This is a genomic window from Pseudomonas sp. WC2, from assembly GCF_050586545.1.
GTDB lineage: Bacteria > Pseudomonadota > Gammaproteobacteria > Pseudomonadales > Pseudomonadaceae > Aquipseudomonas.
Genome location: NZ_JBOBDR010000019.1, coordinates 1 through 55,254, shown reverse-complemented (window position 1 = coordinate 55,254; position 55,254 = coordinate 1). Strand labels below are relative to the sequence as shown.

General features: G+C 60.0%; 52 protein-coding genes and 2 pseudogenes. 27 read left to right on the top strand and 27 right to left on the bottom strand.

The window, feature by feature from the left end; all coding sequences use genetic code 11:
- Positions 1-193: 193 nt before the first annotated feature.
- The 3 genes from ACQ4OE_RS21570 to ACQ4OE_RS21560 all read left to right on the top strand — a co-directional run bounded on the left by ACQ4OE_RS21570 (position 194) and on the right by ACQ4OE_RS21560 (position 3,937).
- Positions 194-1,684, top strand: coding sequence for an aldehyde dehydrogenase (locus tag ACQ4OE_RS21570; protein ID WP_122594383.1), 1,491 nt, complete (start codon positions 194-196; stop codon positions 1,682-1,684).
- Between the two features lie 49 nt (positions 1,685-1,733).
- Positions 1,734-3,017, top strand: a complete 1,284-nt coding sequence (locus ACQ4OE_RS21565; protein ID WP_122594382.1) for an NAD(P)/FAD-dependent oxidoreductase — start codon at positions 1,734-1,736, stop codon at positions 3,015-3,017.
- A 371-nt stretch (positions 3,018-3,388) separates the two neighbouring features.
- On the top strand, positions 3,389-3,937 hold the full coding sequence (locus ACQ4OE_RS21560) for a cupin domain-containing protein (RefSeq protein ID WP_007950154.1): 549 nt from the start codon (positions 3,389-3,391) through the stop codon (positions 3,935-3,937).
- A 118-nt stretch (positions 3,938-4,055) separates the two neighbouring features.
- Here the strand turns inward: ACQ4OE_RS21560 and ACQ4OE_RS21555 are convergent, their stop codons facing one another.
- Complete coding sequence (locus ACQ4OE_RS21555) at positions 4,056-4,574, bottom strand: hypothetical protein (RefSeq protein ID WP_430947846.1); 519 nt, start codon at positions 4,572-4,574, stop codon at positions 4,056-4,058.
- Positions 4,575-5,227: 653 nt separating this feature from the next.
- On the opposite strand from ACQ4OE_RS21555, the gene ACQ4OE_RS21550 reads away from it, so the two are divergent.
- Positions 5,228-5,512 (top strand): hypothetical protein, encoded by a 285-nt coding sequence (locus tag ACQ4OE_RS21550; RefSeq protein WP_122594379.1) that lies wholly within the window; start codon positions 5,228-5,230, stop codon positions 5,510-5,512.
- A gap of 69 nt (positions 5,513-5,581) precedes the next feature.
- Here the strand turns inward: ACQ4OE_RS21550 and ACQ4OE_RS21545 are convergent, their stop codons facing one another.
- A complete protein-coding gene (locus tag ACQ4OE_RS21545) occupies positions 5,582-6,013 on the bottom strand; it encodes a hypothetical protein (RefSeq protein WP_430947845.1) in 432 nt (143 codons plus the stop codon).
- Positions 6,014-6,179: 166 nt separating this feature from the next.
- Between ACQ4OE_RS21545 and ACQ4OE_RS21540 the strand changes: the two genes are divergently transcribed.
- Positions 6,180-6,602, top strand: a complete 423-nt coding sequence (locus ACQ4OE_RS21540; protein WP_430947844.1) for an HD domain-containing protein — start codon at positions 6,180-6,182, stop codon at positions 6,600-6,602.
- Positions 6,603-6,755: 153 nt separating this feature from the next.
- The gene (locus ACQ4OE_RS21535; protein WP_430947843.1) at positions 6,756-7,778 is read left to right on the top strand and encodes an AbrB family transcriptional regulator; all 1,023 of its coding nucleotides are present in this window, start codon (positions 6,756-6,758) and stop codon (positions 7,776-7,778) included.
- Between the two features lie 27 nt (positions 7,779-7,805).
- On the opposite strand, the gene ACQ4OE_RS21530 is transcribed toward ACQ4OE_RS21535, so the two are convergent.
- The 3 genes and pseudogenes from ACQ4OE_RS21530 to ACQ4OE_RS21520 all read right to left on the bottom strand — a co-directional run bounded on the left by ACQ4OE_RS21530 (position 7,806) and on the right by ACQ4OE_RS21520 (position 9,901).
- Entirely contained in the window at positions 7,806-8,423 is a 618-nt protein-coding gene (locus ACQ4OE_RS21530) for a hypothetical protein (RefSeq protein ID WP_430947842.1), read from the bottom strand.
- Between the two features lie 321 nt (positions 8,424-8,744).
- Positions 8,745-8,996: pseudogene (locus ACQ4OE_RS21525) on the bottom strand (PAAR domain-containing protein); the annotation flags it as partial.
- A 128-nt stretch (positions 8,997-9,124) separates the two neighbouring features.
- Entirely contained in the window at positions 9,125-9,901 is a 777-nt protein-coding gene (locus tag ACQ4OE_RS21520) for an NAD(P)H-dependent oxidoreductase (RefSeq protein ID WP_430947841.1), read from the bottom strand.
- An 85-nt stretch (positions 9,902-9,986) separates the two neighbouring features.
- Between ACQ4OE_RS21520 and ACQ4OE_RS21515 the strand changes: the two genes are divergently transcribed.
- Positions 9,987-10,880 carry a LysR family transcriptional regulator gene (locus ACQ4OE_RS21515; protein ID WP_430947840.1) on the top strand — a complete coding sequence of 298 codons (894 nt, stop codon included), beginning with the start codon at positions 9,987-9,989 and terminating at the stop codon, positions 10,878-10,880.
- A 255-nt stretch (positions 10,881-11,135) separates the two neighbouring features.
- Positions 11,136-11,921: a DeoR/GlpR family DNA-binding transcription regulator gene (locus ACQ4OE_RS21510; protein WP_430947839.1), complete on the top strand. Its 786-nt coding sequence runs from the start codon at positions 11,136-11,138 to the stop codon at positions 11,919-11,921.
- A gap of 133 nt (positions 11,922-12,054) precedes the next feature.
- Here the strand turns inward: ACQ4OE_RS21510 and ACQ4OE_RS21505 are convergent, their stop codons facing one another.
- The 5 genes from ACQ4OE_RS21505 to ACQ4OE_RS21485 form a co-directional block, all read right to left on the bottom strand.
- Entirely contained in the window at positions 12,055-13,338 is a 1,284-nt protein-coding gene (locus ACQ4OE_RS21505) for an NAD(P)/FAD-dependent oxidoreductase (RefSeq protein ID WP_430947838.1), read from the bottom strand.
- A gap of 152 nt (positions 13,339-13,490) precedes the next feature.
- Complete coding sequence (locus ACQ4OE_RS21500) at positions 13,491-14,855, bottom strand: glutamine synthetase family protein (protein WP_430947837.1); 1,365 nt, start codon at positions 14,853-14,855, stop codon at positions 13,491-13,493.
- 529 nt (positions 14,856-15,384) lie between these two features.
- Positions 15,385-16,281: a bestrophin family protein gene (locus ACQ4OE_RS21495; RefSeq protein WP_430947836.1), complete on the bottom strand. Its 897-nt coding sequence runs from the start codon at positions 16,279-16,281 to the stop codon at positions 15,385-15,387.
- A gap of 37 nt (positions 16,282-16,318) precedes the next feature.
- Positions 16,319-17,317 carry a GTP 3',8-cyclase MoaA gene (gene moaA, locus ACQ4OE_RS21490; protein WP_430947835.1) on the bottom strand — a complete coding sequence of 333 codons (999 nt, stop codon included), beginning with the start codon at positions 17,315-17,317 and terminating at the stop codon, positions 16,319-16,321.
- Positions 17,318-17,566: 249 nt separating this feature from the next.
- Positions 17,567-18,418, bottom strand: a complete 852-nt coding sequence (locus ACQ4OE_RS21485; protein ID WP_430947834.1) for a CAP domain-containing protein — start codon at positions 18,416-18,418, stop codon at positions 17,567-17,569.
- A 199-nt stretch (positions 18,419-18,617) separates the two neighbouring features.
- Between ACQ4OE_RS21485 and ACQ4OE_RS21480 the strand changes: the two genes are divergently transcribed.
- Positions 18,618-19,238, top strand: a complete 621-nt coding sequence (locus ACQ4OE_RS21480) for a cell wall hydrolase (protein WP_430947833.1) — start codon at positions 18,618-18,620, stop codon at positions 19,236-19,238.
- Here ACQ4OE_RS21480 and ACQ4OE_RS21475 read toward each other — a convergent pair.
- Complete coding sequence (locus ACQ4OE_RS21475) at positions 19,235-20,122, bottom strand: LysR family transcriptional regulator (protein ID WP_430947832.1); 888 nt, start codon at positions 20,120-20,122, stop codon at positions 19,235-19,237. The genes ACQ4OE_RS21480 and ACQ4OE_RS21475 overlap by 4 nt on opposite strands.
- Before the next feature lie 103 nt (positions 20,123-20,225).
- Here ACQ4OE_RS21475 and ACQ4OE_RS21470 point away from each other — a divergent pair, with 103 nt between their 5' ends.
- Complete coding sequence (locus ACQ4OE_RS21470; RefSeq protein ID WP_430947831.1) at positions 20,226-21,638, top strand: MFS transporter; 1,413 nt, start codon at positions 20,226-20,228, stop codon at positions 21,636-21,638.
- Positions 21,639-21,694: 56 nt separating this feature from the next.
- Here the strand turns inward: ACQ4OE_RS21470 and ACQ4OE_RS21465 are convergent, their stop codons facing one another.
- The 4 genes from ACQ4OE_RS21465 to ACQ4OE_RS21450 all read right to left on the bottom strand — a co-directional run bounded on the left by ACQ4OE_RS21465 (position 21,695) and on the right by ACQ4OE_RS21450 (position 24,996).
- A complete protein-coding gene (locus tag ACQ4OE_RS21465) occupies positions 21,695-23,095 on the bottom strand; it encodes a heavy metal sensor histidine kinase (protein ID WP_430947830.1) in 1,401 nt (466 codons plus the stop codon).
- On the bottom strand, positions 23,092-23,763 hold the full coding sequence (locus ACQ4OE_RS21460; protein ID WP_007918415.1) for a heavy metal response regulator transcription factor: 672 nt from the start codon (positions 23,761-23,763) through the stop codon (positions 23,092-23,094). Before ACQ4OE_RS21460 ends, ACQ4OE_RS21465 begins: the two co-directional genes overlap by 4 nt.
- A gap of 9 nt (positions 23,764-23,772) precedes the next feature.
- Positions 23,773-24,030, bottom strand: coding sequence for a DUF2790 domain-containing protein (locus ACQ4OE_RS21455; protein ID WP_122594362.1), 258 nt, complete (start codon positions 24,028-24,030; stop codon positions 23,773-23,775).
- Positions 24,031-24,282: 252 nt separating this feature from the next.
- Entirely contained in the window at positions 24,283-24,996 is a 714-nt protein-coding gene (locus ACQ4OE_RS21450; protein ID WP_122594361.1) for a murein L,D-transpeptidase catalytic domain family protein, read from the bottom strand.
- A gap of 150 nt (positions 24,997-25,146) precedes the next feature.
- Here ACQ4OE_RS21450 and ACQ4OE_RS21445 point away from each other — a divergent pair, with 150 nt between their 5' ends.
- Both ACQ4OE_RS21445 and glsB read left to right on the top strand, forming a co-directional pair.
- Positions 25,147-26,763, top strand: a complete 1,617-nt coding sequence (locus ACQ4OE_RS21445; RefSeq protein ID WP_430947829.1) for a L,D-transpeptidase family protein — start codon at positions 25,147-25,149, stop codon at positions 26,761-26,763.
- A gap of 121 nt (positions 26,764-26,884) precedes the next feature.
- Positions 26,885-27,793 (top strand): glutaminase B, encoded by a 909-nt coding sequence (gene glsB, locus ACQ4OE_RS21440; RefSeq protein WP_034152462.1) that lies wholly within the window; start codon positions 26,885-26,887, stop codon positions 27,791-27,793.
- A gap of 186 nt (positions 27,794-27,979) precedes the next feature.
- On the opposite strand, the gene acnB is transcribed toward glsB, so the two are convergent.
- On the bottom strand, positions 27,980-30,589 hold the full coding sequence (gene acnB, locus ACQ4OE_RS21435; RefSeq protein WP_064390526.1) for a bifunctional aconitate hydratase 2/2-methylisocitrate dehydratase: 2,610 nt from the start codon (positions 30,587-30,589) through the stop codon (positions 27,980-27,982).
- A 410-nt stretch (positions 30,590-30,999) separates the two neighbouring features.
- Between acnB and ACQ4OE_RS21430 the strand changes: the two genes are divergently transcribed.
- Positions 31,000-31,470: a DUF1289 domain-containing protein gene (locus tag ACQ4OE_RS21430; protein WP_038366489.1), complete on the top strand. Its 471-nt coding sequence runs from the start codon at positions 31,000-31,002 to the stop codon at positions 31,468-31,470.
- Between the two features lie 102 nt (positions 31,471-31,572).
- On the opposite strand, the gene ACQ4OE_RS21425 is transcribed toward ACQ4OE_RS21430, so the two are convergent.
- A complete protein-coding gene (locus ACQ4OE_RS21425; protein WP_430947828.1) occupies positions 31,573-32,436 on the bottom strand; it encodes a universal stress protein in 864 nt (287 codons plus the stop codon).
- A 159-nt stretch (positions 32,437-32,595) separates the two neighbouring features.
- Between ACQ4OE_RS21425 and ACQ4OE_RS21420 the strand changes: the two genes are divergently transcribed.
- Positions 32,596-33,204: a tRNA isopentenyl-2-thiomethyl-A-37 hydroxylase MiaE gene (locus tag ACQ4OE_RS21420; RefSeq protein WP_122594357.1), complete on the top strand. Its 609-nt coding sequence runs from the start codon at positions 32,596-32,598 to the stop codon at positions 33,202-33,204.
- A 135-nt stretch (positions 33,205-33,339) separates the two neighbouring features.
- Here the strand turns inward: ACQ4OE_RS21420 and ACQ4OE_RS21415 are convergent, their stop codons facing one another.
- Both ACQ4OE_RS21415 and ACQ4OE_RS21410 read right to left on the bottom strand, forming a co-directional pair.
- On the bottom strand, positions 33,340-33,714 hold the full coding sequence (locus ACQ4OE_RS21415; protein ID WP_430947827.1) for a DUF6124 family protein: 375 nt from the start codon (positions 33,712-33,714) through the stop codon (positions 33,340-33,342).
- A 438-nt stretch (positions 33,715-34,152) separates the two neighbouring features.
- A complete protein-coding gene (locus ACQ4OE_RS21410) occupies positions 34,153-34,641 on the bottom strand; it encodes a GFA family protein (protein WP_430947826.1) in 489 nt (162 codons plus the stop codon).
- A 167-nt stretch (positions 34,642-34,808) separates the two neighbouring features.
- On the opposite strand from ACQ4OE_RS21410, the gene ACQ4OE_RS21405 reads away from it, so the two are divergent.
- The 4 genes from ACQ4OE_RS21405 to ACQ4OE_RS21390 all read left to right on the top strand — a co-directional run bounded on the left by ACQ4OE_RS21405 (position 34,809) and on the right by ACQ4OE_RS21390 (position 39,513).
- The gene (locus tag ACQ4OE_RS21405; protein ID WP_430947825.1) at positions 34,809-35,693 is read left to right on the top strand and encodes a LysR substrate-binding domain-containing protein; all 885 of its coding nucleotides are present in this window, start codon (positions 34,809-34,811) and stop codon (positions 35,691-35,693) included.
- Positions 35,694-35,791: 98 nt separating this feature from the next.
- Positions 35,792-36,907 carry an agmatine deiminase gene (gene aguA, locus ACQ4OE_RS21400; protein ID WP_430947824.1) on the top strand — a complete coding sequence of 372 codons (1,116 nt, stop codon included), beginning with the start codon at positions 35,792-35,794 and terminating at the stop codon, positions 36,905-36,907.
- Between the two features lie 2 nt (positions 36,908-36,909).
- Positions 36,910-38,007 (top strand): extracellular solute-binding protein, encoded by a 1,098-nt coding sequence (locus ACQ4OE_RS21395; RefSeq protein ID WP_430947823.1) that lies wholly within the window; start codon positions 36,910-36,912, stop codon positions 38,005-38,007.
- A gap of 198 nt (positions 38,008-38,205) precedes the next feature.
- Complete coding sequence (locus ACQ4OE_RS21390) at positions 38,206-39,513, top strand: hypothetical protein (RefSeq protein ID WP_430947822.1); 1,308 nt, start codon at positions 38,206-38,208, stop codon at positions 39,511-39,513.
- 26 nt (positions 39,514-39,539) lie between these two features.
- Here the strand turns inward: ACQ4OE_RS21390 and ACQ4OE_RS21385 are convergent.
- From ACQ4OE_RS21385 to ACQ4OE_RS21375, 3 genes and pseudogenes are all read right to left on the bottom strand, one after another.
- A pseudogene (locus tag ACQ4OE_RS21385) lies at positions 39,540-40,151 on the bottom strand (DNA-3-methyladenine glycosylase family protein).
- Position 40,152: 1 nt separating this feature from the next.
- Positions 40,153-40,950, bottom strand: a complete 798-nt coding sequence (locus tag ACQ4OE_RS21380) for an isocitrate lyase/PEP mutase family protein (RefSeq protein WP_430947821.1) — start codon at positions 40,948-40,950, stop codon at positions 40,153-40,155.
- Positions 40,951-40,982: 32 nt separating this feature from the next.
- Complete coding sequence (locus tag ACQ4OE_RS21375; RefSeq protein WP_430947820.1) at positions 40,983-42,065, bottom strand: bifunctional transcriptional activator/DNA repair enzyme AdaA; 1,083 nt, start codon at positions 42,063-42,065, stop codon at positions 40,983-40,985.
- 108 nt (positions 42,066-42,173) lie between these two features.
- Between ACQ4OE_RS21375 and ACQ4OE_RS21370 the strand changes: the two genes are divergently transcribed.
- Positions 42,174-42,587: a VOC family protein gene (locus tag ACQ4OE_RS21370; protein ID WP_430947819.1), complete on the top strand. Its 414-nt coding sequence runs from the start codon at positions 42,174-42,176 to the stop codon at positions 42,585-42,587.
- 3 nt (positions 42,588-42,590) lie between these two features.
- Here ACQ4OE_RS21370 and ACQ4OE_RS21365 read toward each other — a convergent pair whose 3' ends face one another.
- The gene (locus ACQ4OE_RS21365; RefSeq protein WP_430947818.1) at positions 42,591-43,211 is read right to left on the bottom strand and encodes a LysE family translocator; all 621 of its coding nucleotides are present in this window, start codon (positions 43,209-43,211) and stop codon (positions 42,591-42,593) included.
- 253 nt (positions 43,212-43,464) lie between these two features.
- Between ACQ4OE_RS21365 and ACQ4OE_RS21360 the strand changes: the two genes are divergently transcribed.
- From ACQ4OE_RS21360 to ACQ4OE_RS21350, 3 genes are all read left to right on the top strand, one after another.
- Positions 43,465-44,079: a biliverdin-producing heme oxygenase gene (locus ACQ4OE_RS21360; RefSeq protein ID WP_430947817.1), complete on the top strand. Its 615-nt coding sequence runs from the start codon at positions 43,465-43,467 to the stop codon at positions 44,077-44,079.
- A complete protein-coding gene (locus tag ACQ4OE_RS21355; RefSeq protein ID WP_430947816.1) occupies positions 44,076-46,313 on the top strand; it encodes an ATP-binding protein in 2,238 nt (745 codons plus the stop codon). Before ACQ4OE_RS21360 ends, ACQ4OE_RS21355 begins: the two co-directional genes overlap by 4 nt.
- 217 nt (positions 46,314-46,530) lie before the next feature.
- Entirely contained in the window at positions 46,531-47,118 is a 588-nt protein-coding gene (locus tag ACQ4OE_RS21350) for a LysE family translocator (protein WP_430947815.1), read from the top strand.
- Positions 47,119-47,127: 9 nt separating this feature from the next.
- Here the strand turns inward: ACQ4OE_RS21350 and ACQ4OE_RS21345 are convergent, their stop codons facing one another.
- The 3 genes from ACQ4OE_RS21345 to ACQ4OE_RS21335 form a co-directional block, all read right to left on the bottom strand.
- The gene (locus ACQ4OE_RS21345) at positions 47,128-47,961 is read right to left on the bottom strand and encodes an AraC family transcriptional regulator (RefSeq protein ID WP_430947814.1); all 834 of its coding nucleotides are present in this window, start codon (positions 47,959-47,961) and stop codon (positions 47,128-47,130) included.
- Positions 47,962-47,996: 35 nt separating this feature from the next.
- Positions 47,997-48,500 (bottom strand): VOC family protein, encoded by a 504-nt coding sequence (locus tag ACQ4OE_RS21340; RefSeq protein WP_430947813.1) that lies wholly within the window; start codon positions 48,498-48,500, stop codon positions 47,997-47,999.
- 82 nt (positions 48,501-48,582) lie between these two features.
- The gene (locus tag ACQ4OE_RS21335; RefSeq protein ID WP_430947812.1) at positions 48,583-49,251 is read right to left on the bottom strand and encodes a class I SAM-dependent methyltransferase; all 669 of its coding nucleotides are present in this window, start codon (positions 49,249-49,251) and stop codon (positions 48,583-48,585) included.
- Between the two features lie 146 nt (positions 49,252-49,397).
- On the opposite strand from ACQ4OE_RS21335, the gene ACQ4OE_RS21330 reads away from it, so the two are divergent.
- Entirely contained in the window at positions 49,398-49,790 is a 393-nt protein-coding gene (locus ACQ4OE_RS21330; protein WP_430947811.1) for a GFA family protein, read from the top strand.
- A gap of 84 nt (positions 49,791-49,874) precedes the next feature.
- On the opposite strand, the gene ACQ4OE_RS21325 is transcribed toward ACQ4OE_RS21330, so the two are convergent.
- Positions 49,875-50,705 carry an alpha/beta fold hydrolase gene (locus tag ACQ4OE_RS21325; protein ID WP_430947810.1) on the bottom strand — a complete coding sequence of 277 codons (831 nt, stop codon included), beginning with the start codon at positions 50,703-50,705 and terminating at the stop codon, positions 49,875-49,877.
- 266 nt (positions 50,706-50,971) lie between these two features.
- Here ACQ4OE_RS21325 and ACQ4OE_RS21320 point away from each other — a divergent pair, with 266 nt between their 5' ends.
- The 4 genes from ACQ4OE_RS21320 to ACQ4OE_RS21305 all read left to right on the top strand — a co-directional run bounded on the left by ACQ4OE_RS21320 (position 50,972) and on the right by ACQ4OE_RS21305 (position 55,219).
- Positions 50,972-51,427, top strand: coding sequence for a (2Fe-2S)-binding protein (locus ACQ4OE_RS21320; protein WP_003224136.1), 456 nt, complete (start codon positions 50,972-50,974; stop codon positions 51,425-51,427).
- A 22-nt stretch (positions 51,428-51,449) separates the two neighbouring features.
- Positions 51,450-53,612, top strand: a complete 2,163-nt coding sequence (locus tag ACQ4OE_RS21315) for a molybdopterin cofactor-binding domain-containing protein (protein WP_430947809.1) — start codon at positions 51,450-51,452, stop codon at positions 53,610-53,612.
- A gap of 1 nt (position 53,613) precedes the next feature.
- The gene (locus ACQ4OE_RS21310) at positions 53,614-54,192 is read left to right on the top strand and encodes a hypothetical protein (RefSeq protein WP_122599556.1); all 579 of its coding nucleotides are present in this window, start codon (positions 53,614-53,616) and stop codon (positions 54,190-54,192) included.
- Positions 54,193-54,253: 61 nt separating this feature from the next.
- On the top strand, positions 54,254-55,219 hold the full coding sequence (locus tag ACQ4OE_RS21305; protein WP_430947808.1) for a sensor domain-containing diguanylate cyclase: 966 nt from the start codon (positions 54,254-54,256) through the stop codon (positions 55,217-55,219).
- Positions 55,220-55,254: the final 35 nt, after the last annotated feature.

Sequence of the window (55,254 nt, the reverse complement as noted above, 5' to 3'; positions counted from 1 at the left end):
TCGGGCAATCCCCCGACCTGAACGATTTTTGCCGAATCCATAATCGACTCGGTCGTTCAGGTCGGTGTATCTCCCAAGACAACTCGGTCGGTCCCCTCTACCCCTGGGAGAGGGCTAGGGTGAGGGCAGCCATCCCAAGCCAGACATCGCAGCCAGACAACACCCCCAATTCCCCCCTTGTCGAGCCACAACAATGACAACGACCCGCAACGACTGGGAACAACGCTTCCAGTCCCTGACCATCGAAGCCCGCGCGTTCATCAACGGTGAATACCGCCCGGCCATCAGTGGCGATACCTTTGAATGCCTGAGCCCCGTCGACGGCCGTTTCCTCGCCTCCGTGGCCAGCACCGATGAAGCCGACGCCAACCTCGCCGTTGAAGTGGCGCGCCAGTCTTTTGAATCTGGCGTGTGGGCGAAAAAAGCCCCCGCAGAGCGCAAGCGCATCCTGATTCGCTTCGCCGATCTGATCCTGCAGCACCAGGAAGAACTGGCGCTGCTGGAAACCCTCGACATGGGTAAACCGATCAGCGATTCGATGAGCATCGACATTCCGGCGACCGCCAACGCGATCCGCTGGAGCGCCGAAGCCATCGACAAGATCTACGACGAAGTCGCCGCCACCCCGCACGACCAACTCGGCCTCGTCACCCGCGAGCCATCCGGTGTGGTCGCGGCCATCGTGCCGTGGAACTTCCCGCTGATCATGGCCAGCTGGAAGTTCGCGCCAGCGCTGGCGGCGGGCAACTCGTTCATTCTCAAGCCTTCGGAAAAATCGCCGCTAACCGCGATCCGCATCGCCCAGCTCGCGCTGGATGCGGGCATTCCGAAAGGCGTGTTCAACGTCCTGCCAGGCTTTGGCCACACCGTCGGCAAGGCGTTGGCGTTGCACATGGATGTCGACGTGCTGGCCTTCACCGGCTCCACGGCGATTGCCAAGCAACTGATGATTTATGCCGGCCAAAGCAACATGAAACGCGTCTGGCTCGAAGCAGGGGGCAAGAGCCCGAACGTGGTGTTTGCCGACGCACCGGATTTGCGCGCGGCAGCACAGGCAGCGGCCGGCGCCATTGCTTTCAACCAGGGCGAAGTGTGCACGGCGGGTTCGCGTTTGCTGGTCGAACGGTCGATCCGCGAGCAGTTCATTCCTTTGCTGGTGGAAGCACTGCAAGCGTGGAAACCGGGTCACGCACTGGATCCGGCGACCACCGTCGGCGCCGTGGTCGATCAGCGTCAACTCGACAACGTGCTGCGCTACATCAGCATCGGTCGTGAGCAGGGCGCCGAGTTGATCGCCGGCGGTCAACGCACCCTCGAAGAAACCGGTGGCCTCTATGTGCAACCGGCGATTTTCGACGGGGTGACCAATGCGATGACCATCGCTCAGGAAGAAATCTTCGGCCCAGTGCTGTCGCTGATCACCTTCGACACTGCGGAAGAAGCGCTGCAGATCGCCAACGACAGCATCTTCGGCCTCGCCGCCGGTGTCTGGACCAGCAACCTGAGCAAGGCCCACACCTTCGCTCGCGGCTTGCGTGCCGGCAGCGTCTGGGTCAACCAGTACGACGGCGGCGACATGACCGCACCGTTCGGTGGCTTCAAACAGTCGGGCAACGGTCGCGATAAATCGCTGCACGCGTTCGACAAGTACACCGAGCTGAAAGCGACCTGGATCAAGCTCTAATTCTTTTACAGCGGCGGTCGCCAGCGTCTGGCGGCCATCGGAGAAACGTATGAAACAGCAACACGTCAACAGCTACTACGCAGCGTCCCGCAACGAAGTCATCGACTTCCCGGTTCTGGAAGAAGCGGTGGATTGCGATGTCTGCATCATCGGCGCCGGTTACACCGGTCTGTCCTCGGCCCTGTTCCTGACCGAGGCCGGTTACAAAGTGACCGTGCTCGAAGCGGCGAAAGTCGGCTACGGCGCCAGCGGTCGCAACGGCGGTCAACTGGTCAACTCCTACAGCCGCGACGTCGACGTGATCGAAGAGCGCTACGGCGACAAGACCGCGGAAATCCTCGGCAGCATGATCTTCGAAGGCGCCGACATCATCCGTTCGCGCATCAAGGAATATGACATCAAATGCGATTACCGCCCGGGCGGCATTTTCGCAGCGATGAACAAGAAACAACTCAACGGCCTGGCTGAGCAAAAGCGCAATTGGGAACGTTACGGCAACCGCAATCTGAAGATGCTCGATGAGGCCGAGATCCGTCGCGAAATCGGCTCCGACGCCTACGTTGGCGGCTTGCTCGACATGCAGGGCGGTCACGTTCACCCGCTGAACCTGGCGCTCGGTGAAGCCGCCGCGATCACGCGTTTGGGCGGCAAAATCTACGAACAGTCCGCTGCCGTGGAAATCACCTACGGCGAGCCGATCACCGTGCGCACCGCCAAAGGTCTGGTGCGTGCCAAGTATCTGCTGATCGCCGGCAACGCCTATCTGCCGCAAGGTCTGGACAACCGCGTGACCGCGAAAAGCATGCCGTGCGGCTCGCAGATCGTCGTTACCGAACCGTTGACCGAGAAGCAGGCGCGCAGCCTGGTCACCAACAACTACTGCGTCGAAGACTGCAACTACCTGCTCGATTACTACCGCCTCACCGCCGACAACCGCTTGCTCTACGGCGGCGGCGTGGTCTACGGCGCGCGTGAACCGGACGACATCGAACAACTGATCCGCCCGAAGATCCTCAAGACCTTCCCGCAGCTCAAAGATGTGAAAATCGACTACCGCTGGACCGGCAACTTCCTGCTGACCATGTCACGCATGCCGCAATTCGGCCGTATCGAGAAAAACGCCTACTACATGCAAGGCTACAGCGGTCACGGCGTCACTTGCTCGCACCTCGCCGGCAAGCTGATCTCGGAAATGATCCGTGGCGACGCCGAACGCTTCGACGCCTTCGCGTCCTTGCCGCACATGCCAATGATCGGTGGCCGAACGTTCTCCGCACCGCTCACCGCCCTCGGTGCCGTGTACTACTCGCTGCGCGATCGCTTCGGCATCTAGGTTACCTCCCCGGCGGCGGTCCCCAAGACCCCGCCGGTTTTTTATGCCTGTAACAACATCATCGACGTCACTGACACCCAGATGTCCAACTGTGGGAGCGAGCCTGCTCGCGAAGAGGCCCTATCAGCCAACATCCATGTCGTCTGACACACCGCTTTCGCGAGCAGGCTCGCTCCCACATTGACTGTATTACCAAGGCAACAAGGACTTTTGCCCCACCGCCCATCGAACCTGCTGAGCAACATCAACAAACGTGATTTAATAGCCGCCTTTCACGGTTCCGGGACACGGGAGCAACGTGATCCGCGCCCTCAGCGCGTCACCCGCCACCCACCCCCATCGCCCTTAAGTCGTTCTCACATAAGGCTGTCATGGATACGGGTTCTCGACTCAAACTAGTACGCGAAAGCTACAAACTCTCCCAGCGCGAGCTGGCCCGGCGTAGCGGCGTGACCAATGCCACCATCTCCCTGATCGAACAGAATCGCGTCAGTCCTTCCGTCAGCTCACTGAAAAAGCTGCTCGAAGGCATCCCGATGTCCCTGGCCGACTTCTTCACCTTCGACCAACCCCCGCGCGAACACCAATACGTCTTCCGCGCCAACGAACAACCCGACCTGGGCCGCCACGGCCTGCGCCTCCTGCTGATCGGCGCCTCCGTACCCAGCCGCCAGATGCGCCTGCTGCGCGAGCAATACGCACCCGGTGCGAGTTCCGGGGAAGAGCCGATTGTGCATGCTGAGGGCGAGGAGTGTGGGCTTGTCACTCGCGGCACGGTGGAGTTGACCGTGGATGGGTCGGTGAGTGTGTTGAATGCGGGGGATGGGTATTACTTTCCGACGACGTTGCCGCATAAGTTTCGCAATATCGGGGCGGATGAGGCTGAGATTATTAGTGCGAATACGCCGGCGAATTTTTGACGAGCTTGAGGGCTAATTAAATACGCTGAAAAGTAAGTTTGGTTTGAGTTCTCAGGTTGAAGATAGCGCCAAGTCTGCATTGATGTATAGACTTGGCTTTTTTTATTTTGCGATCAGCTTACAAAGCTGCAAGTGTTTTTTGAATGTTGTCGCCGCAGCGTTGTGCGGCACTTACAGCGTTTTGTTGAAACGTAATTGCATTAGCGGGAATGGACGTCAGGGGTGAGGTTTGTGGCATAGATAAAGTGACGGACAAGTAGTCTTTAAAGTTTTTCCAGTATGTAGCGGCATCTATCTCAATTGGAGTGAACGCTGCTTTTGCCTTTGGAAAATAGAGCGTCAACGCCATCATTATTTCCGCAATGTTTTCGTTTGCGCTGTCATAGTTGTCGTTGAAGTCGTTCGCTGCGCTAGGCCCGGAAGCCATATCGAGTTTGGTGATAGAGAGTTTGGTCCGTAGCAGAAAAAGATGTTTCACTGTTTCTTCACGCTTCTCGCGAAAGTTTTCTTCTGCTGCTTTAGCTTTGTCTTCTTCGAATTTTCTTTTGGCTAATTGGATGTTTACCCAATTAGTAACAACCATGACGATCAGGGCTGCACAAAATGCAATGAGACCAGCTTGAATTCTAACGTCCATTTTTAATCACTAATTCTGATTGATGTATCGTGGGTTTGTGTTTGGGTATTTTTACTGGGCAATGTACAAGGTATAAGTGATGAAGCCAGATAACTCTATCTGGCTTCATTTTTTTTTAGCTGTTCAGCGCTTTTTCTATGCTTGCCAAGTGTTGTTGCGCTTTCTGAATAATTGCCGGAGCGCAAGCCATGCAAATATTCAAGCGATGCCCGGGAACCTTTTCCTAAGCAAAATGCTTTTCACCTTTTGATATTGCATGATCGCTACTAACATCGCATTTGCGGTTGCCTTCGCTGATCTCAAAACGGAAGTCATTAACAATGTTACGAGTCTGTGCCATGTTCATATCCTTGAACGTTGTTCTGGAGCGCCTTAGTAATGGCGCGTAGCCAGCATGCCACAAAAAACCGTGTTAAGGATAGGGGAAACGAGGAATGCTGATGAGTCCTCGATCCATTCGGGGAACCGCCTTGGGGCTGTTGAACTGAGCAACCATTGCGAAGCCATGAAACGCTGAGTGTCCAACACCTAACCGATAACTGAACAGATGCCGGTTTATTCGTTCCAACCCGTGACCATTCGTCCGACGCACCGCACCTTCACGCAAGCCGCTCTTCCAATGCTGTAACTCACCCAGCAAAGGAAAAGCCCCCATGCTCAACCATAAAATTGCGGTGTTTACCCTCGCGGCGCTCTTGTCCGGCGGTTCGTTGTCGGCGATCGCGGCGGGCGAGACGTCTACGCCGACGGCGAACGATGGCACCAGCCAGACCCGCCAGCCGGCTCCACCCGCCACAAATGCCGACCCGGATGCCGCTTCGCTGCCCCAAGGTGGTGATGGTGGCAAGACTGATAACGGGCCGGTGCCTTCGGCTTCCAAGCCAAGCGGTCCGGGTCAATCCACCGGTAGCAGCAGCGGCGGTAGCGGTGGCGGTTGATTCAAGTCGCACACTAAAAAGCCCGGACTTGTGCCGGGCTTTTGCGTTTCTGAGAACAGTCATGGTGTTTTACTTGGTCTTCCATTTCCCGCCGCCATTCTCACAATCAATCCGCGCCTGCCCCAAATGTTCCGCGTCGTAGTAATACGTGGTCACTTGCGCATTGTCGGGGACGTTCAGCGCTTTGGCGTTTTTGTCTTTGCTGGTGGAGTGCGGATTGGCCAGCGATTCCTGGGTGATTGTGGCGCTGCACGAGGCCTGGTAGTGGTCGGCGCAGTGTTCGACCTTGGTTTTCTTGCTGTTGACCATGTCTTTGCTTTCGTTACTGCAAGACCAGTCGATGGAGCTGACGGGCATGCCCTCGTATTCGTAACAACTGTGGGTTTCCACCGCTGGTACCGAGGCGCTGGAGGACTGGGTCTGGACGTCGCAGCCTTCGGCCATGACGCAGGTGGGGATGACGGCGAAGGTGGCGATCAGAAGCAGGAATCGAATGTTCATCGGACTTTCCTCTCCAAGGGCGCCGCGTCTGATCGGGATTTGGCGCTGATACAGTTTCGAGATTGTGCGGAGGAGGGAGGTTCCATCGGGTTTTTGATTTGCTCCCGTGGCGTACACTGCGAAACAATCGGAAACATTCAGCGCCCCAAGGATTGGAGAATTACCCATGACTCAAACCCTCGAACGCGCAATCGCCATCGCCGCCACGGCCCACGCCGGGCAGGTCGACAAGGGCGGCGCGCCGTACATTTTGCATCCGCTGAAAGTGATGTTGCGCATGAGCACGCTGGAACAACGCATCGTCGCGGTGCTGCATGACGTGGTTGAGGATTGCGGTGTCAGCCTCGATGATTTGCGCAAAGAAGGCTTCAGCGAAGAAGTTTTGAGCGCTATCGAATCGGTGACAAAAGTGCCGGGCGAATCCTATGAAGTCTTCGTCGACCGCGCCGCACAGAACCCGATCGGTCGGGTAGTGAAACTGGCGGATCTGGAAGAGAACAGCGACCTGTCGCGGATCGCCTCGCCGAGTTGGGAGGATCTGGAACGGGTCGAGAAATACCGCCGGGCGATTGCACGGTTGCTTATATAAAGGAAATCCTTTTGGGAGCGAGCCTGCTCGCGAAGGCGTCAGGTCAGCTATATATCTGCGACTGGCACGACGCATTCGCGAGCAGGCTCGCTCCCACAATGACTAGTGATTGTTCAATGATATTGGGTCAGATCAATAGCCAGGAAGGCGACTATGAAATCCATTGTGTGTTTATTGATTGCCGCCGGTTTCGGCGCGTTGTTGCAGTTCGAAGGCGTGCCCCACGGTTTGCTCTTGGGCTCAATTGTCGTTACCGCAGTGTTTGCCAGTAAAACCGGCATCGCCCCGGCAACCCCTTATGGACTCGGCTACATCCAGGTCACCTTGGGCATCGCCACCGGGCTGATGTTCGAAGCGTGGGACAGCGCGACGGCCTCGACCATGTTGCCGAGTCTCTGCGTCTTATTGATCTGTCTGTCCGTGCAAATCGCGCTCGCCGCATGGTGGCTCACACGCGGCGCAGGCTGGAATCGCACAGACGCGCTGCTGGCGGTTTATCCCGGCGCTCTGGCGGCGGTGTTCGATTTGCTCGAGTCAGAGAAAGCCTCGAGCAAAGTCATCATCGTGCACCTGATGCGCTTGCTGCTGATCACCGTGCTGGTGAGTTTCCTGATTCCCGGTCAGGCCGCTGCCGTGGCGGTTGCCGATGGTGATCCATTGACCACCGGCATGGCGTTGACTGCGCTTTCCGTGATCGCGTTAAGCGTGCTGCTCGGGCGTTTGCTGCTGGCGATCGGCGTCCCGGCACCGTTCATGCTCACTGCGATCATCATCACTGCCGTGTTTGTGAAATCGGGATGGCTGCACGGTTTTCACATGCCGGACTGGAGCCTGAATCTGGCGGCGCTGATTCTCGGCGTGCGGATCGGCTCACGCTTCCAGGGCCTGGGCTTCGCGGAGCTTGGACGGCATGGGCGTACGGCGTTGGTGTCGGTCGGTTTGATGATTATGGTCGCGGCAGTCTTTGCTGAAGCAGCGGCACGCTGGTTGGGTAGCGATCCACTGTCATTGTGGCTGGCGTACATGCCGGGGGCGATCGAGACGATTGCGATTGTCGCGTTCGGCGGCGGGCTGAATGTGGTGTTTATCCTGACGCATCATTTGAGCCGGATGGTGTTGCTGCATTTTGCGCCGGCGTTGTTGGAGCAGGTGCGGCGGGGGCGAGCGGGTGCCTGAATCTTCAGGCACCGGTAGAAAATAGGATCAGTCGTCGTTGTATATAAACTCTAACCTATCGATCCATTTTTTTGATGCGTTAAATTTCTCGTAGTAAGCCTGTTTTTCGTTGTTATTTAGAGTTGTAAAAAAAAGGGAAAAATAAATTTTGTCGTAATATCCCTGCGCACCCTCCATATCTTCACCCCACCATGCAGGCTCATAACCGGGAAATGCAATCCATGGAGGTGGCACGGAGAGTTTTTTTTGATTCAGTAGGATTAGCAGTTCTGTGCTATTCGTTACGAGCCGAATTGTGGCTGATTGGAATTCTCTGAGAGATATAAAGTATATTACTCGAGACTCTGTAAGCATGTTTTTACATTGAAATACCGTCAGGCCATTAAATGTTCTTTCGCTTTCTGTTCTGAAATTAGAAGCTACGAGTGTATTAAATTCCTGAATTTCATCAATGGCTATAAGGAAAGAGGAGTAATACGCTTGGATGCCCAGATTTTTTAAGGGTGAAATGGGAGGATATATTGGCAAACTGGCAGCAGGTGTTGGAAGAAGGAACAATTTTTCCAACTCTGACACGCTGTATCCGACAATTTGCTCCTGAGGCGGCGATTTCAATGAGTCGAATATACGTCGAAAAAAATTCATAAGCCTATTCCTGTAAGTATTCAGTAAGCCATGTAGCTCCCAAATACCCGGCAGTACCGAATACAATTCCACCGACAGCACTACTAACGATAGCACCAGGCCCTGTTTCAATTCCAACTGCCGCGCCCGCCACCAAACCTATTCTGGCGCCCGCAATGGCTGCTCCCCAGCCTCCAGCCTGCTTGACGACCTCCACAGATATTGGTTTTACGCTTTTTTGCTTAAAAGATTCTTCGGCAGCAAGTTTTAGGTCATATGCAGTGAAAGCGATAGCAAATACTCTTAATACTTTTGCGCCTTTGATAAATGTGCTTGTGACCACGAGCCACTTACGACATTGTTGCCATGAGCACCAATGCTGCCAACGGTAGCGGCGGGCATACCGTTGATGAGGACAGTTGAGGCAACCTCTCCAGTGATAGGGCTGCCGCATGCGCTCTTGTCGTTTTGGCGGGCGGCAGCCAAACCATCAAAAAAAACATCAGGAGAGCCAGCGGCAATCGGGTTAACGCCGTGGCCCGGAAGGGGGCAAGAGGTAGGGTCGGTAACTCGGGCAGCAGGTTTGCCAGACATTATGAACTTCCTTGTAAAAGCGACTGTTCTGGAAATGTTACACAACACAGCTGATGTGAACCATGGTTCTGTTCATATGGCTTAAGCGCACCTAAAAAAATATTCTATTCACCCGTAGCTAGCGGATGTTAAACGCTGTGCGCTGCAAAGCCCTCGGTCCCGGGTGCGATTTCATCCTTCAACGTCAACCCAGGAATCTCATACTCCCCCCCATTCTGCTGCCGAAACCCAATCGGCCGTGCACTCCACAACTCATCCAGCCGCCGGCCTAATTCCCCGCTAATCTCCGCATACCGCGCCTCATCCATCCGGCTAGTGCGATACACCACAAACGGCGGCACAACTTCAAACCCCGGGTAATACAAAATCCCGTGCTGGATCGGAAACAGCAGGTCATCCATCGGCCCGTTAATCCCGCGCGGGGCATAGTGCGATTCCCAGCCGCCGGTGGTGACCATCAGCATCGCCCGTTTGCCTTTCATTTTCCCTTCGCCGTAACGCTCGCCCCAGCGGCTGTCGGAGTGCTCGCCGACGCCGTAGGCAAACCCATAGGCATACACGCGATCGACCCAGCCCTTGAGAATCGCCGGCAGAGTGAACCACCACAGCGGAAACTGCAGGATCAGCGCGTCGGCCCACAGCAGTTTCTCCTGTTCGCGGGCGATGTCGGCGGATTGAGTGCCTTCGGCGTAAGCGATTTTCGAGTCGAGGGAGGCGTGGAACGGTTGCGACGAATCGCGTTGCGGGGCGTCGTCGGCGTCGAGGGTGGCTTTCCAGTTCATCGCGTAGAGGTCGGAGACCTGCACAGTGTGGCCGGCGGCTTGCAGGCGCTGGACGGTGAAGTCGCGCAACGAGCCGTTGAGCGACGTTGGCTCTGGGTGGGCGTAAACCAGTAAGACTTTCATGTTGAAGCTCCGTTAGCTGAGTGACTGCAGGATCGGCGCTCAACCGGTATATTGGAAATGAATGTCTGATATGTCTGGTATAGCCATGAATAATTTGAGACGGCTGGATATCAATCTGCTGTTGACCCTCGATGTGTTGCTGTCGGAGCACAATGTCACTCGCGCGGCGCAGCGGCTGAACCTGTCGCAGCCTTCGGTGAGTGTGCATCTGGCCAAGTTGCGCGACATTTTTGGCGATCCGCTGCTGTTGCCCGGCCCTCGCGGCATGCGCCCAACCGCGCGGGCCGACGAGTTGCGTGAGCCGTTGCGGGAGGCGTTGGAAGCGCTGGAAAAAGCGGTGGCGCCGGCCAGCGCGTTCGATCCGGCACAAGCGACGCACACCTGGAAAATCGCCGCGACGGATTACGGCGAGTCGACGGTGGTGCTGCCAGCCCTGAGCGGTTTGCGTGAACAGGCGCCGGGCACGCGGCTGGCGATCATCGACATGCTGCCGGCGCAGTTGGTGAAGCAGGCCGAGCAGGGCGTGTTCGATCTGGCGCTGCACATCAGCGAAGACGCGCCGCCCGAACTGCATCGTCGACCGCTGTTCACCGAGCGCTACGTGCTGGCCGGTCGAGTCGGCCATCCCGGTTTGAAGCGCGCGCCAACGCGCAAACAGTTCTGCGCGCTGGAACATGTTTTGGTGTCGCGAGAGGGGGGAGGCTTTTTCGGAGCGACTGACAAGGCGCTGGCCGATGTCGGATTGCAGAGAAAAGTGGTGCTGTCGGTGCCGCACTTTCTGATGGCGATGTCGGTCTTGGCGAGCACCGATCTGGTGGCGATGCTGCCGTCACGTCTGGTGCGCGGCAATCCGGCCCTGCAAGTGGTCGATGCACCGCTGGAAGTGCCTGGCTACGAGATGGCCATGTTCTGGGGCGAACGCTCCCACCGCGATCCGGCGCACAAATGGCTGCGCGAGCATCTGCTGGCGTCGATCTGAGGCGCTGTCAGGCGTGACCGAGGGCCACCGCAAACGACACAACGATCATGCACGCAAACGCAAAATTGAGATTCATGAAGTGTTCATCCTGAGCCGTTTAGAAGTGAGGCCATTTTGAACAGGCTGAATTCAAAGAAAAAATTCGCTTTGTTGATTCCGATGATCGAAACATTTGATACCCGGCGGTTTGTGTTTGGTTGAAGCTTTCGCTAGTCTCGCGCAAACCTGCAACTACAAGCACAAACAGGCATATCCATGCACGATCATTCTGTGGCTGAACTGCCATCCCTGCGTCGCCAGAAAATCCTTTTGCTCCTCGAACGTGACGGCAAGGTCATGGCGTCCGAGTTGAGCCAGCACTTTGCGGTGTCCGAAGACACCATTCGCCGCGACCTCGCCGAACTGGATACCGCAGGCTTGGTGCAGCGCGTCCACGGCGGGGCGTTGCCGCGACCGAAGGATTCCGGCAAGGATTACTTCACGCGGCTGGACGAGACCGATGAGGTGAAAATCCGCTTGGCGCAACGGGCGGCGCAGGAGGTTGAGGACGGGCAGATTGTGCTGTTCGATTCCGGCTCGACCACGTTGCAGGTCGCGCGGTCGTTGCGTGCAGATATCAGCATCACGGCGGTGACGGCTTCACCGATGACGGCGATTGCCCTGTCGGAATTCAAAGGGGTGAAGGTGATTCTCGCCGGCGGCCAGTTGAACCCGCGCACGATGGCGGCGGGTGGGCATGAAGCGTTGCGTTTACTGGCGGGGATCAAGGCGGATCTGGCGATCACCGGCGTCTGCGCGATTCATCCGGAGGTGGGCATTACCTCGGTGCATTTCGATGAAGTGCCGGTGAAGCAGGCGATGCTCGAAGGCGCCGCGCGGGTGATTGCGGTGACGTCGGCGGACAAGCTCGGAGCGGTGGAGCCGTTTGTGGTGGGACCGTGCTCGCGCCTGCAGATGCTGATTACCGAGCGGCATGTGGCGTCGGGGAGTGTTGAAGATTATCGGCGGTTGGGGATTGTGGTCGAGCAGTTGCCGGATTGAGGTTTTGCGGTGGTTTGGATGGCCCCTTCGCGAGCAGGCTCGCTCCCACAGTTGACCGAGTTCTATCTCAGAAACGCGTTCGAATGTGGGAGCGAGCCTGCTCGCGAAGGGGCCGGTACATTCAACACATGTTTCAGCGCAGGCGCTCAAGCATCTGGTAATACCACATCCCGGCAGCCAACAATGGGTTGCCGAGCAAATCCCCCATCGGCACGCGAATGTGCTGGCACTGGGCAAACGTGTCGTACTGTTCCATCTGCCCGGTGATCGCCCGGCTCATGATTTCGCCCATGATGTGCGTCGTCGCGATGCCGTGTCCCGAGTAGCCCTGGCAATACCAGACGTTATCCGAGAGCTTGCCCAGTTGCGGAATGCGGTTGATGACGATGCCCATCGCGCAGCTCCACTGGTAGTCGATCTGCACGCCTTTGAGCGCCGGGAAGGTTTGCTCGATGCACGGGCGCAGTTCGGCGGCGATGTCCCGTGAATCCTTGCCGCTGTAGTTGGCGCCGCCACCGAACAGCAAGCGCCCATCGGCAGTGAGGCGGTAGTAATCGAGAACGAAGCGGCAGTCGTACACCGCGAGATCTTCCGGGTTGATTTGCCGCGCCAGATCGCCCAGCGGCGCGGTGGTGACGATGCCGCCCATGGCCGGGAAAATCTTGCCCTTGAGTTTTTCGGGTTCGAGCTTGTGATAAACGTCGCCGGCCAGCATCACTTGCTTGGCGTCGATCTGCCCGTGAGCGGTGCGCACGCCCGGTGTCTCGCCATGAATGATCTCCAGCACTTCGCTGTTTTCAAAGATCAGCGCACCGAGACTTTCTGCCGCCCGTGCCTCGCCAATGCACAGGTTGAGCGGGTGCAAATGCATGTTGCGAGTGTTCTTGATCGCACCGTGATACAGGTCGCTTTGCAACAGGTCGCGGACTTGGCTGCGGTCGAGCAGGCTGACCTCATCACCCAGTCCGCGACGCACGGCTTCTTCATAATCCTTGCGCAAATCGGCCATGTGGCTGGGCTTGTACGCGGCATGCAAGTGACCGTGTTTTAGATCGCACTGGATGGCGTATTTCTCGACCCGTTGCTTGATGATTTCATGCCCGCGCCAGCGCAGGTGCCAGATGAAGTCATCGACCTGATCGCCGAGTTTCGCGCGCATCTGCTTGCGCATCGCGCCGTCGCCGGAGAGGCTGCCGGTGACCTGGCCGCCATTGCGCCCAGTGGCGCCCCAGCCGATTTTATTGCTCTCGACGATGGCGACTTTCAGGCCTTTTTCGGCCAGCTCCACAGCCGTGGCGACGCCGGTAAAACCGCCGCCGATGATCACCACATCGACGCTGTGCCGACCTTGCAGGGTAGGGTAGTCGGTGTCCTGGTTGAGGGTGGCGGTGTAGTAGGAATTGCAGCGTTCGGTCATGTCAGTGTCCACACTAATTTCGGAAGTCGGAGTGCAATCCCTGTGGGAGCTAGCCCTGCTAGCGATGGGGCCGTATCAGTCACATTGTTGGTGAATGACACACCGCAATCGCCAGCAGGGTTAGCTCCCACAGGGTTCAGAGGGTGCAGTTTTCAGGCTTCGGTCAGATACCACCGCCAATCCTGCTCACCCACTTCAGCCATGAACTGCCGATACTCGGCCCGCTTCACCGCAAGATACACCCCGAGAAATTCCTGCCCCAAGGCATCCCGTGCCCACGCCGATTGCTCCAGCGCCTGCAACGAGGTCAGCCAATCGGTCGGTAACAATTCCTTTGCTTGCGCATAACCATTGCCCTCGACCGGCGCGCCCGGATCAAGGTTTTCGCGAATGCCGCGATGAATGCCAGCCAGAATGGCCGCCGCCGCCAGATACGGGTTGGCATCGGCGCCGCAGATGCGGTGTTCGATGTGTCGAGTGTTCGCCGGGCCGCCCGGAACGCGCAGGCTGACGGTGCGGTTGTCGACGCCCCAGGTCGGCGCCAACGGCGCATAGCTGTTGGCCTGGAAGCGGCGATAGGAGTTGGCGTTCGGGCAGAACAGCAGCAGCGTATCGAGCAACGAAGCGAGCATGCCGCCAATCGCCGTGCGCAGCAGCGGGGTGCCGGCAGGGTCTTCGGAGGCGAACAAGTTGCGCCCGGCACCATCCGCCAGACTGACGTGCATGTGCATGCCGGTGCCGGCCAGATCATCGAACGGTTTGGCCATGAACGTCGCCTGCATGCCGTGCTTGTGCGCCACGGCTTTGACCAGCCGTTTGTAGCGCACCGCTTGGTCCATCGCTTGCAGCGCATCGCCGTGTTCGAGGGTGATTTCCACTTGCCCCGGCGCGTATTCGGAGATCGCCGTGCGTGCCGGAATGCCATGCAGTTTGCACGCGCTGTAGAGGTCGGCGAGGAACGGTTCAATCTGTTCCAGCTCACGCAAACCGTAGACCTGTGTGTGCCGCGGTCGGCCGCCGTCGGCATCCAGCGCCGGTTGCGGGCGGCCGTTGTGATCGCGTTTGGCGTCGAGCAGATAGAACTCCAATTCGCAGGCCATCACCGGGTGAAAACCCTCGGCTTTAAGGCCATCGATAACCTTGATCAACAAGTGTCGTGGGTCGGCGATGCTCGCCGGCATGCCCTCGGTCGGGTGCATGCTGACCTGCACAGCGGCGGTCGGGATCTGCCGCCACGGCAGACGCACCAGGCTGCCCTCCAGTGGATAGGCGCGGCAATCGATATCGCCGACGTCCCAGACCAGACCGGAGTTTTCAACGTCCTCACCTTGCACGGTCAAACCGAGAATGGTGCTTGGCAGCGGGCGACCGCTTTCATACACGGCGAGCAGTTCTTCGCGGTGCAATAGCTTGCCGCGCGGCACGCCGTTGGCGTCGAGGATGAACAACTCGATCATGTCGATATCGGGGTTTTGTTCAAGGAACAGGCGTGCGTCTTCGATGGCTGCAAATTTCATAATCAATCACTCACGATGGCGCCGCACAGGCGCGCAGATTCGAACCGGACACGGCACGGCGATAGGCGTGGCTGTCCTGGCAGGGATGTCAAGAATTGGGAGACTGTCGCGGCTTACTTAACGGACGCGATCAGACGGGCAGGACGATATCCGGCGGGCGTGCGGAGTGACGCAGCTTGGAACGGCGCAGGGCCATGGGGAGATTGACGATACGATTCATGCGCGGCCCCTGTTGCAGAAGGTGCACACAGCGGAGACGTTCAACGATTTTAGTTGTTGTGGTGACGTGCTCATAACGCGTGTTTCCGTTGGCGGAAAACGTCGGTGGCGGAGTGGATGCCGCCAACCGGTGTGCCCGGATAGTAAGGGGGAATCCGCGGGCGTGTAAACGATCAATGTGAATTATCTTGAACACGCCAGCCGTGCTGCCGCTAGCGGTGGGTCAGTCAATGGAGATGCTGGCTGTGCTGGCCATATCGCTAGCAGGGCTAGCTCCCACAGGGTTTTGTGGTGTGTGGGAGAGAGTGGATCAGCTCAGGACATAGTCCACAGGCTTCAGCGCTGGCGGCACTTCTGCGCCGAGTTCAGTGAGGATGTCGCGTTCGATGGTGCGCACCAGTGCATCGGTGGGCAGGTCGTTTTCGTCGCGGCCGAACGGGTCTTCCAGCTCATCGGCAATCGCATCCAGGCCAAAGAACGTGTAGCTGACAATCGCCGTGAACAGCGGCGTCAACCAGCCCAACGGTTCGGCCATGGCGAACGGCAGCAGAATGCAGAACAGGTAAATCGTGCGATGCAACAACAGCGTGTAGGGAAACGGCAGCGGCGTGGTTTTGATCCGTTCGCACACCGCTTGGGCCTGGGTCAGGCTGGTCAGGTGATTGGCCAGCAGCATGTAGCGCCACTCGCTCAGCTCACCGTTCTCATGCAGATCTGAACACTGTCGACCTACCGTTTGCAGAATGCGCCCACTGTAATCCGGCGTCTGCGGATCAGGTTTCGGCGTGATCCATTGGCTGCTCGCGTCGGCTTCGCTTTCCTTGCGCAACCGCGCGTTCAACGCATGGGCAAACCCGCACAGATTCAGCAGCATCGGCTTGCGCTCAGCCGACTCACGAATCACATGGGTTTCGCGAATCACCGAGCGAATCTGCACGATCACTTCGCCCCAGGCCTTGCGCGCCTCGTACCAGCGGTCATAGCAGGCGTTATTGCGAAAATTCATGAAGATCGACAGCGACAAACCGAGCAGGGTAAACGGCGTGGCGTTGACCTTGGTGAAGTTGCTCGGATGGAGGATTTCCACCAGCACGATGGCCGAAGCGAGGAGGGTGACCATCAGCGTGCGCATGGCAATGCGTTTGGCGATCGAACCCTTGAGGGTGAAGAGAATGGCGAACTGATTGACCTTGGGTCTGATGATCATTCTGTGCGGTTCCCATAACCGATGAAAACTGGCGGGATCAGCCGCCCGTCATGTTCATGAAGCGCACGACCTGAACGTCGTCGTTCACTTCGAAATTGTGTCGATACGGCTTGAGTTTCATCGCCTCGATGATGGCTTTCTCCAACCGCTGCGGTTGCCCCGGATGAGCGCGCAGCACCGCTTTCAGGTCCACCGAATGCTCGTTACCCAGACACAATAGCAGGCGACCTTCAACGGTGAGCCGCACGCGATTGCAGGTACCGCAGAAATTGTGACTGTGCGGCGAGATAAACCCCAGGCGAATCTCCGGCGCCTCGGCCAGCCGCCAGTAGCGCGACGGGCCTTGGGTGGATTCCGCCGAGTCAATCAGGGTATAGCGTTCGGCGATCTTGTCGCGCACCTGCGCACTGGAGAAAAACGACTCGGCGCGACTGTGTTCGCTGATGATCCCCAGCGGCATTTCTTCGATGAAGGAGACGTCGAGCTGACGGTCAATCGCGAAGCTGACCAGATCGTTGATCTCTTGATCATTACGGCCCTGCATCACCACGACATTCAGTTTAGTGCGGGTGAAACCGGCCTTGCGCGCGGCATCGATGCCATTGATCACCTGCGCCAGATCGCCGGTGCGGGTCATCTCTTTGAAGCGCTGCGGATCCAGGCTGTCGAGGCTGATGTTCAGGCGCTTGACTCCGGCGTCGAACAGCGGCGCGGCGAGTTTGCCCAATTGCGAGCCATTGGTGGTCATGCACAGTTCGCGCAGGCCGGGCAGGGCGGCGATCTGCTCGCACAACTTGACCACGCCCGGACGGATCAGCGGCTCGCCGCCAGTGAGGCGAATCTTGCGCGTCCCGAGGGCGACGAAGCTCTGCGCCAGTTGATAGATCTCCTCCAGCGTCAGCACTTGTTGGCGCGGCAGAAACTGCATGTCTTCCGCCATGCAATAGACGCAGCGGAAATCGCAGCGGTCGGTCACCGACATGCGCAGATAGTCGACGCGGCGGTTGTAACCATCGATCAAGACGCGCTCTGACAAGAAAGCCTCGCAGGAATGAAAACCGCATTGGGAAGAGTTGGGACAACGTAGGTTATGGGCAACGTTGCATGGCGTCCAATCACTGTTAGTGACTGGCTGATCGACGCCGTCGATGAGACCACCGCCAAACATTGTGGGAGCGAGCCTGCTCGCGAAGGCGTTGGGTCAGTCGATGGAGAGGTTGACTGGCCTCGCCTCATCGCTAGCAGGGCTAGCTCCTACAGGGATTTGTGGTGTGTTGGAGAGTGGTTACTGGGCGCCGAACATGGCGGTCCAGTAGATGCCGGCATTGCTTTTCGGGTCGGTGGTGTAGGCGGCGCCGAGTTCGGTGTATTGCGGGTTCATCAGGTTGGCGCAGTGGCCGGGGCTGGCCAGCCAGCCTTCGACGACTTTGTGCACGGTGTCTTGCCCGGCGGCGATGTTTTCGCCGACCAGTTGGCCGCTGTAACCGGCCAGTTCCGCGCGGTCACCGGGCGTGCGGCCGTCGCGGTCCTTGTGATCGAAGTAGCTGTTGTTGGCCATGTCACGGCTGTGATCCTGAGAGATCGTGCCCAGCGTCGCGTTCCAGGCCAGCGGCGCGGCAGCGGTGAACGCCTGGCCGCCACACTGACGCGCCTGGCTGCGGGCGGTGTTGAGTTCACTCAGCAGCTTTTGCCCTTCACTTTGCGCATCGCCCAGCTTGGCCGACAGCAGCGGCCGCGCCAACACAATGCGCCAGTCACGGTCTTCGCGGCTGACGCCGACGTCGACAAACTGCGGATCGAGCACCACCTGACAGAAACTTTCCTGAATCGCCTTCATTGCCGACGCTGCATCACGCGGGCCATTGAGGGTGATCGCCTGCACATTGACCATCGGGTAACTGGCGCTGGCCATGGCTTGTTGCAGGTCAACGGCACCGCTGGCGCGCAGCCTCAGGCGCGGATCTGCCGACAACGGTGGCAGTTCGTTGGACGCCTGCGAACCGCAGCGCTGCGGCTGGCTGCGGTAGCTGTTGATCGACTCGATCAATTGCGACTCATCGCCGGCCAGCGCCGGAATGGCAAACACAACGCCCACGGACAACGCGGCAAAACGCAAAACGGATGGCATGAAGCGCATGGAAATCTCCCTTGAGCTGAATGCGCCCATGATGCGCGAAAGGCCCCGGGTGGGTGCAATGTCTTTTTCTTCATTCGGCGGTTTTTTCTGCGCAACTTTGTCTGCCGATTTGCCGTCTACACTCACCGAAGGCCCCGGGATCCGGGCGTCTCCCCGACGTAACATCTTGCCCGACTCGGGCGCTGCCGGAAGAACAGACATGGGATTGAAAGGCTTGGCGGGTTGTCTCGTATTGACCTTGTTGGCAGGCTTCGCATGGGCCACCGATCAGGCTCCGATCAAAGCGAAAGCGGAAGAGAAAGCTCAGGTGCTGGAGGAAAAAGCGGCGGACAAAGTCAGCGCCGCCCCCGCGCCGAAAGCCGAAGCGATCACTCCGACCGAAGTGCAGGCGGTCGACCCGGCGGGCGCCGCGCCGCTGGACGACCCGATCACCTGTCTGGCGCGCAGTATTTATTGGGAAGCCAAAGGCAGGGACACCCCGGAAATGGAAGCCGTCGCCAGTGTGGTGATGAATCGCCTTGGCCACGAAGGGTTTCCCGATACGGTCTGTGCGGTGGTCAAACAAGGTTCGGAAACCAAAAGCTGCCAGTTTTCCTGGTGGTGCGATGGCAAGCCGGATCAGGTCAAGGAAGACGCCGAGTACGCCCTGGCCAAGGAAATCGCCGGCAAGGCGTTGAACCGCCAACTCAAGGATCGCAGCAAAGGCGCGCTGTATTTTCATGACCGCAACGTCCATCCGAGCTGGGCCAAGGAATACCGCAAGACCGCCGAGGTCGGCAAATTCCGCTTCTACAAACCGGCGGATGGCGACGCGCGTTAGGCGCAGACTTCCCGCACGCAATTGCGCAACCAACGATGCGCCGGATCAGCGTCCATGCGCGGATGCCAGAGCATGGACACGCTGATGTCCGGCATCGCGAAGGGCAGGGCGAAACTGTGCAGGCCCGTGCGCAGTTTGCTGGTATGACGTTGCGGGACCGTGGCGATCAAATCGGATTCGCGCACCAGGGTCAGCGCCGCTGAGAATCCACCGAACGAGGTGACGATGTCCCGCGTCAGGCCGAGGGCGAGCAGCGCTTCATCGACCGGGCCGCTGCTGCGCCCGCGCCGTGAAATGAGAATGTGCTCGCCGCCGGCAAAGCGCTTGCTGCTGACCTTGCCCGAACTCAACGCATGCCCCTCACGCACTACACCGATCCACTGATCCTGAAACAGGATGCGGCTGTGCAGCGTCGGGTCAGTCGTGTCGTCGACCACGCCGGTTTCCAGATCGACGCGACCCTCGCGCAGCGGCGTGCTGTCCTTGTCGGCTTTCTGCACAAAGCGCAGGCGCACGCCCGGCGCTTCTTCGGCGATGCGCGCGAGCAGGGCGGCGGCAAAGGTTTCGACAAAACCGTCGGTGTTGCGCAGGGTGAAGGTGCGTTGCAAGCGGCCGGGATCGAGTACATCGGCAGGCCGTAACACCGCCTCGGCTTCCTGCACCAGATGGCTGACCCGTTCGCGCAATTCCAATGCACGCGGTGTTGGCACCAAGCCCCGGCCCGCGCGCACCAGCAGCGGATCCCCAGTGGTTTCGCGCAGACGGGCCAGCGCTCGACTCATCGCTGACGGACTCAGGCGTAAATATTTAGCCGCGCGAGCGACACTGCCTTCGCGCAGCAAGACGTCGAGGGTGATCAGCAGGTTCAGATCCGGGGCGCTCATGACATGGCGTTCCATGCAGGTATCGAGTGCAAAGCATGCGTCTTGCGCCGTGTGTTGTCGAGGCTCAGGCTATGGCGGATCACCTTTGCATTGTGAGCCGAACATGCCCGAAGAGTCCCTGAGCACACCCGCCCGCTGGGCGCTGGCCAGTCTGGCCTTGTCGATGCTGATGCCGTCCCTGGACACCAGCATCGCCAACGCCGGGTTGCCGATTCTGGCGACGGCGTTCGAGGCCACGTTCCAGCAGGTGCAGTGGATCGTGCTGGCGTACTTGCTGGCGGTCACCACGTTGATTGTCAGCGTCGGGCGTCTGGGGGATGGCTTGGGCCGGCGGCGCTTGCTGTTGATCGGGATTGGCATTTTCACCAGCGCGTCGTTGGCCTGCGCGCTGGCCCCGGGGCTGGGTTGGCTGATCGGCGCACGGGCGGTGCAAGGTGTCGGCGCGGCGATGATGTTCGCGCTGACGGTTGCGCTGGTGTCCGACGCGGTGCCCAAGTCGCGAGCGGGCAGTGCGATGGGCTTGTTGGCGACGATGTCGGCGACCGGCACCAGCCTTGGGCCGTCGTTGGGTGGGCTGCTGATGACGCATGTTGGCTGGCAGTCGATATTTTTGCTCAACGTGCCACTGGGTTTGCTCAATATCTGCTTGGTGTACCGCTTTCTACCGGCGGATCGAGCGGTCGGCAAGCGGATCGCATTCGATTATGTCGGCACCGCGGTGCTGGTGGTGACCCTGGCGGCCTATGCGCTGGCGATGACGTTGAAAGGCTTCACGCTGGCGTTGTTGCTGGTCAATGGCTGCGCTGCGGCAGTGTTTGTCGCTGTGCAGAAAAGGGTCAAGGCGCCGCTGATTCGCTTGGCGCTGTTCGCTGATCCGCGATTGAGCAGCAGCTTGATGCTGACACTGCTGGTGACCACCGTGATGATGACCACGCTGGTGGTCGGACCGTTTTACCTCAGTCGAGGTTTGGGCCTCAGCAGCGCCATGGTTGGATTGGTGTTGTCGGTCGGGCCGTTGCTGTCGGCGCTGGGCGGCGTGCCGGCCGGGCGTCTGGTGGATCGCTTTGGCGCGCGACGGATCGTACCGGGCGCGTTGTTTGGGATGGCTTGCGGTTGTGGCTTGCTGGCGCTGTTGCCGATGAGCCTCGGACTGGCTGCGTACGTGCTGCCGATCATGCTGATCGCCGCCAGTTACGCGCTGTTTCAGGCCTCCAACAACACCGGGTTGATGGCGGGCGTCAGTGCAGATCAGCGTGGCGTCGTGTCGGCGATGCTAGGTTTGGCGCGCAACCTCGGCTTGATCACGGGCGCGGCGGTGATGGGCGCAGTGTTTGCGTTGGCGGCGGGGGATCCGACCCAGGCACCTGCCGCGGTTATCGGCAGCGGTTTGCACATGACGTTCGCTGTCGCGGTGGCATTGATGCTGATAGCCCTGATCATCAGCCGAGCGCAGTTCAAAGGTGGGAGCGAGCCTGCTCGCGAAGAGGCCGGCACAGCCAACATGACTGGCGACTGACACACTGCTTTCGCGAGCAGGCTCGCTCCTACAGGGGGTTGTGGGGTGTCGGCGATTTATGTTGATTGGCGGGCGGGGAAGAACAGTTCGAAGCAGGTGATGCCATTGGCGCTGCTGACGCTGTACCGGCCTTGATGCAACTGCATGATGGTCGCAACGATCGACAGGCCCAGCCCATTGGATTGCGCCGAGCGTTCGCGGGATTGGTCGACGCGATAGAAGCGTTCGAACAGTCGCGCCAAGTGTTCCGGTGCAATCGTCGCGCCTTGGTTGCGCACCCGCAGATAACTGCCATCCGCCTCGGCAATCGCTTCCACCTGCAACGTCGAATCCGCCGCGCCATACTTGATCGCATTCGCGCACAAATTCGCCAGCGCCCGGCGCAGCAACATCGGCTCAGCCCAGATCACCCCGCTGCCGCGCGCCTCGATGCTCACGCCGACATCCGCCGCCAGGCCTTCAAAATAATCGGCAATCCGCTGCATCTCTTCCGCCGCGTCCAGCTCCTGACGTTGGCTCAAGGCACTCGCCGGATCGGTGCGCGCCAGAAACAGCATGTTGTCGAGCATCCGCGTCAGCCGCTCCAGCTCTTCAACGTTGGAGGCGAGCAACTGCTGATAAGCCTCAATGCTGCGATTCTGATGCAGGGCGACCTGGGTTTCACCGAGCAGGTTGTTGATCGGCGTACGCAGTTCGTGAGCCATGTCAGTGGACACCTGACTCAACTGCGCAAAGCCTTTGGCGAGACGATCGAGCATCGCATTGAACGCTTCGATCATTGGCTGCAATTCGCGCGGCGCACCGCTGCTGTCGAGGCGTTCGCCGAGATTGCCGACGCCGATCCCATGGGCGTGTTTCGCCACACGGCGCAACGGCAGCAAACCGCGATACACCAGCAAACAACCGACCACCGCCAACAACAACGCCGCCAACGATGCGAGGCCGTAAACGCTCAACCGATAATTGGCGAGCATCGCTGTGCGCTCGCTCATCAAGCGTCCGGTGGTCACTTGCAGATTGCCCAGTTCGCCGGAGTCGATCGCCGCAGCCACCGCGGAAAACGGCACACCGTCGACGCTGGGCAAGTGCTGCACATCATTGAGCGTCATCGTATGGTTGATCGGCACGGCCGGCAGCGTCGGCGTTGTCAGATTGCCTGGGTTGACCACCAATAATGGCGGTTGCCCCGGCGCCCCAATCGTCAGCAACGCTTCGCGGTTGCCGAGCATGTTCTGAAACAGCGCCGGTTTGTTCTTGATCAGCTCCAAGGTGTTGCTGTCGTTGAGGAACGTGCGCAATTGATCGACGCGGCTGACCAGCGAAATGTCATCGCGGCGAATCAGTTGCTCCTCCAACTCGCCATACAGTGCCGCACCGAGGCCCGCCAGCGAAGCGAAGGCGAGCAGGGCGAAAACCAGCGCCAGGCGCAACGTCAGGGAATAAGTTTTACCGCTCATGGCTGCGTATCGAAGCGGTAGCCGATGCCGCGCACGCTGTGGATCAGCTTGAGCTGGAACGGGTCATCGATTTTGGCGCGCAAACGGCGCACGGCGACATCGACGACGTTGGTGTCGCTGTCAAAATTCATGTCCCACACCCGCGAGGCAATCAGCGAACGGGCGAGAACTTGGCCGGTGTGCGTGGCGAACAGTTGCAACAGCGCGAATTCCTTGTTGGTCAGGGTGATGCGCACCCCGGCGCGGCTGACCCGGCGCTTGAGCACGTCGATTTGCAGGTCGGCCACTTGCAGCTGCTCGTCCTCATGGATCGGGCCACGACGGGTCAGGGTGCGCAGGCGCGCCACCAGTTCGGCAAAGGAAAACGGTTTGATCAGGTAGTCATCGGCGCCCAGTTCCAGGCCTTTGACGCGGTCGGCGATGTCGTCGCGGGCGGTGAGGAACAGCACCGGCGTGTCGGCTTCCTTGCGCAACCGGCGCAGCACTTCCCAGCCATCCATTTTCGGCATCATCACATCGAGCACGATCACGTCAAAGCTGTGCTCCAGCGCCAAGTGCAGACCATCGGCACCGTCGCGGGCCAGGCTGACGCTGTAGCCCAATTCCTGCAAACCGTTGAGCAGGTAATTGCCGGCCTTTGGCTCGTCTTCGACAACCAGAATATTCATCGCTCAGCCTCAATGGTCATTCGTGCAGCCGCTGCCCTGTACTTCATAGTCCAGCACATGTTTGCGGCCCTGATGGTCGAGGTAATTCAATTGCGCCGGCACCACACCGCACGCTTGTGAAATATCAGTGCTGGACAGAACTTTGTCGACATCCAGATGCACATAGAAGCCGGTTTTGTCATGAATCACCGCGGTCTCGGGCATGTTGGCGGCGAACGCGGAACCGGTGGCGAGGAGGGCGGTGAAGGCGAGCAGAAGGGTTTTCATGGTCAGTCACTCAGTGGTCGGAGTTGATCGGCATTGGCGCCGGAACAACTTCAGGCTACCGAGCGATCCGCACGGTAAACCGACAGCTGAATGACAAAGTTGTAATGAAAAGGGCGGAGACGGTTTAGCTGAAGGAACACTATCCCTGTGGGAGCGAGCCTGCTCGCGAAGGCGGCGGGTCAGGCACTAAAATATTATCTGACATAACGCATTCGCGAGCAGGCTCGCTCCCACAGGGGTATGCGGTGCTTGTCAGCTCGCGTGCGTGCTCAGGATGCTCGCCACCTGCTGCGGCTGGCAATTGAGGTACGGCGAGGACTTCAACCAGCGCTGATCCGGGTACCACGAAAACATGAACTGGCCATTCTTCAGGCGATCAATCACCTGTTTGGCGATCTGCGGACGCACCGCCGGACAGCCCTGGCTGCGGCCGATGCGCCCCTGTTTCTTGCTCCACAGCGGATTCACGTAACTGGCGGCATGAATGACGATGGCGCGATCGCGAGCCATGTCATTGAAACCGGGCTCCAGACCGTCCATGCGCAGCGAATAGCCGTGGGTGCCGCTGTAACTTTCCTGAGTGCGGAACAGACCGAGGCTGGATTGATAACTACCTTCGCGGTTAGAGAACTGTGTGGCGAAGTTTTCCCCGGAATTGGAGCCATGGGCGACCAAATCGCGTAGAACCAACTTCTGTTTGCTCAGGTCGAAAATCCACAAGCGGCGTTCGGTCGACGGTTGCGAATAATCGATGATCGCCAAGTGGCGGGATGGTTTCGCGCCATTGTTGACCGCGCACTGCATGGCGTTCAGTGCACCTTTCAGCGCTTGGGGATTGAGTTCTGGCGCGGCGTGCGCGAGGCTGGTGTAGAGAACCGGCGATAGCTTGCCGGCGGCAAAAACTGGACTGGACACAGCGACAAGGGTCGCGGTAGTCAGCAGAAGTCGGCGCAAAAACGTCAACATTTATAAAGTGTCCTCACTTGCTACTCATTTGGCACTTTGGCTCCTGACTCCCAGTCGTTACCCGCAAGCTCGTCGATCGAACCTGACTGTTCAGCGCACCTGATGTAAGGTTGACCGTCATCTGGACGGCCATGGATTGGAGTAAAGCAGTTGTTCAAAAAGTACGCATGCTACTTGAGCATTTGCCTGCTCGCTGCGCCGTTTGTCGCTTGTGCAGATGAGCCGTTGCCGCCGTTGCAGACGCTGCCAACGCCGCCGGCCGAAATGCCCGTTGAGCCGCAAAGTCCGTTGCAGGCGGTGCTGATCAGCCTGCCGCAGGCATGCCCGGGGATTGGCACTCAGCTCAATGGCCCCGCGCTGACGCAGTTGCAAGCGTTCTATGAGCAGCAGGACTGGATGCCGGTGTGGGCCAGCGAAACCGCACGTTTGCCGGCCTTGCAGGCGCAATTGCAGCTGTTGGCCGACGATGGCCTCAATCCGAAACGCTACCCGGTTGCTGCCGTACCGCCGCAGGACGGCGAGTTGTGCGCCGACATCGAGATCAGTCGCTACTACCTTCAGGCCTTGCAGGATTTGCATTACGGTCGGCTGTTGCAGTCGCATTTCGAACCGCTGTGGCATGCCGACACCGCGCCCCGCGACCGTCAGGCGGAATTACTCGCCATCGCCGTGCCGGGCATGCATGACATCGCGGCGGCGTTCGATCTGGCCCGTCCGCGTCTGGCGCAATATCAGAACCTGCGTCAGTTGTATGCCGCACAACGCCTCAAAGCCTTGCCGCAATGGCAATCGGTCGGCGATGGTCCGTTGCTGCGTCCGTCCATGGAAGACAAACGCGTGCCGCAACTGGCCCAGCGTTTGTTCAACGAAGGCTATCTGACCCACGCCATCGGCACGCCGGACAACGCTTACAGCGGCGTGCTGGTCGAGGCGGTGAAAAGCTTTCAGGCCAATCATTCGTTGCAGGCTGACGGCGTGGTCGGGCCGGGGACGATTGCTGAACTGAATATCAGCCCGTTGACCCGTCGCGAACAGCTGCGGGTCAATCTTGAACGCTTCCGCTGGATGGCCCAGGATTTGGAGCCCGATGGTTTGCTGGTCAACGTTGCCGCTGCCGAGTTGACTCTCTATCAGGGCGGCCAAGCGGTCTGGCAGACGCGCACTCAAGTCGGCCGCGCCGAGCGCCAGACACCGCTGCTCAAATCCCGCGTCACGCGCCTGACCCTGAATCCGACCTGGACCGTGCCGCCGACCATCTGGAAGGAAGACAAGCTGCCGGCGATCCGCAAGGATCAGACCTTCCTCAGTCGCCAGAACCTGCAAGTGCTCGACGCCAATGGTCAGCCCATTGCGGCGGCTGACGTCGATTGGGACAACCCCGGCAATATTCTTTTGCGCCAGGACGCCGGGCCGCGCAATCCGCTGGGACAAATGGTCATCCGCTTTCCCAATCCGTTTTCGGTGTACCTGCACGACACGCCGAGCAAGGCGCTGTTCGACAAAGGCCCGCGCGCGTTCAGCTCCGGTTGCGTGCGGGTCGAGCATCCGCTGCAGTTGCGTGATCTGCTGCTCAGCCCAGCGGAGAAGGCCCGCACCGACACCTTGTTGGCGACTGGCACCACCCACGAATTCCGCCTGTCGGCGCCGGTGCCAATTCTGATGACCTACTGGACGGCGCAGGTCGGCAATGACGGCCACGTGCAGTACGCACCGGACATCTACAGCCGCGACAGTGCCTTGCTCGCCGGACTTGACCGAGCGCACTGACATCCGAAAATAAAGGTCCACCTTGGATTCTGTGGGCCCAAAGTGTGTGATTCGATCCCTCCGTGCAGCGTCTAGCCCCAGTGTCCCCGCAATCCCATGGGGCGAGACTTCGGAACCCGGCATGCAAGCGCTGTTGAACGAGATCCTTGACGCTGTCCGGCCCCTGATCGGGCAAGGCAAGGTGGCTGACTACATTCCTGCCCTCGGCACCGTGCCGGCCAATCAACTGGGCATTGCCGTGTATGGCAACGACGGCGAGATGTATTGCGCCGGCGACGCCGAGACGCCGTTTTCGGTGCAGAGTATTTCCAAAGTGTTCAGCCTCGTGCAGGCCATCGATCATTCCGGTGAGGCGATTTGGGAGCGGCTCGGGCATGAGCCGTCCGGTCAGCCGTTCAACTCGCTGGTGCAACTGGAATTCGAACGTGGCCGCCCGCGCAATCCGTTCATCAACGCCGGCGCGCTGGTGATCTGCGACATCAACCAGTCGCGCTTCGCCGCGCCGACCCTGTCGATGCGTGATTTCGTCCGGCGCCTGTCGGGCAATCCGCAGATCATGATCGACGGCAAGGTTGCCGATTCCGAATACCAGCATCGTGCGCGCAATGCGGCGATGGCCTATCTGATGCAGTCCTTCGGTAATTTTCACAACGATGTCGAAGCGGTGCTGCGCAGCTATTTCAGCCACTGCGCACTGCGCATGAACTGCATCGATCTGGCCCGCGCCTTCTGCTTTCTGGCCAATGACGGTTTCTGCAAGCACAGCGGCGAACAGATCCTGACGCGACGCCAGACCCAACAGGTCAACTCGATCATGGCCACCAGCGGTTTGTATGACGAGGCGGGCAACTTCGCCTACCGCGTTGGCTTGCCGGGAAAGAGTGGGGTCGGCGGCGGGATTGTCGCGGTGGTGCCGGGGCAGTTTACGGTGTGCGTGTGGTCGCCGGAGCTCAATGCTGCCGGGAACTCGCTGGCGGGGATGGCGGCGCTGGAAATGCTCAGTTCCAGGATTGGCTGGTCGGTGTTCTGATCCACGCCATAATCCCAGTGGGCGCGAGCCTGCTCGCGAAAGCGGTCTATCCGTTGATATTGATGCTGGATGACCCAGCGCATTCGCGAGCAGGCTCGCTCCCACATTGAATTTGTGGCGGCTTGCGGGCATAAAAAAAACGCCGCTCATCTCACGATGGGCGGCGTTTTTCATTGCGTTGTAGCGTTAGGCTTGAACGACCGGGATGTTGGCGTTCGCAGCAGCTTCACGGAACTCGGCGATCTGGTCGAAGGACAGGTAGCGGTAGATATCGGCCGCCATGCTGTCGATCTTGCCAGCGTATTCCATGTACTCCTCGACGGTCGGCAGGCGACCCAGGATCGAAGCCACGGACGCCAGCTCAGCCGAAGCCAGGTAGACGTTCGCGCCGTCGCCCAGACGGTTCGGGAAGTTACGAGTGGAAGTGGAAACCACGGTCGCGTTCGGCTCTACACGTGCCTGGTTACCCATGCACAGCGAGCAGCCCGGCATTTCCATGCGCGCGCCAGCCTTGCCGTAGATGCCGTAGTAGCCTTCTTCGGTCAGTTGGTGAGCGTCCATCTTGGTCGGCGGCGACAGCCACAGACGGGTTGGCAGCTGACCTTTGACCTGATCCAGCAGTTTACCGGCAGCGCGGAAGTGACCGATGTTGGTCATGCACGAACCGATGAACACTTCGTCGATCTTCTCGCCAGCAACGCTGGACAGCAGACGGGCGTCGTCCGGATCGTTCGGCGCGCACAGGACAGGCTCGCTGATGTCGGCCAGATCGATTTCGATGACTTCGGCGTATTCGGCGTCGGCATCGGCTTCCATCAGTTCCGGATTGGCAACCCAGGCTTCCATCGCTTGTGCACGACGTTCCAGAGTACGCGCATCGCCGTAGCCTTCGCCGATCATCCAGCGCAGCAGGGTGATGTTGGAGTTCAGGTACTCGGTGATCGACTCTTTCGACAGCTTGATGGTGCAACCGGCAGCCGAACGTTCGGCCGAGGCGTCGGACAGTTCGAACGCCTGCTCCAGGGTCAGACCTTCCAGACCTTCGATTTCCAGGATGCGGCCGGAGAAGGCGTTTTTCTTGCCTTTCTTCTCGACGGTCAGCAGACCGTTCTGGATAGCGAAGTAAGGAATCGCATGAACCAGGTCACGCAGGGTGATGCCAGGTTTCATTTTGCCTTTGAAGCGCACCAGGATCGATTCCGGCATGTCCAGCGGCATAACGCCGGTGGCCGCAGCAAACGCCACCAGACCGGAACCGGCCGGGAACGAAATGCCCATTGGGAAACGGGTGTGCGAGTCACCACCGGTACCGACGGTGTCTGGCAGCAGCATGCGGTTCAGCCACGAGTGGATGATGCCGTCGCCCGGACGCAGGGAAACGCCGCCGCGGGTCATGATGAAGTCAGGCAGGGTGTGGTGGGTGGTCACGTCGATCGGCTTTGGATACGCCGCGGTGTGGCAGAAGGACTGCATCACCAGATCAGCCGAGAAGCCCAGGCACGCCAGGTCTTTCAGTTCGTCACGGGTCATTGGACCGGTGGTGTCCTGAGAACCCACGGTGGTCATTTTCGGTTCGCAGTAGGTGCCAGGACGGATGCCTTTGCCTTCTGCCAGACCGCACGCCTTGCCGACCATTTTCTGCGCCAGGGTGTAACCCTTGGTGCTTTCAATCGGTGCATCAGGCTTTTTGAACAGGTCAAACGGTGGCAGACCCAGTTCGGCGCGAGCCTTCTCGGTCAGGCCACGGCCGATGATCAGCGGGATACGGCCGCCAGCGCGAACTTCGTCCAACAGCACCGGAGTCTTCATTTCGAAGGTGGTCAGGACTTCGTCGGTGCCGTGTTTGCAGACTTTGCCAGCATGCGGGTACAGGTCGATCACGTCGCCCATGTTCATGTTGGACACGTCGAACTCGATTGGCAGTGCGCCGGCATCTTCCATGGTGTTGTAGAAGATCGGAGCGATTTTGCTGCCGAAGCAGAAACCGCCAGCGCGCTTGTTCGGCACGTAAGGAACGTCGTCGCCGAAGAACCACAGCACCGAGTTGGTCGCCGATTTACGCGAGGAACCGGTACCGACCACGTCACCGACGTAGGCGATCGGGAAGCCTTGGCCGCGCATTTCTTCGATCTGCTTCATCGGGCCGATGGCGCCCTGCTGATCAGGAACGATGCCGTCGCGAGCCATTTTCAGCATGGCCAGGGCGTGCAGCGGGATGTCTGGACGCGACCAGGCGTCTGGAGCAGGGGACAGGTCGTCGGTGTTGGTTTCGCCGGTGACCTTGAACACGCGCAGGCTGATCTTGTCTTCCAGCGTCGGGCGGTTTTTGAACCACTCGCCGTCAGCCCAGGATTGCAGCACGGCTTTAGCGTGAGCGTTGCCGTTTTTGGCTTTTTCCGCGACATCGTGGAACGCATCGAACATCAGCAGGGTGTGCTTGAGTTGCGCGGCAGCGACTGGCGCCAGCTCGGCGTCGTCCAGCAGGTCAACCAGAGTCACGATGTTGTAGCCGCCCTGCATGGTGCCGAGCAGTTCTACAGCGCGCTTTTTGTCCAGCAGAGGGGAGGAAACTTCGCCCTTGGCCAATGCAGACAGGAAGCCGGCTTTGACATACGCCGCTTCGTCCACGCCTGGTGGAATGCGATTGGTGATCAGGTCAACGAGAAATTCTTCTTCGCCAGCCGGAGGGTTTTTCAGCAGCTCGACCAGGCCTGCTGTTTGTTCGGCGTTAAGCGGCTGGGGAACGATACCCAGGGCTGCACGCTCTTCGATATGTTTGCGGTAGGCTTCAAGCACAGTTATTACCCTCATCAGTGGTCCCAAATGGGTGTCCGGGACGCTCATCCCGAAATTGCCGTACTCATGCTCCTCACGACGTTGTGGGTCGTTCGGCCAGAATTACCGGCAATTCCTTACAGAAGCTGCTTTCAAAGTTTTACGCCTGCAGAACGGGGAGCTGATGAGGGTTGGCGTTGGGCTTTTCCCCGCTGGAAAAACCCCTCGCCAACACCGCTCTGAAGGAACGACTGTGCTCGTGACGCTTTGAAAACAGCTTCTAACGGACATTGGCGCCTTAAAAGGCTGGCTGATTCTACGGCAAAAAAAATTTAAAGGTAAGTTCGTCCCTGAAGTTTGAGGGGTGATGAATGTTAGACAAAGGGCTAACATGCCGACCTGTTCCGCGTTTCAGTGCCTTTGCCTATCTTATGCCCAATCAGACCATCAAGACCCCCTGCGTCGGCCTCTGCTCCACTGTTTACGGTGATCTGGTGTGCCGTGGCTGCAAGCGTTTTCACCACGAAGTGATCCATTGGAATGGGTACAACGAGGAGGAAAAGCGGGCGGTGTGGTTGCGACTGGAACAATTGCTGTCACAAGTGATGGCGGGCAAGGTCGAGATTTTTGATTCGGCGCGTCTGCGCGAACAGCTCGAACAGCGCAAGATCCGCTTCGTGCCGCATCAGTCGGAATATTGCTGGGCTTATCAGCTGATTGCTCGCGGCGCGCGGGTGATCATTAATCTGGAAGCCTACGGGATGGTGTTGCTGCCCGAGTTTCGCGACTGGAACCTGCCGGAATTGCGCGACGCCATTGATCGGGAATTCTTCCTGCTGTCGGAAGCGCACTACCAGCGCTATATCGCCCCCGGTTTTCTCAAGGATGCCTTCGGCGCCTGAAGATCAAAAACTTCGCGAGCAGGCTCGCTCCGACAGGGGGAATGCATTCCAATTGTGGGAGCGAGCCTGCTCGCGAAGGCGCCGGTTCAGGCACCGCAATGCTCAGTGCTTCACCGCCAACTCCACCAAATGATCCTCAACCTCCTGCGGCTTGAGCACCAACACATCACTCTCCAGCTCATCCAGAACCACTTCAGCGGTATTACCGATCAAAGCCCCGGACAGCCCGGTCCGTGCCACAGTGCCGATCACCGTCACCGCCGCCTGCAGCTTGTGCGCCATAAACGGAATCAGCACATCCGCTGGGCCTTCCTCGATGTGCAGGTGTTCATCGTCAACATCGAATTCCGCCTGAAACGCCCGGCATTGCTCGCGATAACGCGCTTCGATGGTTTCGCTCAGTTGCAGCGTCGGATCGGTCGCCGACAACATCGGTGAGGGATGCGCCGCAATCACATGCAGATGCGCCTTGGCCAGACTGGCAATGTCATAGCCGTGATCAATGATCGTGGTGTGCAAATGCCGGTGCTCGCCATCGGTGTTGCCGACGTCCACCGCCGCCAGAATCACTTTGTCCTTCCACGAACCGGCCGTTTTCACCAGCAGCACCGGGGTGGGGCAGTGGCGCAGCAGTTTCCAGTCTGCCGGGGTCAGCAGGGCTTTTTTCAGCGAGCTGTCGGGGAAATGCTGCTTGATCACCAGCCCGCAGCCCTCGGCCTGCTGCACATCGATGATGGTTTCGTGCAGGCTTTCATTCCACGCCTGTTCGGTGGTCACGCTGTAGCCGTCCTCCAGCAGCGCGGATTTGAGCACGCCGAGCATGCCCGCGTGGTCGTGCTTCTTGTCGCACACCAGCAGGTGCAGATGGGCCTGAGTCACACCGGCGATCAACTTGGCACGCTTGAGCGCCAGGCTGTCCGAATGTTCGGGTTCGATGACCACCAGAATGCTGCGAATGGCTTGCATGAGCGGAGTCTCCAGCAAAGAAAAGGCACGGCGTTGCACAACTATAGTTGCTGCCCGAACGTGCGCGACTTGACGCATATCAACGCGCGCGGCTGGTGGTCTGCGGGCAGGCCGGTATAATCGGCGCCCTTCGCTCGAACACCATTAGCCGTGAGCCCCATGATCCTTCCCGAAATCCACGAATTCCTTGGCTGCCGCACCCCCGACGCCTGGGTCCAGGCCGCACTGGCCGATCAGGAAACCCTGCTGATCGACCACAAGAACTGCGAATTCAAAGCCGCCAGCACCGCCCTGAGCCTGATCGCCAAGTACCACTCCCACGTCGACCTGATCAACATGATGTCGCGCCTGGCCCGGGAAGAACTGGTGCACCACGAACAAGTGATGCGCATCATGAAACGCCGCAAGATCGAACTGCGCCAACTGCACGCCGGGCGCTACGCCTCAGGCCTGCGCAAAGTGGTGCGCAGTCACGAACCGGTGAAACTGGTGGATACGCTGGTGGTCGGCGCCTTTATCGAAGCGCGCAGCTGCGAACGCTTTGAAGCGCTGGTGCCGCACCTGGATGAAGAGTTGGGCAAGTTTTACTTTGGCTTGCTGAAGAGTGAAGCGCGGCATTTTCAGGGGTATTTGAAACTGGCTTACCAGTACGGGGATGCGAAGGACATTGCCCAGGTGATCGACAAGGTTCGTGCTGCCGAGCAGGAACTGATCGAATCGCCGGATGAGGAATTTCGCTTTCACAGTGGTGTGCCGGCGCACGTCTGACGCGATGATCTTTCCCACGCTCTGCGTGGGAACGCAGCCCGGGGTGCTCCGCGTCCCCTCCAGAGCCGAACGCAGAGCGTCCGTTGAGGCATTCCCACGCGGAGCGTGGGAACGATCAACTGGGCGTCGATTCAATCAGTGAGTACTGCCCACACCAGCCAAATCCAGATTATCCAGCGCCCGATTCACCGCCAATTCCCCGAGCATGATCAACTGCGCAATCCCCAACAGCGCCCGACGCTGCGGCGCGGGCAATCGGTCGGCCCAATCCTGGGCGATGGTCTTGGCCGAGGCGAGTGTCGCACTGGCATCGGCCAGCAGCTCTTCGTTTTTGTTGTCGGCCGTGACGGCGTACATCCCGCGGGTCCTGCCTGGCGGCGGCGGGGAGCCGGGCGGGCAGAGGTAATGATCGAGGGCGCGGTCGGCGGCTTCGTGGAGTTTGTTGGAATCGAGGGATTCGTAGGGGGAGGTGGGGTCGGTTTCGGGTGGGTTGGGTGTGGGTTTGATCATGGTGAAGCTCCTTGATTGGTGGAGCCGCCACATTTCGCTGCGAAACGAAGAGAGGTGGCAGCTGTACGCAGGTTCGCAGACCGGGAATCAAGGCACCCGGCATACCCGAAGGTATCCCGCGCACAGCCGCCATGAAGGATCGTTGCCACAAATTTAATGGCAGCGATTGGGAGCGCTGTGCGCCTTGATTGATCCGAGCTGCGAAACCCGATCGCTGAATGTGTCAGCGACCGACCCACAATAAAACCTGCCTCCAAGGCACACAAGCCGGCGGATTCTGGCTTAGCTGTAGGCAAAGGCGCAAGGATGTGTAGCCTCTCAGCGTGTCAGCAAGTTTCCGCTAAACAGGAATGTTTAAAATCAAAAGTGCCTGATTGTTAAAAACACTCGCTAGCCCTGCTGGCGATGAGGCCATCAAAACAGCCGCAGTTTTCCTGCCTAACGAACCAGTCCGAGGCGCTCATGCCACTGCGCAATGGACTCTTCGGGATACACCTCAAACTCCTGATCCTTGGCCTTCGCCTCCACCTCAATCCACGGCGCCTTCGAACCCAGCATCAAATGCGTGTGCTCCGGCGGCACCGGCAGCGCGGTATCGATGGCCGAGGCGAACGGGTGGATCAGCTCTGGCCATTCCGGGCTGAACAGCCATAAGCCGCTGCCGCACAGCGAGCAGAAGTGCCGTTCGGCGCTGCTGCGGTGGGCGCGTTTGTCGCCGGCGTCTTTCATTTTCGCGTGGTAGATCGTGATGTGCTTGCGGCCCTGAACTTTGAGCGTGGTTGCGTCGCCGCTGAGGTTGATCGCGTAACCGCCGCCGCCCTGAGTCTTGCGGCAGATCGAGCAGTAGCAGCGTTGATACGGGTAGGGGTGGGCGCTGATCAGGGTGAATGTCACGGCGCCGCAATGGCAGGAACCTTCAAGGTGCATGGGGGCCTCCGGTTGGCGTTTGGATAGTTCGGTTCAGCCTAGAAGATCTGCGGTGGATGTGCTGACCCCATCGCTAGCCCTGCTAGCGATGAACGATCACGCGGTCCCACTGGACGCCCACCGCCAGTACGGTCAGCATGTCCGGCTAAAAACAGGGATCAGAACGCATGCGCCGATTACCCTCGCTCGCCGCCCTCAGAACCTTCGAATGCGCCGCTCGCCATGCGCATTTTGGCCGGGCCGCCGCCGAGCTGTGCGTCACCGACAGCGCCGTCAGCCATCAGATCAGGCAGCTCGAAGAACAACTCGGCGTCTCGCTGTTCATCCGCGAAGGCCGGCAGATCCGTCCGACCATCGCCGCCGGGCGCCTGATGCAAAGCCTGCAGCAAGCCTTCGAACTGATCGGCGATGCCTGCGATGAACTGCGTGATCCGTCCTCGCTCGCCGTGCTCAGACTGGCCGTCACCGCGGAACTGGCGCAGAAGTGGCTGATGAGTCGCCTCAGCGATTTCTATGCGCGCTACCCGCACATCACGCTGCACCTCTACGAACAGCCGATCGATGCGAGCGCGCCGGGCGAAGACATCGATCTGGCGATCACCTACGGCACCGGCCCGGTCGACAGCAGCGCCTATTTCGTCCGCCCGTTGCCAGCGCTGCAATTCTTTCCGGTGTGCAGCCCCGGCCTGTTCAACCAGGGCTCGCTGAAAACGCCGAAGGACCTGGCGCGCCATTGCCTGTTGCACGACGATCAGGACGGCAAGACCTGGACCGCGTGGCTGACCAGCCACGCTGGCGATCTGCGCCCCGAGCGCCAGTTGTATTTCGCCCATGCCGGGCTGGCGCTGGAAGCTGCCGCGCAAGGGCAGGGCGTGGCGATGGGCGATAATCTCACCGCGCAGGAAGATTTGCAGAGTGGCCGTCTGGTACGGCCGTTCACCTCAAGCATGACCGCGCTCGGCCAATATGCGCTGGTCTGCGAACGGGTGCGGATGGAGCGCCCGGCCGTGGCGCAGATGCTCGAATGGTTCAACGATCAACTGGCCGATTGATGAGTTGAATTCAACTGTTCCGCAATAATCATCGTTGGCGAGCCTGCCGCCGCCGACCGTAGCCTGTGGTCATTCCCAGCCCAAGACGAGGTTTGACCATGGCACGTTCACTCGACTCCACCCCCAAACAGGACGGCTTCCGTCTGCCCGGCGAATTCGAAACCAAATCCGGCTGCTGGCTCGGCTGGCCGGAGCGCACCGATGTCTGGCGCAACGGCGCCAAGCCTGCGCAGAAAGTCTGGGTGCAGATCGTCACCGCCATCTCCCACAGCGAACCGGTCACCGTGTGCGCCTCGGCGGCACAATTCGCCACCGCCCGCCGTCAATTGCCGCCGCAAGTGCGGGTCGTCGAAATGACCTGCAACGACACCTGGTTCCGTGACAGTGGCCCATGCTTTGTGGTCAACGATCAGAGCGGTGAAGTGCGCGGCGTCGACTTTGAGTTCAATGCCTACGGCGGCCTCGACGGCGGCTTGTACTACCCGTGGGACAAGGACGATCAGATCGCCAGCAAGATCCTCGAAATCGAACGCTTCGACCGCTATCGCGCACCGCTGATCGCCGAACTCGGCGGCATTCAGGCCGACGGCCAGGGCAGCATTCTCACCACCGAACAATGCCTGCTCAATCGCAATCGCAACCAGCATCTGGGCAAAGACGAAGTCACCCGCCGCCTCACCGATTACCTCGGGGCCGAGCAAGTGATCTGGCTGCCGCGTGGCTGCAAGTTCGACGAAACCGACGGCCATGTCGACGATCTCGCCTGTTTTGTGCGTCCCGGCGAAGTGGTGCTGCAGTGGACCGACAATCGCGACGATCCGCAGTGGGAAATCTATCAGGAGGCTTACGACATTCTGCGCAGCACCCGCGACAGCCGTGGCCGCGAACTGATCGTGCACAAACTGCCGCAACCGGATGTGCTCGAATGGACCGCCGAAGAAGCCGAAGGCCTGGATCAGCAAGACAGCACTCACACCCGTCAGGCCGGGACGAAAATCTGCGCCTCGTACATCAACTATTACGCCGGCAACAGCTCGATCGTCGTGCCGTTGTTTGGCGATCACAATGACAAAGTCGCCATGGCGACGCTGGCCGAACTGTTCCCGCAGCACAAAATCGTCGGCATCGAGAACTCCCGGGAAATCCTCCTTGGCGGCGGCAACGTCGCGTGCATCACCATGCCGCAATACGCCGGCCTGAAAAAAGGAGCCTGAGCATGCGCCTGCACAAACTGACTCAAGCCTTGATGCTGGTGCTCGCACCTTTGTGTGTGCAGGCCGCCGACAGCGCCAAACCGGTGGTTAATCTGTACATCTGGGGCGAGTACCTGGCCCCGGATACGTTGAAGAATTTCGAGGCGAAAACCGGCATTCATGTGGTCGCCGATCACTTTGATTCACTGGAAACCGTCGAGACCAAACTGCTCACCGGCCGCAGCGGCTACGACCTGGTGCTGACCGCTGGCCAGCACCTGTCGCGGGCCATCGAAAGCGGTGCGATTCAGCCGCTGGACAAGGCGCGTGTGCCGCACTTTGCCGGGGTGGGCGAAGAGTTTCGTCAGCACATGGCGGTGTTCGATCCTGGCAATCGTTACGCCGGCATCTATGCCTGGGGCACCACTGGGGTGGGCTATCAGGAACAGGCGATCAAGCAGCGTCTGGCGGATGCGCCGAGGGACAGTTGGGCGATGCTGTTCGACCCGGCGGTCGTATCGAAATTTGCCGATTGCGGGGTGAGCCTGCTCAACGATCCCAACGAAGTGTTTGCCGCCGTGATGAAGTACATGGGCCTGGACATCAACCGCCAGAACCTCGATGACCTGAAACTGGCCGAGCAGCAACTGGCGAAGATCCGCCCCTACATCCGCTACTTCGATAACGACCTGAACATCAGCGACCTCGCCAACGGCAATACCTGCGTGGCGATGTCGTGGAACGGCAACGTGGCGATTGCCGCCGGTCAGGCCGAAGCGGCCAACAAACCGTTTAAATTGAGCTACCGGATTCCCAAGGAAGGCACTTTGATGTGGTTCGACGCCATGGTCATTCCCAAAGATGCGCCGCATCCAGAGGCCGGGTTGGCGTTGATGGATTATCTGATGACGCCCGAAGTGATCGCGCCGATCACCGACACCATTCACTACGCCAATGCGATCACGGCGGCGGATGGTTTGGTCGATGCCTCGATTCGCAATGACCCGGGGACGTATCCGTCCGCCGCTGTGCGGGTTTCGCTGTACAGCAAGAACGACAATGGCAAGGCGTTCAACCGCGCGTTGATCCGGGCCTTCAGTCGGTTGAAGTCAGGGCTGTGAGCGTTTAGCTGGACGTATTTTGAATTGGTTGCGCAGGGCGGCCGGGGCGGGCCGATGGTATTTTTCCCGGCGCTGGTTCTCTGCTGACAGAGACCGATCCAATTTCCATTCAAGGATGAATGATTCATGGGTAACAAAACGCCTGGCAAAAGCCCAGGCACTTCTACAAGTTCGGTTGATAGCCCCTTGCGGCCAGGAGTGGCCGACAACGTCCCGACACTGCGCCCGGACGGGCCACCGCGTTTTGATCCGGATACGGCCGCCGTACTGCGTTTGCCGGATTTGCCCGGGGCCAGCAGCCCGTCACCGGAGGCGGCGCCCGCCGTGACGTTGGCTGTCTCGGTGGCCGACGCCGCTGCGCAACCTGCCGCCACGCCAACCCCCAAATCCCGGCCTCTGCGGTATTACCGGATCCCCGCCGCCATCCATTTGCCGGACGCCGATGTGCAAGGCTTCCATGTGTTTCAGGGGCGGCAACTGGTGGCGGTGCAGGGTGGTTTTGTCCATGTCGGCATCGACCCCGAGACCGGCCAGTACCGGGCGCGATTGGCCAGTGAGACCCTTCCTTCGGGGCCGGTGGTCGAGCGCATCGGCGAAACGGTAATCTGGCGTGAGTTGGCCGAAACCCGGTCAAAGGTTTATCGCTCGGCGGTCGAAGAAGGTGCCGAGATTCGGCCGTCGCGTGAGCAGGACATGGAGTCGGATCACTCCGACGACGACTATGTGCTGGCGTCCGAATCCATGCCCATCGCCGCGTATTCACCGAAGGAGCTGAGGTTGATGCGCCACCCTACGCCTCACTCGTTCATCGACAATCGGCTGGGTAGTTATGACCGGGCCAACAATGGCCGCTATCCGCTGCGCGATTCCCGAGGCCGACCGATCCGCATCCGCAAGATCGGCTCCAAAGGCATCTCGGACTCGGGCGCTGACTACCGAGCGGCAGCGGTCAAACCCTATATCCAGTTCGAAGGCTACGAGGCCGTCGGCAGGCTGTACGAAGAAAAACTCGAAGTGCGGCGCTTTACGGTAGCTGACGCACAAGTGACCCAGGAACTCGCGATGGTCGGCCAGATGATGGTGGTGGCCAACCGGCGCATCGCCAAAGGTGAGGCGCTGGGGATTTACGGCGGCACGGTCATGCCCTTGAAGTTCATCAGCCCCGAGCACCAGACGTTCACCATGTTTGTCGGTGAAGCCGTGCGCTACGGCGCCGGCAACCTGATCCAGGAGCCGTTGGTGATCCTCGGCGACAACGCCACGTCGAGGATCAATTCCAACTTTGAATATGACGACCGGGGCAAGCCGGTTCGGCAGTTGTCCACGGGCTACAACGTTGAAACGGTTGGCTTCAATGTCGAAGCTGACCTGATATTGGGTGATACCGCGGTGCGCAAGCCGTACCTGCTGACGGCATTGTTTGCCAGCGAAGATATTCCGGCCGGGAAAGAGCTGCGCATGGATTACCACTATTCCGATCAGGACATGTCCTGGGTGTTTCGTTGAAACGCTGCCAGCGCAGTAGCCCGGGCTCAGCGCATGCGCCACAAGTACCACGCGGCCACGGTGCGGTGCGGGCGCCAGGCTTGGCCGATGTCGATCATCTGTTTGCGCGTCGGTTGTAGTTCGAGTCCTTTCAAACGCCGATAACCTTCGCGCACACCAAAGTCGTCCGCTGGCAGGATGTCCATACGTTCGAGGCTGTAGATCAGCAGCATCTCGACGGTCCAGCGGCCGACGCCACGCAGGCTGATCAGGCGCTCGATCAACGCCTCGTCGTCCATGGCCAGCGCCGTGGCGTAGTCCGGCACCACGCCGTCCAGCGTGGCCTGGGCGATGCCTTGAAGGGTGGCGATTTTGCTGGCGGAGAAGCCGCAACTGCGCAGGGCGTCGAAGTCGCTGGCGAGGATTTGTTCGGGACGGGGAAACGACTGTCCGGGAAACAACCCGACCAGCCGCCCGATAATCGCATCGCCGGCCTTGGCGTGCAGCTATTGATAGGCGATGGCCCGCACCAGCGATTCGTACGGATCCCGTGCCGGGTGTGGCTGATGCAGGCACGGACCTACCGCGCTGATGTGGCGCCGCCAGTCGTCGTCGAGTGCGGCCAGGTAGTCGCTGGCCGCTTGAAAGCGCTCGGACATGCTATTTCAACAGGCCGTTGACTTCGCCATAGCTGAACGCCTTGAGGTCGCGGGTATCGAGTTTGCCGCTGGCGAGGAAGCTCTTGACCAGTCCGCCCATCGCCCCGTAGAGAAATTCGGCGATGCCGGAACCGGCGCTCAGGCGACGGACACCCAACGCCTGCAGTTCAGCAGGTGACGGCAGGCAGTCGAAGCCGAGGACGTTGACCGGCAGGGCGGTGCCTTTGCAGATGGCTTCGATTTCGTAAGCGGAGGTGACACCTGCCGCGAACAAGCCATCCGTGCCGGCAGCCTGATACAGCGCCGCGCGATGCAGGGTTTCGGCGACGCGATCTTCGGCGGGCACCAGACCACGCAGGTAAACGTCGGTGCGTGCGTTGATGAACAGTTTCACATTGCGTTTGCTGGCCACCGCTCGGGCGACTTCGATCTTGCGCGCGAGCAGCTCGGGATCGGCAGAACCGTCCTCGATGTTGATGCCCACCGCTCCGGCGGCAATTACCGCATCCAGCACTTCGGCGACGCGGCCAAGATCATCGGAATAGCCGGCTTCGATGTCCACGGTCAACGGCACGCTGATCACCCGCGCGATGGATTCCACAGTGGAAACCAAACGTTCGAGGGGCAGGGTGTTGCCGTCGGGGTAACCGTGGGCCCACGCCACTGCTGCGCTGCTGGTGGCGACGGCGGCACCGCCGAGGTGTTCGACCAGTCGCGCGCCCGTGGCGTCGGCGACGTTGGTCAGAATCAACAAGCCCTGTTGATGCAACTGGTGAAACCGAGAATCGAGGGTGTTCATCAAAATTCCTTCTTGTGAATGAATCGCCTGGGTCAGAAAGCCAGTGCCTGGGTGAGTTGCACTGCTGCGTTTTCCAGGCGTAGCAGAAACGCTTTGCGCGGTTGCCCACCACCATAGCCGGTCAGCGAGCCATCGGCGCCGATCACCCGATGACACGGCACCACAATCGACAGACGATTGTGCCCGTTGGCCAGACCCACCGCGCGACTGGCGCCCGGTTTACCGAGGCCCGCCGCGAGGTTGCCGTAGGTGGTGGTTTGGCCGTAAGGGATTTGCAACAGTTCGGCCCACACTTGCCGGTCGAATTCGCTACCGGGCAAATGCAGCGGCACGCTGAATGCCTGGAGTGTGCCCGTGAAGTAGGCCGCCAGTTGCTCTTCGATTTGCCGCAAATGCGCGTTGTGTCCCGGCGCGACCACATAACCGTAGCGGTTCTGCAACTCTTCGACCTCGCGGGTCAACGCCGGACGGTCGAGAAACTCCAGCAGCACCAGGCCGCGGCGTTCAGCCATGGCAATCATTGGGCCCAGCGGAGTGGTCAATCGGGTGAACAGCAGCGGTTCACTCTGGGATGCGCGGCCCGGGGTGATGTGGAACGACTTTTGAAACGCATCACGAAAACCGCTGAGGGATTCATAGCCGGAATCGAACGCGGCATGGTCGATCGATGTGCCTTGCTTGATCCCGCCCAGTGCCATGCCGAGGCGCCGGGTGCGCAGCCACGCGTGGAAGGTCATGCCGAAATGCTGTTTGAACCAGCGCCGCAGTTTCAGCGGCTCAATGCCCTCGTCGAGCAGTTGCGCATCGCTCCAGCGCACGTCCGGGTCAGCCTCCACGGCGTTGAGCAGGCGCTGCACCCAGTCCGGGGCGATGGCCGCAGCGTCCAGCGGTTTGCAGCGCAAGCAGGCGCGATAACCGGCGGACAGGCACTCGTCGGCATGGGCGAAGAACTCGACATTCTCCGGTTTCGGCTTGCGCGCCGTGCAACTGGGACGACAGAAGATCCCGGTGGTTTTCACCGCCGTGAAGAACACGCCTTCGTAGGCAGTGTCGCGTTCGAGCATGGCGCGGACCATCTCGGCGTGTGGGGGCAGCACAACGGTTTGTATGTTCATGGCGTGAGGTTAAAACCAGTTCCTCGATGGCTCCACCGAAAAATCGACAGTGAATTTTTCATGATTTGCAGCACAATCAGCGGGTCGCCGAATTCAGGGAGCCAACCCATGCAGCCGTTCACTGTGCAACACATTGATCACATTGTCCTGCGCGTCAAAGACCTGCAGCGCAGCATCGAATTCTACGGCCAGGTATTCGGCGCCGACGTGGTCAAGCGCAACGAGCCGTTGGGCCTGGTGCACCTGCGCGCCGGTACGTCGATGATCGATCTGGTCGATCTGCAAGGCGAACTCGGCCGCAAGGGCGGCGGCGCTGCCGGGGCCGAGCGGCGCAACGTCGATCACTTTTGCCTGCGCATCGAGCCATTCGACGAAGAGGTGTTGATCCAGCACCTGCAAGGCTTCGGCTTAAGCGTTGAAAAAGCCGCGACCCGCTTCGGCGCCGAGGGCAACGGCTTGTCGCTGTACTGCTTCGACCCGGACGGCAATCAGGTCGAACTCAAAGGCCCGAGCGAGGCCTAGACCTTACGCCCGTTTGGCGAACAGCAGCACCGAAGCTGCCGCCGACAACAACCCCGCGCAGCAACGGTTGAAGATCCGTTTGCCGCGCGGCTCGGCAAACCAGCGGCGCATGTGCAGGCCCATCCAGGCGTAGGCGCTGATGGCGATCCATTCCAACAGCAGAAACAGCGTGCCGAGCACGGCAAATTGCGCAGGCACCGGGCGCGCTGGATCGACGAACTGCGGCAGAAACGCGGTGAACAGAAGAATCGCTTTCGGGTTGCCCGCCGCCACCAGAAACTCTTGTCGCGCCAAGGCCAGGAATCCCACCGCTGCGCCATTTACCTGCTGCTCGGCTTCGGTATCGGCGCGCCATAATTGCCAGGCCAGATACAGCAGATACGCCGCGCCAATGATCTTGATCGCATGGAACAGCCATTCCGAGGTCTGCAGCACCACTGACAAACCGGCTCCGGCCAGCGCAATCATTCCGGCGAACGCCAGAATCCGGCCAATGCCGGCGGCGCAGGCGCGTTGAAAACCGTAGCGGGTGGCGTTGCTCACCGACAGCAGGTTATTCGGGCCTGGCGCCATGTTGAGGGCGAAGCAGGCCGGGAGAAAGATCGACAGGGTAGCGAGATCCATGGTGCGGGCTCCAAAAGCACAGAGCGTATTTTTAACACGCCAACCAGCGTTTTGACCCGTACAGTCAGGGGCTGCTCTCGCGGTACAGCGGCGGTCAATCCCGTAGAACTTTTTTGATATCATGCAACTCTGAAGCTGTCAGTGGGCAGAAAAACCTAACTGCCCGGTCAGTAGGGATGCTTGCCGTGATAAATTTGTGCCGGTACGACCCGACCCCGACTGGCCCCAGGCGGCCCCACCAAGAGCGATTTACATGCAAGCAAAGGCCCGTGAAGTTTATGTGCCACCGGTGCTGCAAGATCTGCGAGCCGGCACTGCCGAACTGCACATCGCACTGGAAAAACGCCTTCCCTTTTTTTCCGACACCCTTGACGCGTGCGCCTTTGAGCGCTTGATGCAGGCCTATTACGGTTTCTATCAGCCGCTGGAGCACGCGTTGCAAAGCAGTCATGCCGTTCCCGCCGATTTCGATCTGACCCCACGCCTGAAAACCGCCACGTTGCGCCGTGACCTGCACGCGCTGGGCACTTCGTCCGAAGCGCTGCAATGCCTGCCCATCTGCGCGCAGTTGCCGCAAATCGACAGCGCCGCCGCCAGTCTCGGCGTGCTCTATGTGCTTGAGGGCGCGACCCTCGGCGGGCAGATCCTGCGCCGCGAAATCGCCGCACGTCTGGCGCTGGACGCCGACAACGGCGCCGCGTTTCTCGATGTCTACGGCGCCAGCACCGGCCGCCGCTGGCGCGACTTCATCGAATACCTGAGCAGCCGCCCGCTGGACGCCGCCGAACGTGCGGCCGTCGTCACCGCCGCGCAAACCACATTCAGTTGTTTCGAGCGCTGGCTCGAAAGCCGGGAGGTACTGGCATGACTCCGCAAGACAAACAAGCCTTTGAAGAACTGTTGGCCAACTGTGCCGACGAGCCGATCCGCTTCCCCGGCGCGATCCAGCCCCACGGTCTGCTGTTGACCCTGAGCGAGCCGGCGCTGGAGATCATTCAGGTCAGCGCCAACGTTGAAACCTTGCTCGCGCGCGCGCCGGACAGCTTGATTGGCCAGCCCTTGCAGGCGCTGATCGGCGCGGAACATACCGCGAAGATCCATGAAGCACTGCAACTGCCGACGCTGTCCGACACCGCGCCGCTGCTGTTTCGCGTCAACGGCACCGCGTTCGAAGGCTTGCTGCACCGCCATCAGGGCGTGCTGATTCTCGAACTGGAAATCCACGTCGAAAACTTCCAGCCGCGCAACGTCGCCGGCAATCAGACCCATCTGGGGCGCATGCTCCAGCGCCTGCAAGCGGCCACCACGCTGCAATCGCTGTACGACATCAGCGTCAAGGAAATCCAGGCAATGACCGGTTACGACCGGGTGCTGATCTACCGTTTTGAAGACGAGGGTCACGGCCAGGTCATCGCCGAGGCGTCCGACCCGTCAATGGAAGTGTTCAACGGCTTGTTCTTCCCGGCCTCGGACATTCCCGAACAGGCCCGCGAGTTGTACCGCACCAACTGGCTGCGGATCATCCCCAATGCCGATTACCAACCCGTGCCGCTGGTGCCTAAGTTGCGCCCGGACACGCAAACGCCGCTGGATCTGAGTTTCGCCACCCTGCGCAGTGTGTCGCCGATCCACTGTCAGTACATGAAGAACATGGGCGTGCTGTCGTCGATGAGCATTTCATTGCTCAAGGGCGACAAACTTTGGGGCCTGATCAGTTGCGGCAATCGCCAGCCACTGCACGTGCCGCACGAGTTGCGCATGGCCTGTCAGACCATCGGCCAAGTGCTGTCGCTGCAGATCAGCGCGATGGAAGCGCTGGAACTCAGCCGTCAGCGCGAGGAAAAAGTCGAGGCGCTGGCGCTGCTCAATCAAGCTATGATCGATTCGCCGCAAAACGTCTTCGACGGCCTCGCCGGGCAGCCTCAAGTGCTGATGGCGCTGGCCGGCGCCGGCGGCATCGCGATCATCGAAGACAAACAATTGCACCGCTTTGGCAATTGCCCCGAGCCGGATCAGATTCGCGCGCTGCACAAGTGGCTGCAGGACAGCGGTGAGCCGGTGTTCGCCAGTCATCATCTGGCCAGCGTCTATCCGCCGGCGGCCGACTTTCAGCAGGTGGCCAGTGGTGTGCTCGCCATGAGCTTGCCGAAACCGGTCGACAACGGCGTGCTGTGGTTCCGCCCCGAGGTGAAGGAAAACATCAACTGGAGCGGCGACCCGCGCAAACCGCTGGATCTGGAAAATTCGGACGCCGGTTTGCGCTTGCGCCCGCGCACCTCGTTTGAAATCTGGAAAGTCGAGATGGCCGGGATTTCCACCAAGTGGAGCCATGGCGATCTGTTCGCCGCCAACGATCTGCGACGCTCGGCGCTGGAAAACGATCTGGCGCGTCAGGTGCGTCGCGAGCAGGAAGCGGTGCGCGCTCGTGATGACCTTGTGGCGGTGGTTTCCCACGACCTGCGCAACCCGATGACGGTGATTTCGATGCTGTGCGGCATGATGCAGAAGGCCTTCAGCTCGGATGGCCCGCACACGTCGCGGCGTATTTCCACGGCGATCGACACCATGCAGCAAGCGGCGGGGCGCATGAACATGCTGCTCGAAGACTTGCTCGACACGTCGAAAATCGACGCTGGGCGCTACACCATCACCCCGCAAAAACTCGACGTCAGCCAGATGTTCGAAGAGGCGCAAGCGCTGCTCGCACCGCTGGCGCTGGACAAGGACATCAGCATTTCCTTTGCGGCTGACCCCGACCTGCGTATTCATGCCGACCCCGAGCGGTTGTTTCAGGTGCTGTCGAATCTGGTCGGCAACGCGATCAAATTCACCCCGCGTCTGGGTACCGTCGATGTCCACGCCACGTCGGTCGGCGGTGACATTGTCTTCAGCGTGCGCGACAGCGGTGAAGGCATTCCCAAGGAAAACCTGCCCCACGTGTTCGACCGTTACTGGACAGTGAAGGAAGGCAATCCGACCGGCTCTGGCCTGGGTTTGTACATCACCCAAGGCATCGTCGAAGCCCACGGCGGACGGATCTTCGCCGAAAGCGAACCGGGGCAGGGCAGCGAATTCCGCTTCACCGTGCCACGGCTGGACTAAGCCCCAACACAGCAGCTGTGGGAGCGAGCCTGCTCGCGAAAGCAATCAATCAGTCACTGAGAGGTTGACTGACCTGACGCCTTCGCGAGCAGGCTCGCTCCCACAAGGATTCGTGGCGCTCACAGAAGGTGTGAGCAGCAGGGGCATTTTCTTCAATACCGTCGAGCCTGCGCTGGTTACCGTGGCGCTTCGTTCCTCAAGTTGAAGCAGGTGTGCGATGAGTCTGATTGTTTCGATGGCGGCGTTTGCCTTGGCGGCGTCGATCACCCCGGGGCCGGTGAATATCGTCGCGTTGAGTGCGGGCGCGCAGTACGGCTTTCGCGCGAGTCAGCGGCATGTCGCCGGGGCCACTTTGGGGTTTGTGTTGCTGTTGGTGCTGATGGGGCTGGGCTTGCATGAAGTGCTCACGCGCTGGCCGTTCATGACCCGCGTGGTGCAACTGGCCGGCGTAGCGTTTCTGTTGTTCATGGCGTGGAAACTGGCCACCGATGACGGGCGGTTGAATGCCAAGGACTCGGGGCGTGCGCCGTCGATGTGGTACGGCGCGCTGATGCAATGGCTCAACCCCAAGGCCTGGCTGGCCTGTGTCGCGGGGATGGGCGCGTTTGTCGCTGACGGCGATGCGCGGCTGGTTTGGCAGTTCGCGGCGGTGTACCTGGTGATCTGTTATCTGTCGGTGGGCTGCTGGGTCTATGCCGGGACGTTTTTGCGCGGCTATTTGAGCAATGCCAAAGGCATGCGGGCGTTCAATCGGCTGATGGCGGGGTTGCTGGCGGTGAGTGCGGGGTATTTGGTGCTGACCTGAGCGGTCGGGTCAACCGCGGTATTGTCCCGGCGTGGCCGCCAAATGCTGCTTGAAAGCTCGCTGAAAATGCGCCTGATCGGCGAATCCCGCTTCCAGCGCTACGTCGGCAATCAACTGACCCCGGCGTAGCCGTTCGCGGGCAAACTGTATGCGCTGGTTGACCAGAAAAGCATGCGGCGTCATGCCGTATCGGCTTTTGAAGGCGCGGATCAGGTACGACGGCGACAACTGCGCCGCAGCACAAATGTCGTCCAGGCTGAGCAGATCGGTGCAGTGCTCGCGAATGTAATCGGCGGCGCGTTCAAGTTTGCCATTGGCTTCACGCAACGGTTTGCCGGCAGGGTTAAGGCTCAATTGCAGGTCGCTGAAAAACTCCACCGCCGCGCTTTGTTTGCGCAGGACATCCTGCTGGTCGTCGACCAGCACGGCGTACAACGCTGTCAGGTCGCGAAACAGCCTGGCGTCCTCCAGGTGCGTAGCCGAAAACCGCCGAAACTCAAGCTCCGCGCCAAAGCCCAATTGATGCTGTAAATCCGTCAGCCAGGGCGTCTCGACGTACAGCATCACGTACGACCACGGCTGGTCATCGATTGGATTGCACGCGTGCACATCCCCCGGATTCATCAACACCACGGTGCCCGCCGCCACTTCGAATTGCGCCTGTTCGTGGGCATAGGTGCTGCGCCCGGCCGTGATCGCACCGATGGAGAAGTGCGCGTGGGAATGCCGGGCATAGCAGACTTCGCGACCGTCGACGATGGCGCGCGCCTCGATGAAGGGCAGGGCGTCGTCGCGCCAGAAGCGCGGGGCTTTTTCAGGGTTTTTGGCGGCGGCGTGTTTCATCGTTTTTATTCCCGGCAGACCAGCGTGCCAGTGTATTAGCTCTGGCCGGCAAAGGCCCGTTCGAGTTCGGCGATGTCGAGCTTTTTCATCTGAAACATGGCTTGCATTGCCCGTTGCGACTTGCTGGTATCCGGGTCTTGCATCATGTGCATGAACGCCACCGGCACGATCTGCCACGACACGCCAAACTTGTCCTTGAGCCAGCCGCACTGTTGCGCCTCCACCGGGCCACCCGCCGACAGGTTGCCCCAAAAATGGTCGACCTCTTCCTGATTCTGGCAATTGACCTGAAACGAAATTGCCTCGCTGAACTTGAACAGCGGCCCGCCATTGAGCCCGGTGAACGTCTGACCGTCGAGTTCGAAACTGACGGTCATCACCGCACCCTCCGGCTTGCCGTGATATTCCTGGCCGACCTTGCTGTAGTGGGTTATGGCGGTAATTTTCCCGTGATCGAAGATCGAGCAATAGAACTTCGCGGCAGCCTCGGCCTGATCGTCGAACCACAGGCACGGTGTGAGTTTCTGAAAGCGTTGCATGGCAGTCATCCTCGGCAGGTTAGACAGGCAGGACTATCTCAAGGTTAGTTGGCTCCCACAGGTCGGCGTTGTTTACAAGATTTCAGCGACGCTCTGTAACCATCAGCAGAGATTGCGGCACCGGGCTCTGCGGGTGCTGCGGCTCTTGCAGGCTTACCAGCCTCAGCCCCGCCAAGTCGAGCGCATTGAACCAGCTCGACAAGGTGCGGAAATACCACGGCATCGGCTGCCATGTCCCTTTGAGACCAGCAAAATTTTCCTCCCGCCAGCCATCCTGATAATCCCCGGCCGCGACCGCCCACGGGTGCAAGGTCTGGATCACCAGCGCGCCATCGGCAGCCAGCAACGCGTTCATCGCCGCCAGCAGCGGGATAATGTCTTGATGCAACAGCGAGAAGTTGGCGCAGATCAGATTGAAGTCACGGCCGATATCAATTGTCGCCTCCACCAGTTCGGTATAAGAGGCGACATGCACCGGCGCGGCCCCGGCCAGACGCGCCGCGTCGACCAGCGCCGCATCGCCATCAACCCCTACCGCCTCGATTCCACGATCGGCCAGCGCCCGCAATAACCATCCTTCGCCGCAGCCGAGATCGAGCACGCGTTCGGGCTGACGGCCCATGATCGCCAGTAACAGCGCTTGGTCAGTGACTTGTTGGCGGCTTTCAATGGCGCCGCTGCGGACGGCTTCGATCCAGACGTCGGCGTTGTGCTGCCAGCTCTGTAAAAGGACGGATTCGGGGGAGGGCATGTCAGGGTTCCGGCGACGGAAAGAATCAGTATGGACGTCGAACTGCGGAACGCCACCTGTCGATTATGGACGCGCCGTTGCACGTTCCCGTCGGCGAGTTGCCTTAATATTTCCCGGTATGAAAAAGTCAGTAGAGGAGGTGTGACATGGAGCGATTCATCGGCGGCTGCCTGTGCGGCGATGTCCGTTTCGAAGTGACTGGCCAGCCTTACCGTGTCGGCATCTGCCACTGTCTCGACTGCCGTAAACGCCACGGCGCACTGTTCCACGCCTCAGCGATATTTCCCGAGAACGCGCTGAAGGTGACCGGTGAAACCCGCGATTATAACGGGCGATTTTTCTGCCCACGCTGCGGGTCTCCGGTGTTCACGCGGTCGGCGGATGAAGTCGAAGTCAACGTCGGCTCGCTCGATGAGCCGAACCTGCTCAAGCCCACTTACGAACTCTGGACGATTCGTCGCGAATCCTGGCTGCCGGCGCTTCCATTGGCTCACCATTACGAGCGCGACCGCGAAAGCGCAGGCCGCACCGAAAAATAACTGCAGCCGACATCTTCATTGACTGACCCACCGCCATCGCCAGCAGGGCTGGCTCCCACGAGGAAGTGTGCAAGGCCTGCACATTCAGCTGCGAATGAAAGCCAATAGATCCGCGTTGATCGTGTCTGCCTCTGTCGTCGGCATCCCGTGCGGGAATCCCGGATAGGATTTCAAGGTGCCATTGGGCAGCAATTTCGCCGACAGCGGTCCCGAATTCGCGTACGGCACAATCTGATCATCCTCGCCGTGCATCACCAACACCGGCACAGTGACTTTCTTCAGATCTTCAGTGAAGTCAGTCTGCGAAAACGCGACGATCCCGTCGTAATGCGCCTTCGCCCCACCAATCATGCCCTGACGCCACCAATTGGCAATGACCCCGTCCGAAGCCTTGGCCCCCGGGCGGTTGTAGCCATAAAAAGGTCCGCTCGGAATATCCCGATAAAACTGCGCGCGATTCGCCGCCAGATTCGCCTGAAACTCATCGAACACCGATTTCGGCAGGCCGCCCGGATTGCTCTCGGTCTGCACCATCAATGGCGGCACGGCGCTGATCAGCACACCTTTGGCGACGTTGTCCTGACCATGGCGGGCGATGTAATGGATGACTTCACCGCCGCCAGTGGAGTGGCCGACATGCACCACATTCTTCACGCCCAAGTGATTGACCACCGCCAGCGCATCGTCGGCGTAGTGATCCATATCGTGGCCATCCCAGACCTGGCTCGAACGCCCGTGCCCCCGGCGATCATGGGCAATCACCCGAAAACCCTTGCCGAGGAAGAACAGCATCTGCGCATCCCAATCGTCCGAGCTGAGCGGCCAGCCGTGGTGAAAGTGGATCACTGGCGCGTCTTTCGGGCCCCAGTCCTTGTAGAAAATCTCGACGCCGTCTTTGCTGGTGACAAATCCCATGTTCGCAACTCCAGACCAATCTGATGGATAACCCGCGTGGTAATCGCGGACCGATTTCGCTCATGACGAGTTTTCTACAGCGCGGGCTCAGTGCGAGCCGTTATCAACTGTAGGATTAAAGGCGACATCTGCATGACCGGTGGTCGCAACGTCTGGCTTCAAGCGCAAATTAGGCTTTGCTGAAAGGGATAAGCCGAGGCGCGCGTAGGCATTGATGGCCACAGCGGCGCCCCTTCAGAACACCGTGAGTCTGAGGAAAATCCCCGATGCTGACCTTGAATATCAATGGCAAGGATCAGGAGCTCGATGTCCCCGCGGACATGCCGTTGCTCTGGGTCCTGCGCGATGTCGCGCACCTGACCGGTACCAAATTCGGCTGTGGCATGGCCCAGTGCGGGGCCTGCACCGTACACGTCGACGGCGCGCCGTTGCGTGCCTGCATCACCCCCGCGACCGCCGTGGCCCACGGCCAGAAAATCCTCACCATCGAAGGCCTGTCCACCGACGGCTCGCACCCGGTGCAGCAAGCCTGGGCCGAGCTCGATGTGGTCCAGTGCGGTTACTGCCAGTCGGGGCAGATCATGTCTGCCGCCGCCTTGCTGGCAAAAATCCCCAAACCCACCGACAGCGATATCGATCAGGCGCTCTCCGGCAACATTTGCCGCTGCGGCACCTATCCCCGCATTCGCGCAGCGGTTAAGCGTGCATCGGAAATCGGCTGATCCAATCTGTGGGAGATGGACGATGAACAGTCCTGTATCGCGTCGGGGTTTTCTCAAGGGCAGTGCCGTGTTGGGCGGCGGTCTGGTGGTGGCGTTTGTCGTCCCCGGTGGCCACAAGTTTGCGTATGCAGCCGAGAACGAAGGCAAGGTGTTTGCGCCGAATGCGTTTCTGCGGATCGCGGCGGACAACAGCGTCACCGTGTTGCTGGGGCATTCGGAGATGGGCCAGGGCATCTGGACCGGCCTGACCATGCTGATTGCCGAAGAACTGGACGCCGATTGGTCGAAGATCCGCGTCGAGCATTCGCCTGCGTCGGCAGCGGACTACGGCATGCCCGGGTTTGGTGGCATGCAGATTACCGGCGGTTCGACGTCGACGTGGATGGAGTTTGACCGTTATCGACTGGCCGGCGCGACGGCGCGGCAGATGTTGGTCGAGGCGGCGGCGAAGCGCTTTGAAGTAGCGCCCTCGGCGATCCGCACCGAATCGGGCGTGGTGATCGCGGGCGACAAACGCGCCACTTACGGTGAATTGGCGGATGCCGCCGGGCAACTGCCGGTGCCGGACCCCAAGTCGATCACGTTCAAGGAGGCGAAAGACTGGAAAGTCATTGGCAAACCGACCAAACGCCTCGACACGCCGGAGAAAATCACCGGTCGTGCCAAGTTCGGCATGGACGTTCAGTTCGAAGGCTTGATGACCGCGATGGTTGCTCGTCCTCCGGCGTTCGGTGCCAGTGTGAAATCCTTCGAAGGCGCTGAAGCGCTGGCGGTGCCGGGCGTGCATAAAGTTGTTCAAGTGCCCACGGGCGTGGCGGTGATTGCCGATCATTATTGGGCGGCGAAACTGGGCCGCGATGCGCTGAAGATCGATTGGGATCTGGGGCCGAACGCTGATATGAGCAGTGAAAAGCTGCTGGAGAGTTTCCGCAAACTGGCCGCAACGCAAGGCACCTCGGCGAGTCAGGCCGGGGACGCCAAGGGCAATTTTGGCAAAGCCGCGAAGAAGATCGACGTCGAATACAGCGTGCCGTATCTGGCGCACGCGCCGATGGAGCCGCTCAATTGCACGGTGAAGATCAGTGCCGAAAAATGCGAAATCTGGACCGGCACGCAGTTTCAGACACTGGATCAAATGGTTGCCGGCAAGATCACCGGGCTGAAACCGGAGCAGGTCGAAATCCATACCGAATTCCTCGGCGGCGGTTTTGGTCGCCGGGCCAACCCCACCTCAGATTTCGTCGCTGAAGCGGTGCAAGTGGCGAAAGCCGCGGCGATGCCGTTGAAAACCGTGTGGTCGCGGGAAGATGACATTCGTGGCGGTTACTACCGGTCGATGTTCCTGCATCAGGCGAAGATCGGTTTGGGCGCTGATGGTTTGCCGTCGAGTTGGCAGCATGTGTTGGTCGGGCAGTCGATCATGACTGGCACGCTGATGGAGCCGATGATGGTCAAGAACGGCATCGACCCGACCTCGGTCGAGGGTGTGGCCGACAGTCCTTACGTCAAAGGCCTGGCCCATCACCAGGTCGATCTGCATTCGCCGCAGACCGGCATCAACGTGTTGTGGCTGCGTTCGGTGGGCCACAGCCACACCGGTTTTGTCATGGAATCGCTGATCGATGAAATGGCCACGGCGGCGGGCAAGGACCCGGTCGAATACCGACGCACCTTGCTCAAGGATCATCCTCGGCATTTAGGCGTTTTGAATCTGGCAGTTGAGAAGGCCAATTGGAAAGCGCCGCTGCCGGACGGTCATGCCTTGGGTGTGGCGGTGCACGAGTCATTCGGCAGTTACGTCGCGCAGGTGGCGGAAGTGTCGCAGGACAATCTGGCGATTCGTGTGCATCGCGTGGTTTGCGCGGTGGACTGCGGGATTGCCGTAAATCCGCAGAGCATCGCCGCGCAGATGGAATCGTGCATCACCTTCGGCCTCGGCATGGCGCTGCACAGCAAGCTGACGCTCAAGGACGGCGGGGTCGTACAGTCCAACTATCACGATTATCAGGTGCTGCGGCTCAACGAGATGCCGGTAGTCGAGGTGCATATCGTGCCGAGCAGCGACAAACCCGGCGGCATCGGCGAGGCCGGTGTGCCGCCGACTGCGCCAGCGGTGGCCAACGCGGTGTTCGCCCTGACCGGACAACGTCTGCGCGAGTTGCCGCTGCAACTGTCGGGGGTGTGAGATGAAACGACATCTAGTGTTGGGCACGGTAATTTTGCTGGGGCTGGGCGGTTATGCCTCGGACTTGTTCGCCGATGATCAAGAGGCGCTGAAAGCGTTCGGCACGGTGCAGAAAGTCTTCCAGAGCCCGCGCTGCCAGAATTGCCACATTCCCGGCGATTCGCCGCTGCAGTTTGACGCCGGCATTCCCCATGCGATGAACGTGGTGCGCGGTATGGACGGCAAGGGCGCTGCCGGTTTGCCCTGCGCTACCTGCCACGCTGAAAACAATCCACCGGCCAGTTACGGCCCGCATGCGCCGCCGGGGGCGCCGCACTGGAGCCTGCCGCCGGCGGCGCACAAAATGGCCTGGATCGGCCTGCCGCCGGACAAACTCTGCGCGATGATCAAGGATCGCTCCAGCAACGGCGATCGCGACTTTGCGGCGCTGATCAAACACGTCAGCGAGGACAAACTGGTTCTGTGGGGCTGGAATCCCGGGGCGGGGCGCGCGCCCGTGCCGGTGCCGCACGATATTTTTGTGGCGCAATTCAAACTTTGGGCCGATGCGGGCGGGCCGTGTCCGGTGGCGGGGATCTGATGGGGTGAAGCCTCGCTGATTTGCGCTACGCTCAAGGCATTGATGCCAATGGAGTGTGCGAATGCTGGTTCCAGGAAAACCCGCGAATGAAACGGCGCGGGTTCAAGCGCTGCACGGTCTCGAGCTACTCGATTCCGCCCCCGAAGAGCGTTTCGACCGCCTGACCCGGTTGGCCAAACGCCTGTTCAATGTGCCGATTGCGCTGGTGACACTAGTCGACACCAATCGTCAGTGGTTCAAGTCGTGTGTCGGTCTGGATGTCAGCGAGACGTCGAGGGATGTCTCGTTTTGCGGTCACGCGATCCTGCAGAACGAACTGTTGCTGGTGCCGGATGCTCGGGAAGATGTGCGTTTTCATGACAATCCGCTGGTGACCGGCGCGCCGAACATTCGCTTTTACGCCGGTTATCCGCTCACCGTGCCTAACGGTAACAAGATGGGCACGCTGTGCCTGATCGACACCAAACCGCGTGACCTCGACGAGGAAGAACGCGCGTTGTTGCGTGATCTGGCGGAAATGGCCGAGCAAGAATTGACCGCCGTGCAGATGGCGAGCATGGACGAGTTGACGTTGCTGTCCAACCGTCGCGGTTTCAAGCAACTGGCTCAACATGCGCTGGACGCCTGCGCCCGCCTGGAGCGGCCGGCGACCTTGCTGTTTTTCGATCTCAATGACTTCAAGCAGATCAACGATCTGTACGGCCACGCCGAGGGCGACAGTGCGCTGAAGACCTTCGCCGATGTGCTGCGCATTGCCTTTCGCGAGAGTGATGTGGTCGGGCGACTGGGTGGGGATGAGTTTGTCGCGCTGCTGACCGGGTCGAGCCATATCGAAACCAACAGGATCATGGCGCGGCTCAAGGAGATTCTCGAAGAGCGCAATGCGACGTTGCACCGGGGTTATGCGATTCGCTTCAGTGTTGGCCAGATCGAGTACGACGCCAAACGCCATGACACCGTGGATCGGCTGCTGGCGGATGCGGATGGCGCGATGTATGCGCACAAGCAGGCGTTGAAGGGTTGCTAGTGAATGCGCCGCAGATTCCCTGTAGGAGTGAGCCT

What these genes read in the sequence shown, in the direction of transcription:
- ACQ4OE_RS21305 (WP_430947808.1), top strand. Translation starts at nt 54,254, where the DNA reads ATGCTGGTTCCAGGAAAACCCGCGAATGAAACGGCGCGGGTTCAAGCG.
- ACQ4OE_RS21465 (WP_430947830.1), bottom strand. Translation starts at nt 23,095, where the DNA reads ATGAGCGGTAAAACTTATTCCCTGACGTTGCGCCTGGCGCTGGTTTTC.
- ACQ4OE_RS21330 (WP_430947811.1), top strand. Translation starts at nt 49,398, where the DNA reads ATGGAGCGATTCATCGGCGGCTGCCTGTGCGGCGATGTCCGTTTCGAA.
- ACQ4OE_RS21375 (WP_430947820.1), bottom strand. Translation starts at nt 42,065, where the DNA reads ATGAACATACAAACCGTTGTGCTGCCCCCACACGCCGAGATGGTCCGC.
- ACQ4OE_RS21460 (WP_007918415.1), bottom strand. Translation starts at nt 23,763, where the DNA reads ATGAATATTCTGGTTGTCGAAGACGAGCCAAAGGCCGGCAATTACCTG.
- ACQ4OE_RS21495 (WP_430947836.1), bottom strand. Translation starts at nt 16,281, where the DNA reads ATGATCATCAGACCCAAGGTCAATCAGTTCGCCATTCTCTTCACCCTC.
- ACQ4OE_RS21565 (WP_122594382.1), top strand. Translation starts at nt 1,734, where the DNA reads ATGAAACAGCAACACGTCAACAGCTACTACGCAGCGTCCCGCAACGAA.
- ACQ4OE_RS21475 (WP_430947832.1), bottom strand. Translation starts at nt 20,122, where the DNA reads ATGAGCGCCCCGGATCTGAACCTGCTGATCACCCTCGACGTCTTGCTG.
- ACQ4OE_RS21340 (WP_430947813.1), bottom strand. Translation starts at nt 48,500, where the DNA reads ATGCAACGCTTTCAGAAACTCACACCGTGCCTGTGGTTCGACGATCAG.
- ACQ4OE_RS21345 (WP_430947814.1), bottom strand. Translation starts at nt 47,961, where the DNA reads ATGAAACACGCCGCCGCCAAAAACCCTGAAAAAGCCCCGCGCTTCTGG.
- ACQ4OE_RS21455 (WP_122594362.1), bottom strand. Translation starts at nt 24,030, where the DNA reads ATGAAAACCCTTCTGCTCGCCTTCACCGCCCTCCTCGCCACCGGTTCC.
- ACQ4OE_RS21350 (WP_430947815.1), top strand. Translation starts at nt 46,531, where the DNA reads ATGAGTCTGATTGTTTCGATGGCGGCGTTTGCCTTGGCGGCGTCGATC.
- ACQ4OE_RS21310 (WP_122599556.1), top strand. Translation starts at nt 53,614, where the DNA reads ATGAAACGACATCTAGTGTTGGGCACGGTAATTTTGCTGGGGCTGGGC.
- ACQ4OE_RS21430 (WP_038366489.1), top strand. Translation starts at nt 31,000, where the DNA reads ATGCCCAATCAGACCATCAAGACCCCCTGCGTCGGCCTCTGCTCCACT.
- aguA (WP_430947824.1), top strand. Translation starts at nt 35,792, where the DNA reads ATGGCACGTTCACTCGACTCCACCCCCAAACAGGACGGCTTCCGTCTG.
- ACQ4OE_RS21550 (WP_122594379.1), top strand. Translation starts at nt 5,228, where the DNA reads ATGCTCAACCATAAAATTGCGGTGTTTACCCTCGCGGCGCTCTTGTCC.
- ACQ4OE_RS21540 (WP_430947844.1), top strand. Translation starts at nt 6,180, where the DNA reads ATGACTCAAACCCTCGAACGCGCAATCGCCATCGCCGCCACGGCCCAC.
- ACQ4OE_RS21535 (WP_430947843.1), top strand. Translation starts at nt 6,756, where the DNA reads ATGAAATCCATTGTGTGTTTATTGATTGCCGCCGGTTTCGGCGCGTTG.
- ACQ4OE_RS21325 (WP_430947810.1), bottom strand. Translation starts at nt 50,705, where the DNA reads ATGGGATTTGTCACCAGCAAAGACGGCGTCGAGATTTTCTACAAGGAC.
- ACQ4OE_RS21560 (WP_007950154.1), top strand. Translation starts at nt 3,389, where the DNA reads ATGGATACGGGTTCTCGACTCAAACTAGTACGCGAAAGCTACAAACTC.
- ACQ4OE_RS21420 (WP_122594357.1), top strand. Translation starts at nt 32,596, where the DNA reads ATGATCCTTCCCGAAATCCACGAATTCCTTGGCTGCCGCACCCCCGAC.
- ACQ4OE_RS21470 (WP_430947831.1), top strand. Translation starts at nt 20,226, where the DNA reads ATGCCCGAAGAGTCCCTGAGCACACCCGCCCGCTGGGCGCTGGCCAGT.
- ACQ4OE_RS21380 (WP_430947821.1), bottom strand. Translation starts at nt 40,950, where the DNA reads ATGAACACCCTCGATTCTCGGTTTCACCAGTTGCATCAACAGGGCTTG.
- ACQ4OE_RS21480 (WP_430947833.1), top strand. Translation starts at nt 18,618, where the DNA reads ATGGGATTGAAAGGCTTGGCGGGTTGTCTCGTATTGACCTTGTTGGCA.
- glsB (WP_034152462.1), top strand. Translation starts at nt 26,885, where the DNA reads ATGCAAGCGCTGTTGAACGAGATCCTTGACGCTGTCCGGCCCCTGATC.
- ACQ4OE_RS21365 (WP_430947818.1), bottom strand. Translation starts at nt 43,211, where the DNA reads ATGGATCTCGCTACCCTGTCGATCTTTCTCCCGGCCTGCTTCGCCCTC.
- ACQ4OE_RS21515 (WP_430947840.1), top strand. Translation starts at nt 9,987, where the DNA reads ATGAATAATTTGAGACGGCTGGATATCAATCTGCTGTTGACCCTCGAT.
- ACQ4OE_RS21545 (WP_430947845.1), bottom strand. Translation starts at nt 6,013, where the DNA reads ATGAACATTCGATTCCTGCTTCTGATCGCCACCTTCGCCGTCATCCCC.
- ACQ4OE_RS21530 (WP_430947842.1), bottom strand. Translation starts at nt 8,423, where the DNA reads ATGAATTTTTTTCGACGTATATTCGACTCATTGAAATCGCCGCCTCAG.
- ACQ4OE_RS21425 (WP_430947828.1), bottom strand. Translation starts at nt 32,436, where the DNA reads ATGCAAGCCATTCGCAGCATTCTGGTGGTCATCGAACCCGAACATTCG.
- ACQ4OE_RS21485 (WP_430947834.1), bottom strand. Translation starts at nt 18,418, where the DNA reads ATGCGCTTCATGCCATCCGTTTTGCGTTTTGCCGCGTTGTCCGTGGGC.
- ACQ4OE_RS21360 (WP_430947817.1), top strand. Translation starts at nt 43,465, where the DNA reads ATGCAAGCAAAGGCCCGTGAAGTTTATGTGCCACCGGTGCTGCAAGAT.
- ACQ4OE_RS21570 (WP_122594383.1), top strand. Translation starts at nt 194, where the DNA reads ATGACAACGACCCGCAACGACTGGGAACAACGCTTCCAGTCCCTGACC.
- ACQ4OE_RS21415 (WP_430947827.1), bottom strand. Translation starts at nt 33,714, where the DNA reads ATGATCAAACCCACACCCAACCCACCCGAAACCGACCCCACCTCCCCC.
- ACQ4OE_RS21405 (WP_430947825.1), top strand. Translation starts at nt 34,809, where the DNA reads ATGCGCCGATTACCCTCGCTCGCCGCCCTCAGAACCTTCGAATGCGCC.
- ACQ4OE_RS21370 (WP_430947819.1), top strand. Translation starts at nt 42,174, where the DNA reads ATGCAGCCGTTCACTGTGCAACACATTGATCACATTGTCCTGCGCGTC.
- ACQ4OE_RS21520 (WP_430947841.1), bottom strand. Translation starts at nt 9,901, where the DNA reads ATGAAAGTCTTACTGGTTTACGCCCACCCAGAGCCAACGTCGCTCAAC.
- ACQ4OE_RS21335 (WP_430947812.1), bottom strand. Translation starts at nt 49,251, where the DNA reads ATGCCCTCCCCCGAATCCGTCCTTTTACAGAGCTGGCAGCACAACGCC.
- ACQ4OE_RS21450 (WP_122594361.1), bottom strand. Translation starts at nt 24,996, where the DNA reads ATGTTGACGTTTTTGCGCCGACTTCTGCTGACTACCGCGACCCTTGTC.
- ACQ4OE_RS21500 (WP_430947837.1), bottom strand. Translation starts at nt 14,855, where the DNA reads ATGAAATTTGCAGCCATCGAAGACGCACGCCTGTTCCTTGAACAAAAC.
- ACQ4OE_RS21505 (WP_430947838.1), bottom strand. Translation starts at nt 13,338, where the DNA reads ATGACCGAACGCTGCAATTCCTACTACACCGCCACCCTCAACCAGGAC.
- ACQ4OE_RS21555 (WP_430947846.1), bottom strand. Translation starts at nt 4,574, where the DNA reads ATGGACGTTAGAATTCAAGCTGGTCTCATTGCATTTTGTGCAGCCCTG.
- ACQ4OE_RS21410 (WP_430947826.1), bottom strand. Translation starts at nt 34,641, where the DNA reads ATGCACCTTGAAGGTTCCTGCCATTGCGGCGCCGTGACATTCACCCTG.
- ACQ4OE_RS21395 (WP_430947823.1), top strand. Translation starts at nt 36,910, where the DNA reads ATGCGCCTGCACAAACTGACTCAAGCCTTGATGCTGGTGCTCGCACCT.
- ACQ4OE_RS21510 (WP_430947839.1), top strand. Translation starts at nt 11,136, where the DNA reads ATGCACGATCATTCTGTGGCTGAACTGCCATCCCTGCGTCGCCAGAAA.
- ACQ4OE_RS21320 (WP_003224136.1), top strand. Translation starts at nt 50,972, where the DNA reads ATGCTGACCTTGAATATCAATGGCAAGGATCAGGAGCTCGATGTCCCC.
- ACQ4OE_RS21315 (WP_430947809.1), top strand. Translation starts at nt 51,450, where the DNA reads ATGAACAGTCCTGTATCGCGTCGGGGTTTTCTCAAGGGCAGTGCCGTG.
- ACQ4OE_RS21355 (WP_430947816.1), top strand. Translation starts at nt 44,076, where the DNA reads ATGACTCCGCAAGACAAACAAGCCTTTGAAGAACTGTTGGCCAACTGT.